We start from the raw sequence: 43,655 nt of genomic DNA, 5'->3' as shown, positions 1-43,655 counted from the left end.
AATATTAATTTTCAACTGCCTTGAATAAGGGATAATTCACTACACAGAGAAAACGGCAAATCGTCAGTATTCACCTGATTATTTGCCGTTTTACTTCAAAACTTGAGATGTTAGCCCACAGAATTTTCGGATACAATCTATTTTCATGGCATAAGCGTTTTTTTTTGTATATATTGTGTGTTTTCCTCTGGAAATATGATAATTACAGTTCATAAAAACCGGGACACCTGTTCTGGCATTCCGGTATTTTGGTTTGCATTTTTCCTGGTTTGTGTTGTGTCAGTCTGCAAAGGCTGTTGCTGTATCCAGGGCAATCTCCATCATATCTGTGAAGCTGTTCTGTCTTTCTTCGGCTGTGAGGGCAACCGGCTTGAACAGATGGTCAGAGATGGAGAGGATGGACAGTGCTCTCTTGTGGTTGGCACATGCGGTCCAATACAGGCCTGCTGTTTCCATCTCAACGCACAGATGGCCGAAGTCTCTGAGCTTTTCATTCAGGCCCTGCTGCGGGTAATAGAAAAAGTCAGATGTATAGACTTTGCCGACTCTGGCATTGACGTTCTTTTCTCTGGCAACATTGACTGCCTTTTCCAGCATGTCAAAGTCTGCACAGGCAGCGAGCTGGCCGGGGATGCCATAGGCATTGCCATAGTTGGAGTTGGTGGAAGCTGCTTCGGCAATGACGACATCACGGGCATTGACGGACATATCCAGACCGCCGGCAGAACCGATGCGGATGATGGCTTCGACACCGAACTGGCTGTAGAGTTCCTGAGTATAGATACCGATGGAAGGAACACCCATGCCATGTCCCATGACAGAGATTCTCTTGCCTTTGTAAGTGCCGGTGAAGCCCAGCATGTTTCTGGTGTCATTGAACAAAACAACATCAGACATGTACTTGTCGGCGACTGCCTTGGCACGGAGCGGATCACCAGGCATCAATACGACCTTGGCAATTTCTGCCTTCTGAACAATACTTGCGGAAATAGATTCTTTGTTTGCCATTTTCATTCTCCTTTTATTTCTGGAACAGTTTTTTCAGATTCTCTTCAAACGGCGGATAGACAATGCCCCGCTCGGTCACAATCGCGGTTAACAGACTGTGGTCCGTGACATCAAAGGAAGGGTTGTAGCAGTCAACTTCCTTGAGGATCATCGGCTCCTTGTACCACATGGAGCGGATCTCATCCGGATCTCTTTGCTCGATATGGATGTCGCTGCCGGTCTTTGTATTGAAATCAATCGTGCTGGAAGGACCCAGTGTATAGAATGGGATGTGGTAATACTTTGCCAGGATGGCAACCCCGGAGGTGCCGATCTTGTTGGCAAAGTCACCATTGGCAGCGATGCGGTCACAGCCTACCATGACAGCCTGAATCTTGCCTTCCTTCATGACAAGGGAGGCCATGTTGTCACAGATGGAAGTAACAGGCACGCCGCTTTTTGCCAGCTCAAACGAGGTCAGTCTGGCTCCCTGCAGCAATGGTCTTGTTTCATCAGAATACACATGGATGTGCATGCCTTTTTCCTGGGCCATGTACATCGGAGCTGTGGCAGTGCCATAGCCAAGACATGCCAGATATCCGGCATTGCAATGGGTCAGAATGCCATCGCCATCCTTGATCAGGGTGACGCCATATTCGGCAATCTTCCGGTTCATCTCGAGGTTTTCAGCATCGATGCGCTTTGCCTCTTTGATCAAAGTGCGGGCAATCTCATGGCAGTCATTTTCCTGACACTTTTCAGCTTTATGCATCTGCCGGTTCAATGCCCATGACAGATTGACTGCGGTCGGTCTTGCCGAGTTGAGATAGTCTGCCTGTTTCTGCAGCATTTCCAAAAACTCTTTGCGCGGCAGATCTGCGATCTGCCCAGCCAGTACAGCCAGGGCATAGCCGGCAAAGACACCAATGGCCGGGGCACCTCTTACCTGCAGCAGCTTGATTGCATTCCACATGCTTTCTGCATCATCCAGGCTCAGATACTCCTCATGATTGGGCAGTTTGGTCTGATCCAGGATAATGACACTTTTTTCATCATCCGCCAGACGGATGACATCCAGTCTTTCCTGCATATCGTTATTCCTCTCTGTTCTGCTTTCCATATTTGTTCACGGCAAAATCACGCATCCAGTCCACCTTGTCCTGCGGAATGATGCATGGCTTGCCAATCGTCAGTGCTTTGTAATAAATCTCTGCACTTGTCTCCAGTACTTCTGCCACTTTAAAGCATTCCTTGAGATCCTTACCCACGCAGACGGCTCCGTGGTTGGCTAAAAGTACCGCCTGGCCTTTGCCAAGTGCTTTGGCACAGTTATCGGCCAGCTCTTTGGATCCCGGCAGGGCATACTCTGCGCATCTGACTTCCTGGCCGATGGCCTGGGCCAGCTCATCGGTCACAACCGGAATGGACTGTTGCAGCACACCAAAGACAGTGGAGCTGATCGGGTGGGTATGCAGGATCGCATTGACATCTTTGCGCCCGGCATAGATTTTTGCATGCAGCCCTGCTTCGACTGAAGGCACCCGGCGGCCCTGATATACACTACCATCCGGGTTTAATGCGACGATATCTTCCGGCACCAGTTTGTTATACGGCATGCCGGAAGGGGTGATGTAAAGCAGTCCTGTTTCAGGATCACGCATGGAAATATTGCCCCATGTTTCAATGGTCAGATGGCGGCTTTCCATGGCGATGCCTGCTTCCAGGATCAGATCAATGATCTTTGTGTTCAGTGTATTTGTGCTCATAGCTTTCATTGTAGAAGGGGCGGGAAGAAAATTCAATCAATGACTGGAAAAGTAAAATCAGCGAAAAAGTTTTCAAGAGATAGAAATTTTTACATTCTGTGTTGACATTGTTTTGATCTGCAGTAAACTGAAATCACAAACCAGTGATTGGGAGATCAAACATACGAAGCGGTCAACAGAGAGCCGGGAGGATGGAAACCGGTGATGTCAGCGGTATGCAAATGGACCCATGAGGGACTGATGAAAGCTTATGTGAGTACTCAGTACGCAGTGTCAGCGTTACAGGACAGGAAATGTGATTGCATTTTCGTTAAGAGTGGATTATTTCATCAGGAAATAGTCATGTAAGGTGGTACCGCAGATGATAACGTCTGTCCTTCATTGGACAGACGTTTTTTGTTTAACAGGTATCCGGAAATGCAGAGAAGAAAGAGGAGGAAAAAATCACATGAAAAAGTTTGGATCAATGGTTCTCAGTGCCGTTCTGGCGGCTTCTCTGGCAGGATGCGGTGCATCCGGCACAGCATCTGCTTCATCATCTTCTGCTTCGGGTACTTCATCTTCTGGCAAGGTGTACAAGGTAGCGATTGTCAAACAGCTGCAGCACGCATCTCTGGATGAGATTGCCAATGCCATTACGAGTGAGCTGGATGCCATTGCCAAAAAGGAAGGCATTACGATTGACTATGGCGATGTGTATGATGGCCAGAATGATCAGTCGCAGTTAACAACAATTGGTTCTCAGGTTGTCAATGATGATGTGGACTGCATCATCCCGATTGCCACCCTGGCTGCCCAGACGATGGCTGCTGCTGCCCAGGATTCCGGCACACCGGTTGTCTTTGCCGCAATCTCGGATCCGGAAAGTGCAGATCTGACCGGCTTTGACAATGTGACCGGCACAAGTGATGCTTTGGATACGGACCGCATCCTGGATATGATGCTGGCCCAGAATCCGGATGTCAAAACCGTAGGCCTGCTGTATTCCACCAGTGAAACAAACAGCCAGAAGCCGATTGCAGATGCCAAGGCATATCTGGATAAAAAGGGTATCTCTTATGTGGAAGCAACCGGCAATACAACCGATGAAATCCAGACCGCTGTTTCCAATCTTGTTTCCCAGAAGGTAGATGCGGTATTTACACCAACTGACAACGTTGTTGCAAGTGCAGAACTCTCCATTGCCGATACACTGGCAGAGGCTAAGATTCCTCACTATGTCGGTGCTGACTCCTTTGTCAGAAACGGTGCCTTCGCTACCTGTGGTGTCAACTATACAGATCTTGGCAAAAAGACAGCTGATCTTGCTTATCAGGTCATGAGCCAGGGCTTTGATTCTCTGACAGATGATACGATCGATGGTGCCGAGAAGGTTGACAACTACTATGTGATCAAGGGTACGATTGTAACAGTTAACTCTGAGACAGCTGAAAAGGGCGGCTTTGATGACAGTTCCTTCAGCCAGTTCGGTGATGTGACAGAAGTAACAACGACAGAGGAATAAGGAGTTAAAAAGTTAGATACAAGCAAGAAAAAATGTATGATTCCGTGCTCCCGCCATGGCGGGAGCTTATGTGTGTAAAGAAGGTGGATTATGGTATACATAGCACAGACGGCGCTGGAGCTTGGTACGATCTATGCGCTTGTTTCACTGGCATTGTTCTTAAGTTTTCGGATTCTGAACATTGCCGATCTGACCACGGATGGCTGCTTTGTATTAGGAGCAGCTGTCTCAGTATCGATTGCGGCCAAGGGGCATCCCTGCATTGGTGTTGTGATGGGAATGTTAGCCGGAGGGTGTGCCGGCTTTGTGACGGCCTTTCTGCATACCCGCATGGGTGTACCGGATATTCTGGCCGGCATCATCACCAACACCGGGCTGTATACCATCAACCTGATGGCCATGGGCTGGAGCTCCAATATCTCCCTGCTCAAGAAAGAGACAATCTTTTCCTTATTTAAAAAGACAGGCATCGGCGGTTCCTGGTATCCATTGATTCTTTCCGGTATCATTGTTGCTTTGTGCATGATATTGATGCGGCTGTTCTTAAACACACGGTTAGGTCTTTCGATCCGGGCAACCGGTGATAACAAGGACATGGTCGCTGCTTCTTCTATTGACAGCCGCTATACGATTACGGTCGGTCTGGTTGTGGCAAACATGATGACCGGTCTTTCCGGGGCACTGGCCGGACAGTTTCAGCGGGCCGCTGATGTCAACTCCGGCAACAGTATTGTTGTCATCGGCCTGGCCTGTCTGATCATTGGTGAAACCGTGATCCATGGTCAGAAGTCTTTGACCAGGAATATCATTGCCGTGCTGGTCGGCAATATCATCTATCGTTTTATCTATGCCATCATTCTGCGCACCGGTCTGATTCCGGTGGAATCATTGAAACTGATGACGGCCATCATCGTGGCTATTGCCATCGGTGCGCCGACTGTCAAAGAAGCATTTGCCTATCGGGCAAAGGCACACCGGGAGGGTTGATCTATGCTGGAGCTGGAACATGTCAGTAAGACATTTGCACCGGGAACGGTGAATGAGAAAAAGGCACTTGTGGATGTCAGCCTGAAGATCAATGACGGTGACTTTGTGACCGTGCTTGGCTCCAATGGGGCCGGCAAGTCCACCCTGTTTCAGGCTATTTCCGGCACGTACAGGATTGATTCAGGAAAGATCATGCTCGATGGCAAAAACATTGCCTATGTACCGGAGTACAAGCGGGCCAGGTATATCGGCCGGCTGTTTCAGGATCCTTTAAAGGGAACCGCCCCGCACATGACGATTGAAGAAAATCTTGCCCTTGCTTATCTGCGGGCGGGGACGCATACCAATCCGTTCTCCCATATTTCCAAGGATGATCGTGAGAAGTTCCGGGAAGCACTGAAGAAGCTGGATATGGGTCTGGAAGACCGCATGAATGTGCCGGTTGGCACGTTGTCAGGCGGGCAGCGGCAGGCTTTGACCTTACTGATGGCTACGATTGTGCCGCCCAAGCTGTTACTGCTGGATGAGCATACGGCTGCTCTGGATCCGGCTGCGGCGGAAAAGATCATGGCATTGACCAATGCCATTGTGAAAAAGAATCATACGACATGCCTGATGGTAACCCATAACATGCACCAGGCATTGACAACCGGCAACCGGATTCTGATGATGAAGGATGGCCGCATTGTCTCGGATATTCATGATAAATCCAATCTTACCGTGGAGGATCTGCTGGCCAAGTTCCATCAGGATGCCGGGGAAGATCTGGACAATGACAGGATTCTTTTGTCGTAAGCGAGTACAATGTTGTACCGGGAGGCAGTATGGCAAAAGAAGCGAAAACAAATGCAATGCGGCTGCTTGACAGTGAACATGTCAATTATGTCCTGCATACGTATGATACGTCGGACGGCCACATCGACGGTCTTGCCGTGGCTAAAAAGTGCGGTGAGGATCCCGAACAGGTGTTCAAGACCCTGGTGACCCAGGGTAATGATAAGAACTTTTATGTCTTTGTGGTGCCGGTGGAAAACGAGCTGGATCTGAAGGCATGTGCGCGCAGTGTCGGTGTCAAAAGTGTGGAGATGATCCATGTCAAGGATCTGTTGAAGACAACGGGTTATATCCGGGGCGGCTGTTCACCGATCGGCATGAAGAAAAAATACACAACCGTCTATGATGAGACGATTGTGCTGTTTGATACGGTGCTTGTATCGGGTGGCAGGATCGGCACGCAGGTTGAGATTGCCCCGGCTGATCTGATCCGGATTACCGATGGCATCACCGCGGATATCAGCCGCGCTTAAGATCGTTGATGATCAGACGGATGAGATAGGCGATGAAGATGCCGGTGATGTAGCCGGCCATATCGATGCATACATCCCGGATACAGCCATAGCGGCCTGGGACAAAATGCTGAATGGATTCGTCAATCATGCTGGAAGCTGGCCAGAGTACCCACTTTGGCCAGCTTTTGTGGTTGAATCTGCCGGCGGGATAAACTAACAGTGCCAGCACAAAGTATTCTGAGAAATGGGCCAGTTTGCGCACATAGAAATGCAGGGTATCAAAGGGGACTATGAAACCGGTTTTTTCTACCCATGGCAGAATGGCCAGAGTGATGGTTTTGGATAAAGAGCCTGAGGCAGTGCCTGTCTCCATGGAGTTATGCCATACCAGAAACAGGTAGATGCCGACAATGATCCACATCCACCTGTAATCTTTTGTCTTGTCTGCTTTTGTTTTCATCCCTGCCATGATATCAGAGTCTTTGTCATCATGCTATAATGGAAGCCATGGCAAAAAAGATCAATGAAATTGTCAGAATTCTTCTGGGCACTTTTCTGCTTGCCCTGTCGGTGGAGGAGTTCATTCTTCCTTTCAGTATTCTTTCCGGCGGTGTGGCAGGCATTGCGGTTGCCCTGGAGCCATTCTTCCATCTGGATGAGACAATCTTCGCCAATGTTCTGACCCTGGCTTTTTTGATCCTGGGACGGTTCACATTGGGCAGAAAGTTCATTCTGGATTCGGTGCTGTCATCCATCAGCTATCCGGTCTTTACAACGATTCTTGCCCACTTCGTGGTGCCGCTGGATATCTCTCCGGCCATTGCCTCACTGTATGCAGGACTTTTAGGCGGCATTGGTGTCGGCATTGTCATGAGCACGGGTGCTTCTACCGGCGGCGTGGATATTCCCACGATGATTCTGGCCAAGGTGTTTCATCAGAAGATCGGTACGATGGCAATGATTCTGGATGGCTGTACGGTACTGCTGGGTGTGATTGCCTATGATCTTTCGGCGGCTTTGATCGGATTGTTGTCGGTGTTTGCGTCTTCGTTTGCGATCAACCGGGTTCTCTATGCCGGCCAGAACAGTTCCAAGAGCGTGCAGATTATTTCAGATCAGTGGCAGACGATCAATGCGCGCATCCGCAGTGAGCTGGAGCGCGGGGCGACGATCCTGCAGGCCCAGGGTGGATATTCGGGAAAAGAGCGGCCGGTGCTGTTATGTGTTGTGTCGCAGCGGCAGTACAGCCGTCTGCTGCAGATTGTGCATGAGGTGGATAAGCGCGCCTTTATCATAACGACAGATGCGAGTGATATGCACGGAGAAGGCTTTACATTCCCATCTCCTTCCGCCAGAATGTAGCTGTTATGGTAGAATACCTAAGCATCACCGGAGGTTTGTATGATTGAGTGTTCACATGTATATAAAAGATATAAAAACGGCACCAATGCCCTGTATGATATCAATCTCTCCATTGCCCAGGGAGAGTTCATCTATGTCATTGGTCCGACTGGATCAGGAAAATCGACATTGATCCGTATCCTGGATGGTGAGATTGTGCCGACCAAGGGTACAGTCAAGGTTGTCGGCATTGATGTCGGCCATCTGAAGAACCGTCAGGTGCCGATTTACCGCCGTAATATCGGCGTTGTGTTCCAAGATTACAAGCTGCTGCCGCAGAAGACGGTGGCAGAGAATGTTGCCTATGCGCTTGAGGTCATCAATCTGAAAAAGAAGATGATTAAAAAAAGAGTGGCAGAGGTATTGGAAGTGGTTGGTTTAAGTGAGAAGGCCAATGCGTTTCCGCGTGAGCTTTCCGGCGGCCAGCAGCAGCGTGTTGCCATTGCCCGTGCGATTGCCAACCGTCCGAAAGTACTGATCGCAGATGAGCCGACCGGCAATCTGGATCCGGCCAAGAGTGAAGAGATCATGGAGCTGCTTGAGAAGATTCATGAGGAATATGGCACAACGGTGATGATGGTGACCCATGATCTGACGATTGTGAACAAGTACAGAAGACGTACGGTTGTTCTGGAACATGGCCATATTGTGGCCGATCTTGCGGAAGGAGGCTATGTCCAGCATGATCAGTAGACCGATTAAAGAAGGTGTCCGCGGTGTAGGCAGACACTGGGCAATGGCGCTGTCCAGCTCCATTGCGGTTACCATTACTTTGATTATTATTTCCCTGTTTATGCTGTTCATGGTCAATGTGCGCCAGTTTACGACCAATGTGGAACAGGGCATGGAAATCTCGGTCATGATTGACTGGGACCATGAATCCCAGGCTGATGAGGATGCTCTCAAGAGCCAGATTGAGGCTTTAGATGGCATCAAGTCGGTGCGCTTTTCTTCCAAGGATGAAGAGCTGCAGTATTATATTGATCAGTTTGATGATGAAGAGACAAAGAAGGCTGTTGAATCCCTTGTTTCGGATAACCCGATGCATGATGCCTTCTATGTGGAAGTGATGGATGGTGATGATATTGCCACCACTGCAGATAAGATCAAAGCGATGGATGGTGTTGCCAGTGTCAACTATGGCGGTTCTTCCACCATGAACATGGTTTCGGCCATGAATACGGTCCGCAAGGGCGGTACGATTCTGGTTGTGGCTTTGACCGTTCTGGCGATCTTCCTGATTCAGAATACGATCAAGCTGACCATCTATGCCCGTCAGGATGAGATCACGATTGAGCGCAATGTCGGTGCAACCAATCGTTTCATTCGTTCTCCGTTTGTGGTCGAAGGCATCATCATTGGTGCCATCGGTGCTCTGATTCCGATTGCTTTGACAATCTGGGGATACCGCTATGCATGGAAGCTGACCGGCGGCTATCTGATCTCGAATATGTTCCATCTGGTTCCGCCGATGCCATTTACGCTGTACCTGTCCGTGGTGCTGCTTGTCATTGGCATTCTGGTTGGTCTGATCGGCTCCTATCTGTCCGTGACGCGCTATTTGAAATGGAAACGATAAGACCCGGTACATCCGGGTTTTTTCGGATATGAGGAAATTGCATGAGTGAAAATCAGGATAACAAAGATATAGAGGAAAAAAAGGCAGAAAGTACACCGGTGGATGCTGGGAAGAAGGAGCAGGATGATCTGGTTGTGACAATTCCTTTGAAGCGGCATCTGTGGCCGGATGAAGCTGCTTTAAAGAAAGAAAAGAAGAAGACAAAGAAGTTAAAGAAGCTCTGCATTATCTTGAGCGTGGTATTTCTTGCGGGCGGCTGGCTGGGCGGCTCCTTACTGCCTTTACCCAAGACGGTAAGCCTGCGCTATATGATCCAGAGTGCCTTCCATCTTTCTTCTAAAAATAAGGTAGATGAAGTGCGGGATATCATGGAGAACTCCTGGTATTTTGGCAAGGATATCTCGGATCTGGATGATCGGTTAACCGATCAGGCCATCAAGGGCATGACAGATAATGATGAGGATACCCACACGGAATACATGTCCAAGGAAGAAGAGGCTGACTTTGTGCAGTCCATCAACCGCAACTATGTCGGCATTGGTGCCCAGTTCATCATGTACTCTTCCCAGGCCATGGTTACCAAGGTGTTCAATGGCTCCCCGGCGGAACAGGCGGGCTTACAGGCTGGCGATATCATTGTCTCGGTGGATGGCAAAAGTATGACAGGTTCAGACAGTTCCACGATCAAGGAAGCTATTCAGGGAGAAGAAGGCAGTCAGGTTGTGCTTGGCATTGTCCGGGATGGACAGAGCCAGGATATTACGATCACCCGCGGAGCTGTATCCGCTACTGCCTATGCAAAGATGCTGGATGACAGTACGCTGTATCTGCAGCTGTATCAGTTTGGTGATTCGACGGCGCAGGATGTCAAGAGTGATCTGGATGCTTTGATTGGCGATAAAGACAATGTGTCAATGATTCTGGATCTGCGCGGCAATGGCGGCGGCTATCTGAACTCTGTGCAGGCACTGGCATCGTTCTTCCTGGATGAGGGAGATGTCATCATGCAGCAGGAATTCACTGATGGCAGTTCCACTTCCATTACGGCTGACAAGGGTAAGTATGGTCAGATCCATAACATTGTGATTCTGGTGGACAGCGGCACGGCATCAGCTGCGGAAGTATGCACGCTTGCTTTGAAGCAGAACCGTGATGATGTAACCATCATTGGCAAGACAACCTATGGCAAGGGCACGGTGCAGACAACCACAGAGTTCTCCGATGGTTCTGCTTTGAAGTATACCAACAGCCGCTGGCTGTCTCCCAATGGCACCTGGATCAACGGGGTTGGCATCACACCGGATCAGGATGTGGATCTGGATGAAGCTTTGACCATGACCTATCCATCCATGAATGATGGTGACAGCTATGGCGTGGATTCTGTCTCAGATGTTGTCAAGGCAGTACAGAAAGTGCTTGTGTACTTTGGCTATGATCCTGGCCGTACCGATGGCTATTTCTCTGCGGATACACTGACGGCATGGCATGCTTTTGAAAAGGATCATAACATGGCACAAAGTGATGTCATTGACTACACGGGCTATATGAATACCCTGTCTGAAGTAACCTATGACTGGGCGACAAGCACGGCCCATGACACGCAGCTGGCTGCGGCAAAGGAGGCACTGCATGGATAATTCCCATCATTTTGAGCTTGTTTCACCATTCAAGCCGACCGGGGATCAGCCCGAGGCCATTGATGCATTGTGTGAGGGTTTGAAAGAAGGCAAGATGGAGCAGGTGTTGGAAGGTGCCACCGGTACCGGCAAGACCTTCACAATGGCCAATATCATTGAACGTATGGACAGGCCTACCCTTGTGTTTTCCCATAACAAGACCCTGGCAGGACAACTGTATGGTGAGTTCAAGGAACTGTTTCCCCATAACCGGGTGGAATTCTTTGTTTCAAACTTTGATTACTATCAGCCGGAAGCGTATATGCCTAAGACCGATATGTATATTGAAAAGACAGCTTCGGTCAATGATGAGCTGGATATGTTCCGTGAGTCTGCTCTGAATTCGCTGTTAGAGAGACACGATACGATTGTGGTGGCATCGGTTGCCTGCATCTATGCGGCATCTGATCCTAAGCAGTACAAGGACATGTTTATGACCATCCGGGTAGGGGAGTCTTATCCGCGTGATGCATTGCTGCGCAAGCTGGTGGAGCTGCAGTATACCCGCAATGATGTAGAGCAGGCCAGAGGTACGATGCGGGTACGCGGGGATACGATTGATCTGACTCCTTCATGGACAGATCAGTTCTGCATCCGCATTGAGATGTTCGGGGATGAGATTGACCGCATTACCGAGATTGATCCTTTGACCGGCCATATCCAGAAAGCCTATTCCTTCTATAATATCTTCCCGGCCAGCGGCTATGCCCGTTCCAAGGCACAGATGTTACGGGCCTGTGATGAGATTGAAGAGGAACTGGAAGAACGCCTGAAATACTTTGATGCAAAAGGAAAGATGCTGGAGAAGGAGCGTCTGGAACAGCGCACCCGGTTTGATCTGGAAGCACTGCGGGAGAATGGATACTGCTCAGGCATTGAGAACTATTCGATGCATATCGATGGCAGAAAGCCGGGTCAGAGACCATGGAACCTGTTTGATTACTTTCCGGATGACTATATGATGTTTGTGGATGAGAGCCATGTGTCCCTGCCGCAGATCCGCGGCATGTACAATGGTGACCGCCAGCGCAAGGAAACACTTGTGGAATATGGATTCCGGCTGCCCAGTGCTCTGGAAAACAGGCCGATGCGCTTTGATGAGTTTGAAAAGATCCGTCCCCAGGTTATTTACTGCTCGGCTACCCCGGGTGATTATGAGCTTGCTGAGACGAACAATCAGGTTGTTGAGCAGATTATCCGCCCGACTGGTCTTCTGGATCCTAAGATTTCTGTACGGCCAACCCATGGGCAGGTGGATGATATCTGCCTGGAACTGGACAAGCGCATCCAGCGCAATGAGCGTGTTCTGATCACCACATTGACAGTGCGCATGGCAGAGGATCTGACATCCTATCTCAAAGAGCGCAACTATAAGGTTGCCTATCTGCACCATGAGACAAAGACATTGGAGCGTACCGAGACCATCCGGCAATTGCGGCTTGGCAAGATTGATGTGGTTGTCGGCATCAACCTGCTGCGTGAAGGTCTGGATATCCCGGAGGTTTCGCTTGTGTGCATCCTGGATGCGGACAAGGAAGGCTTCCTGCGTTCGAAGCGTTCTTTGATCCAGACGATTGGACGTGCGGCCCGCAATGAAAACGGCGAAGTGATCATGTATGCGGATGTGGTGACGGAATCGATGTCGGAAGCCATCAATGAGACCAACCGGCGCCGTTCCATTCAGGAAGCGTACAACAAGGCCCATGGCATTGTGCCTCATACCGTCAAAAAGCCGATCAGTGAGGCTATCCGCGGTGTGGAGACCAAGGAGATGGCGAACAAGTATCTGTCTCATCATGCCAAGGTGAGCAAGAAGGACCGCAAGACGATGATTGCGGATCTTCAGAAAGAGATGAAGGAGGCTGCCAGGTCGCTTGATTTTGAGCGGGCAGCCGAGCTTCGTGATATGCTGTTTGAGATAAAAGCAGAGGAGTGAGAAGTGAGGATGGATTACGATAAGATTATCTGCGGCAAGGCAAAGAATATGCGGCCCAGCGGCATCCGCAAGTTCTTTGATCTGGCTGCGGACATGCCGGACTGTATGTCTCTTGGGGTCGGTGAGCCTGATTTCCCAACCCCATGGGGGATCCGGGCAGCTGCCATTGACTCTCTGGAGGCGGGCCATACCAAGTACACGTCCAATGCCGGTTTGAAAGAGCTGCGGGAAGGATTGAGCCAGTGGCTGGCATCACACTATGACCTGCATTACCCGGCTGAGGATTTTCTGATTACGGTTGGTGGATCGGAGGCCATTGACCTGGCGATCCGGGCATTGGTTGCCCCGGGGGATGAGGTGATCATTCCGGAACCGTGCTATGTGTCCTATGAGCCGATTACCACATTGACAGGCGGCGTACCGGTGCACATTCAGACAACCGTAGAAAATTCGTTTCGGGTAAGTGCTGAGCAGATCAAGGCAGCGCTGACACCGCGCACCAAGCTGCTGGTGCTGTCCTATCCGAATAATCCAACCGGTGCAGTGCTGCGCCATGAGGATCTGGTGGCAATTGCGGATGTATTGAAGGATACGGATGTGATTGTGCTGGCCGATGAGATTTATTCGGAGCTGACCTATGGGACAAAGCATGAGTCGATTGCTCATATTCCGGGCATGCAGGAAAGAACGATCTATGTCAATGGTTTCTCCAAGACCTGGAGTATGACTGGATGGAGACTGGGATATGCCTGCGGGCCGAAACCATTGATCAGTGTGATGACCAAGATTCATCAGTCATGCATCATGTGTGCGCCGACCACTTCACAGAATGCGGCTTTGACAGCTTTGTTTGACTGTGATGATGAAGTGCAGGCCATGCACAATGAATATGACCGGCGCCGTCAGTACTGTGTGCGCAAACTGAATGAGATGGGTCTGAAGACGTTTGAGCCGGAAGGTGCCTTCTATGTATTCCCGGATATTTCTTCCTCCGGCATGAGTTCAGAGGAATTCTGTGAGAAACTGCTGAAGGAACAGAAGGTAGCGATTATTCCGGGTACAGCATTTGGTGCATGCGGTGAGGGATATGCACGTATCTCGTATGCATACAGCCTGCGCCATCTGCAGGAGGCAATGAAGCGCATTGCCAGCTTTTTAGAAGATCACAGGAAAGAGAGGACAAACTGATGGATACATTACAGCTGCTGCATTGTCTTGAGAATGATCCGGCTGCTTCGCTGACGGATCTGGCCGATATTCTCAATGAGAAACCAGAGGATGTTGCCAGTGAAAAGGCACGCCTGGAGAAGGAAAAGGTGATCTGCGGGTATCATACGGTCATCAACTGGGACAAGACAGATGAGGAAAGGACCGAAGCTATCATTGAGGTGGCTGCCAAGCCGGAGCGGGGCAGGGGCTATGACCGCATTGCCGAGAAGATTGCCCGTCTGCCGGAAGTGACAGATTTGTATCTTGTTTCAGGCAAGAGTGAATTTCTGGTCATGGTTACCAACCGGACGATGCGCCAGGTCGCAGAATTTGTCGGGCAGAGACTGGCACCGATCGATGGCGTACAGTCGACCGTGACATGTTTCCTGCTGAAGAAGTACAAGGTGGATGGCATTGCCATGGAGTTTGAAGAAGAGGGCGACGACCGCATTCAGATCTCCTGAAAAAACAGTGGACATGCCCACGCTTGAATGGTAATATATTCCGGCGAGTGGGTTTTCCGCTCCTTGCCAGAAATGGCCGTTTAGTCCAGAAGGAGGTGTACACAATGAAAAAGTATGAAGTCATGTACATCATCAATGCATCTGTAGAGGAAGACAAGAGATCTGCACTGATCGCTGATCTGAACAAGATCATCACAAATCAGGGCGGCAAGGTCAACAAGACAGATGAGTGGGGCATGCGCGATTTCGCATACCGTATTGATGATATGACAAAGGGTTACTATGTCGTTTCCGCTTTTGAAGCTGACAATGCCTGCGTGAAAGAATTTGACCGTCTGATGCGCATTAACCCGAATGTCGTTCGTTACCTGATCACACGCGACATTGCCGCGGAGGCCAAGTAATGATTAACCGGGTGGTTCTGGTTGGCAGACTGACCAAAGATGTGGAAGTCCGCAAGACAACGTCCGGTCTTTCCGTTGCCCAGTTTACGGTAGCGGTTGACAGACGGATGTCCCGCGACAACAATGGCCAGCAGAGTGCAGACTTTATTTCGTGCGTTGCATGGCGCCAGAGCGCTGATTTCCTTGGCTCTTATGCCAGAAAAGGAAATCTGATTGGCGTTGAGGGCCGCATTCAGACCAGAAACTATGATGACAAGGATGGCAAGAAGGTCTATGTGACCGAAGTTGTCTGTGACAATGTGCAGCTGCTGGAGAGCAGGAAGAGCCGTGAGGCTGCCGGTTCCTACCAGCAGAACAGTGCTCCGTCTTATGGAGGCTATAACAACAGCTATAGCAATAATGCACAGCCGTCCTACAATGAGCCGGCAAAGCAGAATGATTCTGCCGCCGGTGATGATTTCAAGAACGGGGATTCACTGGTGATTTCCAGTGATGATCTGCCATTCTAAAGGAGAAAGCATAATGGCATTCAGAAAGCAGAGAATGGGCCGCAGAAAGGTATGTTATTTCACAAAGAATAACATCAAGTATATTGATTACAAGGATGTTGAGCTCCTGAAGAGATTCATCTCTTCCAACGGCAAGATTACACCGCGCCGTGTAACAGGAACCCGCGCCAAGTATCAGCGCCAGCTGGCTGTCGCAATCAAGCGTGCACGTCAGATGGCCCTGCTGCCTTACGTAGAGGACTAATGATTTGAAAAGCCTTGAGAAATCAAGGTTTTTTGTTTTCTGAAGAAGGAGAAGACATATGGCAGGACTTGGTACTTTGATCAATGCTTTGGCCATCATTGCCGGCGGTATCATCGGCATGGTGTTTGGCAAAAAGATACCGGAACGGATGCAGGAAACACTGCTGAAGGCCAATGGGGTGGCAGTACTTTTCATTGGTATCGGCGGTGTCATGAGCAAGATGCTCACCATCAAAGATGGAGCAGTGGATACCCAGGGAACCATGATGATGATGATCGGTTCTCTTGCCATTGGGACAGTTGTGGGAGAACTGCTGGATCTGGATGGCTGGATGCACCGGTTTGGCGTCTATCTGCAGAATAAGACCGGCAATGGCTCTGACAGCCATTTCATTGAGGGTTTTGTCAGTGCTTCTTTGACCGTATGCATTGGTGCCATGGCCATTGTCGGTGCCATTGCGGATGGCATCGATGGCAATCATTCGGTGCTGTTTGCCAAAGCTGTTCTGGACCTGATCATTGTCATGGTCATGTCGGCTTCCCTTGGCAAAGGGTGCCTGTTCTCCTTTATTCCGGTTGTGATCTTACAGGGCAGTGTGACCCTGCTGGCAAAGCTGATTGCACCTCTCATTACCACTGCAGCCCTGGCGAATATCTCCTATGTTGGCTCGGTGTTGATCTTCTGCGTTGGCCTGAATCTTGTTTTTGACAGCAAAATCCGGGTCGCAAATCTTTTGCCGGCGATCCTTGTGGCGGCATTGTGGCCGTAATGCGCATTGATGTAAGGGCTTCTATTCAGCCGTGCTATAATAACTGACAGCCAGAGGGATAATGAATCCTGGCTTCTGGAATTGAATCAATATGAATCATAACGTTAGAAAACTGACAGACGGCGCCATGATGACAGCCATCCTTGGCGTACTTATTCTCATTGACCGCTGGACCGGCGGCTTCTTTGAAGGCACGGCAGTCTTTCTGCTGCCTCTGCCGATGGTATTCTACAGTGCCCGTTATGGCATGAAAGACAGCTGGGCAGTCCTGGCCGCCATCTGCATTCTCTGCATTGTGCTGGGATCACCGCAGGCACTGTTTTACATGGCTTCGGAATCCTTCATTGGCATGGTCTATGGCGATGGCATCAAACGAGGCACAAGCACCAGCCGGCTGCTGATCCGGACAATGGCATTAGGCGCCATCGCAGACACCTTATCCATGGTTGTGTTTTCATCCTTCTTCGGCTATGACATGGCTGGTTCCCTTACTGAGATCAAAGATGTCTTCAACCAGTTTTCCAGCCAGATGGGCGTTTCCTTTGACGGCATCATGAACATTGACAGCCTGGCCACCGAGATCTTTGTGCTTGCGGCGGTATTGTCCGGCATGCTGGAAGGCTTTGTGACCCACATGCTTTCCAGAATCATGTTAAAACGAATGCGCTATCCGCTGCCGCCATCCACACCGCTGCGTGATTACTATCCGCCCAAGTGGACTGGCTATGTGGCACTTGTTGGTGTACTGGCATATTTCTATGCCATGCGCAGTACGGGAATGAACAATACCGTACAGGCCATGTGCATCGGCCTTGGCTTAGCCGGGTATTACTATCTGAATCTGTTTGCCATCATTGGCTTAACCGTATGGGCAAGATCACGCAATCCCCGTATTTCCAGATGGATTGTTTTACCAATCTTTCTTCTGGTGATGATGATGGGCATGCTGGGGGCTGTGTTTGGCTTTGTCTATGTATCGACGGATATGCATCAGAGCATGCTGGCGGGGAGGAATAACGCATGAGGGATAAACTGCTGCAGCTGAAGCGGATGATGGCCATCGTGCTGGCCATTCAGGCAGGCATCCTGCTGCTGTTTGCCTTACTGTTAAAAGAAAATGTGCTGGGGGCACTGATTATCCTGATTCTGGAATGTGCCTTCATCTATTATGTCTTTGACCGCTTTGAAGATATCTATGAAGAACAGTCTTCCGGTGTGCGCTCCATCCTTGGCTCCAGTTCCCAGGAAGCTTTTCTGACCGGCGGCATGGGTCTGGTCATTTATGATGACCAGTACCGGATTACCTGGATGAGTGATCTTTTCCAGCAGCGCGGCATTGACCGGGTAGGAGACAGACTGACGGCATGGGTGCCGGAAGTTGGAAATCTTCTTTCCGGGGATCAGGATACATGCACGGTTGTGCTGGATCAGCGGGTGTATGAGATCCGGCGCAAGGAAGATGCACCGATCATGTTCTTCCGTGATATTACGGATCTGACAACATATAAGACACGGTGTGAGCAGGAACAGGTTGTCATTGGCATGGCCTGCTTTGACAACTATGATGAAAGCATTCAGTTTGCGGATGAAGCCGAGGCAGCCAACATCAATGTAGCAGTACGCACACCACTGATGGAATACTGCCAGAGCCATGGCATTCTGATGAAGCGGATTACCAACAGCCGCTATCTGCTTGTGTTAAATGAGAAGATCTTCCAGGAAGTAGCCGGCGATCATTTCAGCGTGCTTGCCAAAGTGCGCAGGGCCGCTCAGAAACAGGAAGTTTCCATTACCTTGTCCATGGCCTTTGCCCGTGGGACAGGTGATTTTGAAGAGCTGGACAACATGACCTCCACATTGATGGATCTGGCCCAGACAAGAGGCGGCGATCAGGTCGCCGTACAGTCCAGCGGCGGGGAAGTGAAGTATTATGGCGGCTCCAGTGAGGCCGCTGAGAAGCGCAGCCGTGTACGGGTGCGTGTTATGAGCAATACCCTGCGCGGATTGATCATGAATGCGTCCAATGTCATCATTGCCTGCCACAAGAATGCGGACTTTGACTGCATGGGAAGTGCGCTGGCATTAAGCCGCATGGTGCAGGCTTTGCGCAAACCGGTATGCATCATTGCCAAAACCGGCGGCATTGAGGAAAAGCTTGGGGCAGCCATGATGGCGCATAAGAAGGAACTGAGTGAGGAAGTCAGCTTTGTGACGGAGTCAGAAGCACTGAACCAGCTGCGCAGCGATACATTGGTGATCATGACCGATCATCACAACGTATCCCAATCCAATGGTGCCAAGGTAGAGGCTGCGGCCAAAAAGGTTGTGGTCATTGACCACCACCGCCGTTCTACTGACATGGGTGTCAAGCCGGTGCTTGTTTATATTGAAGCCGGTGCTTCCAGTGCCAGTGAGCTGGTGACGGAGATGATTCCGTATGTGTCTACCAAGACGGATCTGTCCGAGCTGGATGCGACATTCATGTTAACAGGCATGACGATTGATACCGATCACTGGCATGTGCGGACCGGATCAAGAACTTTCGATGCCGCCAGTGCACTGCGCAAATATGGTGCGGATCCCCAGCTTGCCAATGAATGGCTCAAAGATACCTACAGTGAGTTTGCTTTGAAGAGCAGTGTGATTGCCTGTGCAAAGCAGTATGAACCGGGTATCCTGATTGCAGCATATGATGGTCAGGAAGTGACCCGTTCATTGATGAGCCAGGCGGCCGATTCCCTGATGGAGATTCAGGGTGTGCAGGCAGCGTTTGTGATTGCGGATGATGATCATGGTGAAACATGTATTTCTGCCCGCAGCAATGGCAAAATCAATGTACAGGTAATTATGGAAGCGATGAATGGCGGCGGCCATATGACCGCTGCGGCTGTCCAGCGCAAGGGAACTTCGGTTGCCGCGCTTGAAAAAGAGCTGGAAATGGCGCTGGGACAGTATGAGAAAGAGGAGGAAAGTGACGATGAAGGTAATTCTTAAGCAGGATGTAAAGAAAGTTGGAAAAAGAGGCGAGATTGTGGAAGTCGCCGATGGCTATGCCAGAAACTTTCTGATTGCAAGGGGACTGGCTGTGCCGCAGACTTCTCATAGTATGGAAGTGCTGCATGAGCAGCAGGAAAAGGAAGCAGAGCTCGCGGCACAGAAGAAGGCTGAGGCTGAAGAAATCGCAAAGAAGCTGGAAAAGATGGAGCTGCGCTTTCAGGTGAAGGCAGGCAAGGAAGGCAGAGTGTTCGGTTCTGTTTCTACCAAGCAGATTGTGGAACAGCTGCGCCGTCAGGGCATCAGTATTGATAAGCATAAGATCCTGGATACGTATCCGATTTCTTCCCTTGGCGTGACCAAGGTCAGAGTGGAGCTTTACAAGGGTGTGATCGGTACGATCAGTGTCCATCTGTTCGGGAGTGAAGAATAATGGCAAAAGTGCTGCCATCGGCGCCGGAAGCAGAGGCGAGTCTGCTTGGCACCATGATGGTCTATCCCAATGCGGCCAGACTGGCAATGGAAGAGGGGCTGTCAGGAGATGATTTTTTCCTGGAAGCCAATCGGAATATTTTCATTGCGGCCAGTCAGCTGTATCAGGAAGGCAGTCCGATTGATCTGGCAACGGTATCAACCCGTCTGTCTGATCAGAATCTGCTGGAAAAAAGCGGCGGCATCGGTTATCTGACAGAGCTGGTGGATGCCTCTGTTACAAGCTATAACACCAAAAACTACATCAATCTGATCAAAGACAAGGCTTTGATGCGCCGCATGATTGAAACTGCGGCTAAGATTGCCGAGGATGGCATGGATGGCCAGACCAATGTGGATGATTACCTGGATGCAGCGGAAAAGCAGATTATGGAAGTATCCCATAACCGCAGAGCCGGTGAGTTCAAGTCTTCTCAGGTCGTCATGAATGATGTGCTGGCCAATATCCATAAGATGGCTGAGGCACACAGCAACGTGACCGGCATGAAGACCGGCTTTGAGGCATTGGATAATACTCTGCATGGTTTTCAGCGCGGTGATCTGATCATCATTGCGGCCCGTCCTTCCATGGGTAAAACAGCCGTGGCACTCAATGTCGCCATGAATGTGGCGATGTATCAGCCCGATGCAGCCGTGGCCCTGTTTTCTTTGGAAATGGGTGCAGAGTCACTTGGCATGCGTATGCTCAGTGCCAAAAGCGGCATCAAAGCAGATAATCTGAAAACCGGCCAGCTGAGTGATGATGACTGGAACCGGGTCAATGAGGCAGCCGGGGAGCTGCGCTCAGCCCATATATACATCGACGATAATCCGATGACCAAGGTGGCGGATATTGCCTCCAAGGCAAGAAGACTGCAGGCGGAGCACAAGGGCGGCCTGTCTTTGATCATGATCGACTATATCCAGCTGATTACCGGAGACAGACGCAATTCTGGTGAAAACAGACAGCAGGAAGTATCTGATATTTCCCGTGGCCTTAAGAATGTGGCCCGTGAGCTGCAGGTGCCGGTCATTGCTTTGTCACAGCTGAGCCGTACAGTTGAGCAGCGTGAAAACAAGCGGCCGATGCTTTCTGACCTGCGTGAATCCGGTGCTATTGAGCAGGATGCGGACGTGGTCATGATGCTGTACCGTGATTCTTATTACAATGAGGCAGCCAAGGAAGAGGCTGAGAAGAATAACAGTGAGCAGCTGGAGATCAATATTGCCAAGCACAGAAATGGTGCCACCCGCAAGATCATGCTTGCCTTCCAGGCCAATACCAATGCCTTGTTCAATATCAGCGGCCAGACGGAGCCTGAAGAATCATGAAACGCTTCTGGTCTGTGACAGCCTGTCTATTGGGAGCCATTGCCATTGTGATGGTTACGTCTTTTTTGTCGCCATCGATTGGCACAAATGTGAATCTGACCTCCACTGGTCTTTTTTCACAGGCTGTCACGGCCATTCATCTGCACCCTTCCACAAAGTATGTGCTCTATGATGGCGCAAAGCGGATCGGTGTTGTTTCCTCTAAGGAAAAGCTGGATCATTTTCTGAAAGAGGAATATGCGCAGGATTATGCAGCGCCCTTCCCGGATACGGCATTGGCGCTGGGACAGGATGTGTATCTTGCCCGGGAACAATCCTACTTTTCCTATGCAAATGAGGATGAGGATATCTTTTCCTATCTGAAGCAGAATCATCTGTTTTCGATTGGTGCTGTCATGGTGACGATGCGTGATGATGAAGGCACGGCTGGAAAGATCTATGTAAAAAACCAGGATGTGTTTGACCAGGCACTGCGCTCTTATCTGCAGCTGTTTGTCAGTGCAGAGGATCTGGACAGATTGGAAAACGGAGAGAGTCAGCCGGAACTCTCTGCACCAGGTGAGCAGACGACTGGTATTTCGCTTGGACAAAAGATTTCTTATGCCAGGGCATCTGCACCGGTAGAGGAAGTGATGGCCAGCAGCGATGATGTGCTGAACTGGCTGGAATACGGACCTGACACAAAGAAGTCCTATTATACCGTGGAAGACGGAGACACTCTGGCCGGTGTTGGCATGAAGAATCAGGGCCTTTCGGCAAGACAGGTAATGATGCTCAATACCGATACCATTTCCAATGTGCATCAGTTTCTTCTGGCAGGACAGCAGCTGAATGTGACGTATTTTACTTCAGCTTTGAGTGTGACGGTGACAAAGCCACGGCTGGTCAAGGAAGAGATTCCGTTTGCGACCCATTATATTGAGGATGAAACGGTGGCACCCGGCACAAGGAAAATCCTGCAGGAAGGTGTCAGCGGTATACGCAGTGTGCTGTATCAGGAGACATGGACCAATGGCGTATTGAGCAAGGGAGCCTTTGTCTCTTCTCATGATGACAAGCAGGCTGTGGATGAGGTTGTGGCAGTGGCACCGGGCGAGGCCGGCCAGCTGGGCACAGGTACTTTCATCTGGCCTGTTGACAATGCGGCGATTGCCTGCGGCTGGGAAGATTACAGCGGCCATGAAGCACTGGATATCATCAACGTATACAACCGCTATGGTGATGTCAAAGCAGTGGATGCCGGTATCGTGGAAGCCAATGGCTATGATCCCTTTGGCGGCAATTATCTGATCATCAATCATGGCAATGGCCTGTATTCCTACTATGGCCACCTCAATGAGGCATCTTCTCTTGAGGTCGGCAGGACTGTTCTGCGCGGGGATGTGATCGGTCAGATCGGTACCAGCGGTAATGCCACAGCACCGGCATTAAGCTTTTATATTGGTATCCAGGAACCGGACAATGCACACAATCCGTGTGACGGCTATCTGGATTGTACGGGGTATGCATATGAGAATTGATCTTTTGGCCAGTGGTTCCAAGGGCAATGCCTGTGTGGTGCGGGATGGTACCACATGCATTCTGATTGACTGCGGCTCGACAAAGAAATATCTGTTTTCGTCTCTGGCAAAGGTAGGTGTAGAGCCGGATGAGATTGATGCGGTATTGATTACGCATGATCATGCGGATCATGTCTCACAGATCCGTCACTTTGCGGATCATACGATCTATTCACCGGTTGAAATTCCGGATATTGAGACGCTGCATGTGCAGGCGATGAAGCCGTTTGTGATTGAAACACTGAAGATCACGCCGATTGCCCTGAGCCATGATGCCCCGCATACAACCGGCTATATCTTTGAAAACGGCAGTGAAAAGCTTGTGTATGTGACGGATACAGGATACGTTTCCGAGCGGTATTTCACCTTGATGAAGGGTGCGGATACTGTCATAATGGAAAGCAATCATGATGTGGGCATGTTAATGCATACAAGAAGGCCGCAGTATGTCAAAGCCCGCATCTATTCGGATGAAGGACACCTTTGCAATGAGGACTGTGCAGCGGTGCTGGATGCGATTGTCACAAAGAATACTAAGACAATCTTTCTGGCCCATCTGTCACAGGAAGGCAATACAAGAGAAAAAGCACTGGATGTGACCAGCAGCCTGCTGCTGGCACATCACCATGACCTGAACCATCATCTGGTTGTGGCGGCTGCCGGTCAGTTTGAGATACTGACCAGGGGGAATACGGATGAAGAAATGGATTATGGCACTGTGTATCGTGCTGTTGGCATGGAATGCGGGACTGACCTATGCTTTGACCCGAAAGACAGCATCTGAAAAGAAGGATACCACCCAGGAACAAAGTGAATATACACTGACTGACTATACATCTGATCTTTCTGCCATGGTTTCCAATGTGCGCGCTTCGGTTGTGCAGGTAGTTTCCTCAACAAGAGGATCCGGTGTGATCTTTGGTTCGGATGAGGGCAATGCCTACATTGTTACAAGTAAAAGTATCGTCAATGACAATGATGCCGCTTCGGTTTATTTTGATTCAGGCGCAGAAATTGACGGAACGGTGATCGGCAGGGATGATGGCACCGGTATTGCCGTCATCAAAGTGCCTGTTTCCTTCTCGGTAACGGTCTTTACCAAAGGGGATTCCGATGGTGTATCGGCAGGTGAATATGTCAGCTCGCTTTCCGGGCGCAATCTGGACACCGGCCGGATGGGTGTTGCCTTTGGCACCGCTTCGGATGCCGGCATGGGCCGTGTCAGTTCTTCCACCTTGTGGCGGGCTCAGCTGATTGAAACGGATATCCGGCTGGCCAATTCTGCCATCGGCGGCCCTTTGTGTGATGGCGGCGGTGCCCTGCTTGGCATCATGCTGGACAGTGTGGAAAACGGGGATAATAACCGCAGCTATGCCATTGGTGTTTCGGATGTGCAGAAAGCCTATGATGAGATTGTGAAAGACGGCAGTGTGACAAGAGGTTCTCTGCCCATTACCGGTGTCAATCTGTCAGGACTGCGCCAGTATCAGAAGAGTGAAAGAGGATTGAATCTGGATGCCTCCAAGGGAATTCTTGTCAACAGTGTCGGCGGCAGTGCCCAGGACATTTTGAAGACAAATGACATCATCCTTCAGGTCAATGGCACAAGTACCGACAATCTCAAGGAGCTGCGCTCTGTTCTGTATGACTGTGAGAGCGGCCAGGAACTTTCTTTGACAATTATTCGTGATGGCAGTCAGATGGATGTGAGTGTGATTGCCGAATGATACGGATTATTGCCTGTGGGAAGATGAAGGAAGCGTGGATGAAAGATGCCATACAGGAGTATGTCAAACGCATCCGGCCGTATGAAAAGATCGAGCTTGTGGAAGTGGCGGATGAAAAGGCCCCGGAAACCAACAGCGATGCGGAAAATGAGATGGTCAAGCAGAAAGAAGGGGAACGCCTGCTCAAACAGATCCATCCCGATGAATATGTGATTCTGTTGGATCTGGCTGGCAAAGAGTGGACATCGCCACAGATGGCAGACTATCTGGACAAGCTGTATACAAGTGGACACAGCAAAATTGATTTTGTGATCGGAGGATCACTGGGACTTTCAAAGGACGTCATTGCCCGCAGTGATTACCGCTGGAAGATTTCAGCCAATACCTTTCCCCATCAGATCTGCCGGATTCTTACTCTGGAACAGATCTATCGGTGTTTTCGGATTCTGCATCACGAACCGTATCATAAATAATTAGAAATGAGGAGATTATCATGCAGAGAAGCAGTGGCATTCTGATGCCGGTACCATCCTTACCCGGAAGCTATGGCATCGGCTCTATTGGCAAAAGTGCAAAGCAGTTCATCGACTTTCTGGCAGCTGCCAGCATCCGTTACTGGCAGATACTGCCGCTTGGTCCTACCGGCTATGGCAACTCACCCTACCAGCCGCTTTCTTCCTTTGCCGGCAATCCCTATCTGATTGATCTGGACTGGCTTACAGAGCATAAGTATCTGAAAGCAGAAGAATTACCTGAAAAAGAAGCGGAAACCTGGATTGATTATGGAAAGATGTACAATGCGCGCATTGCCCTTTTGAAAAAGGCATGTGCAAGGTTTCCAGAGGTTGATCCAAAAGATTACCTGACTTTTGTTAAAGAAGAACAAGGCTGGCTGAAGGACTATGCCGAATTCATGGCAATCAAGGAAAGCCAGAAGGGAAAACCATGGCAGAGCTGGCCACAGGAGCTGAGAACACATCAGAATGATGCCATTGCCGAAGTCATTGCAGCCCATCATGACAGTGCGCTTTTCTATCAGCGTGTGCAGTATCTGTTTTTCAAGCAGTATGAAGAGCTCAGGGCTTATGCCAAAGAAAAGAAGGTACAGATCATTGGGGATCTGCCTTTCTACATGGCACCGGATTCCATTGATGTCTGGGCCCATCCGGAACAGTTCTCTTTGAATCCGGATGGCAGTCTTTCTGCCTGTGCCGGTATGCCGGGACAGGTATGGGGCAATCCACTTTTCAACTGGGAGAAAATGCAGCAGGATGGTTATGCCTGGTGGATCAGAAGGGCGATGTTTCAATACCGCTTCTGCGACATGTTACGGATTGACCATTTCCAGGGATTTTTCCGCTACTATGCCATCGATCCCAATACCAAAGAAGGATACTGGTGTCAGGGACCTGGTCAGGATCTGTTTGACAGACTCGAGCAGGCCAATGGCAAAAAAGAAATGCTGGTGGAAGATCTTGGTGAGCTGGATGATACATTCAAAGCCCAGGTCAAGGCATCCGGTTTCATGGGCATGCGTATCCTGGAATATGCCTTTGATGAAAAGGATCCCGGCTCCTGGTATATGCCATTCCAGTATGCTCTGCGCAATGCCTGTGTCTATACCGGTACCCATGATAACAATACGCTGATGGGCTGGATCAAGGATGAACCAGAACGGGTGGAAAGAGCCTGCAGGTATTTTGGCTGTACAAAGAAAGAACTCTGGCAGGTAATGCTCAAATGTGTATGGGGATCCCCATGTGATCTTGCCATTGTGCAGGCCCAGGACATTCTCCAGCTGGATGGGACAAAACGTACCAACAACCCGTTTGGCGGCACACATAACTGGTGCTGGCGGGCTGAAACAGGTGCTTTTGATACAAAGCTGGCAGACTGGCTGAAAGAAAACATGGAGCTGTACTGCCGCACGAACAACTGAAAGCAATATGCAGATTATCCCCACGTCTTGATGCGGGGGGGTAATCTGCTATGCTGTAACTGGAGTGGAAAGACATGAAAAATCCAGCAAGATACAAAAACGGAGACAGTTTCCTCCATTAATCTGTTTAATCACAGAAGAAAGGAGGAAACCGTATGAAGAAAAGCCGCATCATCAAAGTGATGATTGCTTTGATTGTCATTGCCGGCCTGTTTTCTGCCAGGTATATCCGCGCAGCCAAAGAGACGGCTAAGAACGATCAGCCCAGCAAGGCGTTTATTGAAACTGTAGATGCTCTGTATCAGGAAAACAGTGATATCACTGTGCAGGATCAGAATAATAATGATGTAACAGCACAGTTCAAGGCTGAACACCAGAAGGACTATGACAGCCATGACTATCAGGCCATCCGTTCTGATGTCATTGGCAGATACTCCTTCAGCGGCAAGTCTCTTCCTGGCAGTAAAAGCTGACAATCCATAACAAACAAAGGTCTGTGGCTCACCAATACCACAGGCCTTTTAAGCAAGAACAAAAGAAGAAAAGACTTGATGAACCATTTTTGATTATTGGTATTGCTTGATTGACATGTGATTTCTTTCCAGTTGTTCTGGTTTTTTGTGCTGTGATCATGGTTCTTAAATCCGGTATTTGTAACCGCTTGTAAACTGGCACATGGTGGGTTAAAATATATCCAGTCAATGAAATTCAGGAGGAATGATAGCAATGAAACAGATTTCAGTTACAGTCGTTGACCCGGTAGGACTGCATGCACGTCCTGCTACGGTTGCCGTAAATGCCGCAAGCAAGTTCAAGAGTGAAGTAAAGGTATCCTATAAGGGCCGTACCGTGAATATGAAGTCCATCATGGGTGTGATGTCTCTGGGTATTCCGACACAGTCTGAGATCACTGTCACATGCGACGGTGAAGATGAGGATGTCGCTGTCAAGACAATCGAAGACGTGCTGCGCGCGCAGAAAGTCATTGCCTGAAGTGAGGTATGAAGAGGGATTTGGCCATATGCGCCAGTCCCTTTTTTTCAGGGAAAAGGAGTAAAAGATAATGGATTACAGGGAAGAGTATAATCGTTGGCTGAATGCGGATCTGGTGGACTTTGATCTCAAGCATGAGCTGCATCAGATTGCGGATGATGACGAGGCCATCAAAGATCGTTTTGCCGTTGCTTTGAAGTTTGGTACTGCCGGCCTGCGTGGGGTGCTTGGAGCTGGCACAAACCGGATGAATATCTGGGTTGTACGTCAGGCGACGCAGGGTGTTGCCGACTGGGTGAAGACCCAGGGTGGTACACAGACTGTTGCCATCTCCTATGATTCCCGTTTGAAGGGATGGAACTTTGCCCGTGATGCGGCTGGTGTACTGGCTGCCAATGGCATTCATGTTGTGATTTATGATGAACTGATGCCGGTACCGGCACTGAGCTTTGCGACCCGCTACTATCATTGCAATGCCGGTATCATGATCACGGCATCCCATAACCCGGCAAAATATAATGGTTATAAGGCATATGGACCGGATGGCTGCCAGATGACAGATGATGCCGCCGCTGTTGTCTATGCCTCTATCCAGAAGACAGATGTTCTGACGGGTGCTGCTTATATGAGCTTTGCGGAAGGCGTGAAGCAGGGATTGATCCAGTTTGTTTCAGATGAATGCAAGAATGCTTTGTATGCAGCCATTGAAGCATGCCAGGTAAGACCGGGTCTTTGTGCAAAGGCTGGTTTGAAGCTTGTCTATTCACCTTTGAATGGTACGGGCCTTGTGCCGGTTACCCATGTTCTGCAGGATATGGGTATCACTGATATCACAATTGTACCGGAGCAGGAATATCCGAATGGCTACTTCACAACATGTTCTTATCCGAACCCGGAAATCTTTGATGCCCTGAAGCTTGGTCTGGAACTGGCCAAGAAGGAAGGTGCAGATCTGATGCTGGCAACAGATCCGGATGCGGACCGTGTCGGTATTGCCATGAAGTGTCCGGATGGCTCCTATGAGCTTGTCAGCGGCAATGAGATGGGTGTTCTTCTGCTGGATTACATCTGCGCCGGCCGGATTGAAAAGGGCACGATGCCTGCGCATCCGGTGGCTGTGGAATCCATCGTTTCCACGCCGCTTGCCGAGGCTATTGCCAAACACTATGGCGTTGAGCTGCGCCATACGCTGACTGGCTTCAAGTGGATCGGTGATCAGATTGCTCAGCTTGAGGCAAAGGGTGAAGAAAAGAGATTCATCTTCGGTTTTGAGGAATCCTATGGCTATCTGGCAGGTTCCTATGTCCGTGATAAGGATGCGATTGTCGGCTCCATGCTCATCTGTGAGATGGCTGCCTACTATCGTTCCAAGGGTTCTTCCATCAAGCAGCGTCTGGAAGAGATCTATGCCCAGTATGGCCGCTATCTGAACAAGGTCGATGCCTTTGAGTTTGACGGCCTTTCCGGTATGGAGAAGATGGCTGGCATCATGGCTGGCCTGCGCAAGGAAGCACCGGTTTCCTTTGCCGGACATAAGGTTGTCAAAGTCACTGACTATGAAGACAGTGCAGCAACCGGTCTGCCGAAGGCCAATGTCCTGCGCTATGATCTGGATGATGGTGCCGTTGTAATCATCAGACCTTCCGGCACCGAGCCAAAGATCAAGACATACTTCACAACCAAGGGTGCTGATCTTGAAGCTGCCCAGAAGGAGAAGGATGAGCTTGCGGCGGCTGTCAAACCGTTATTATCCTGAGTCATTTTCTGACACAGATGGGTTTCCATCTGTGTCTTTTTTTATGCTTGCACTTCACACATTGCCTGCAATCCATTAAAATTGTTAGGCAGATAGCTGTATTAGAAAGCGGGGACATATCATGGATGATGAGATGCGGATGGCGCAGTACCATGCCGGCCAGTGCATAGATGCCTGGAAGCTTTTTGGTGCGCACCGCTGCCGCAGGAACAACTGTGAAGGTGTCAGTTTTGCCGTCTATGCCCCGCATGCCCGCAATGTCTTTGTCATCGGCTCTTTCACCAACTGGGAGGATCATCCCATCCGTATGATCCGTACCGGCTTTACCGGTGTCTGGCAGGTGTTTGTGCCCAATGTGTATGAATGGGACAGCTATAAATATAGGATTGAAACAAACCGCGGTGACTGGATCGACAAGGCGGATCCATATGCCTTTTATGCCGAGACAAGGCCGGAAACAGCCTCCAAAGTTGTGGATCTGCGGCGTCTTTCGTGGTCAGATGAGATCTGGCAGAGCCGTCCTTCTTCCTTTGATAACCGTCCTGTCAGTATCTATGAAGTGTATGCCGGCGGCTGGAAGAAGAACGGAGACAATCCGTATACCTATGGCATGATGGAGGAAAACCTGATTCCGTATGTCAGGAAGATGGGTTTTACGCATATTGAACTGATGCCTCTGCAGGAACATCCGTTTGATGGTTCCTGGGGCTATCAGGTATCCGGCTGCTATGCCGTGACATCCCGTTATGGCAATCCATATGAGTTTGCGTCCTTTGTCAATGCCTGCCACCGGCAGGGCATTGGTGTCATTCTGGACATGGTGCCCGTACATTTCTGTGCCGATGCCTTCGGCCTTGCCCGCTTTGACGGGGAGGCACTGTATGAATATTCCCGTCCGGAAGATGCCTGGAGTGAGTGGGGTACTTTGAATTTTGATCTTGGCAGAGAAGAAGTACGGTCTTTTCTGATGAGTGCCTGTGCTTTCTGGTGTGAGATTTATCATCTGGATGGGCTTCGCCTGGATGCCATCAGCAACATGATCTTTTGGGGCGGTGACAAGAACCGCGGCATCAACCAGGGGGGCATTGACTTTGTCAAACGGTTGAACTATTACATGCATCAGTACTATCCGAAGGTATGGATGTGTGCGGAAGACAGTACTGCCTATCCCGGTGTAACAACACCAGTGCAGTCAGGCGGCCTTGGCTTTGACGGCAAGTGGGACCTTGGCTGGATGCATGATACCCTGGATTACTTTGGCACAGCACCTGATGTGCGCATTTCGCATCCGCAGTCACTGCTGTTTTCGATGCAGTATTTCTATCGCGAACACTTCGTTCTGCCGCTGTCCCATGATGAAAATGTGCATGGCAAGCATACGGTCATCGGCAGGATGTATGGCCGCTATGATGACAAGTTTGCCCAGCTGCGTGCCTTGTATGGCTATATGTTTGCCCATCCTGGCAAGAAGCTGAACTTCATGGGCAATGAGATTGCCATGTTCCGGGAGTTTGATGAAAGCCGTGTTCTGGATTGGAATCTGTTGGACTATCCATCCCATGCCAGCTTCCAGAAATACTTTGCCAAGCTCAATGAACTGTATCAGCAGGAAGAGTCACTGTATGTGCATGAGGATGATCCGCTGTTATTCCACTGGTTTTTAAAGGGAGAGAACGGTGTGTTTGGCTTTGTGCGGGGCAATATTGTGTGTCTGCTGAATACAAGTGATAAAAAGCAGGAAGTACAGATTCCGGAAAGGAATGTGGAGGTGCTGCTGGATTCTGAGGATCAGGAATACGGGGGCCGGGGCAATTGCCAGATATATATTAAGGATAAGGAAACGGATATTGTGCTGATGCCATTTGCATGTATGTGGCTGCAGCAGAAATAGATTAGAAAGAGGGATTGAATGTTCAGGAATAAGAGAGAGTTCAAGGCGGAGTTCCGCCGCAGGCTGGTGGAGGATTATGGCTGTGAGATGGAGCAGACAAGTCTTGCGGAGAAATATCTGACGCTGGGTACGATGGTGCGTGATTATGCGTCCAACAACTGGAAGGATACCAAGAATGAGACAACATCAAAGGATCTCAAGCAGGTGTATTACTTTTCCATGGAGTTTCTGCTTGGCAGGATGTTAACAAGCAATCTGAAGAATCTCGGCATCTATGATATGGTCACAGAAGGCCTGCAGGAGCTTGGCCTTTCCTACCAGGAGATTGCGGATCAGGAGAATGATCCGGGTCTTGGCAATGGCGGTCTTGGCCGTCTGGCTGCCTGCTTTATGGATTCGGCTGCCAGTGAGAACTATGTTGTCAATGGCAACTGCATCCGCTACCGGGCAGGTCTGTTCCGCCAGTATATCAATAAGTATGGCGAACAGGTAGAAATGCCGGATATGTGGATGCGGATTGGCAATCCATGGGAAGTCCGCAAACTCAAGCATGCCGTGGATGTAAAGTTCTATGGCCAGATTGAGGTCAGCTATGATGAAAACGGTGATATGCATTTCAAGCACCGCCATGCCAGCCATGTACTGGCTGTGCCTTATGATATGCCGATGATCGGTGCCCATACAAAGACGGTCAATACACTGCGTCTTTGGAGTGCAGAGCCGGCGGATGTGGCGCCGCGTGACCGGGATTACCGGCAGTATCTGTCTGATGTGGATGCGATCTGTCTGAATGTATATCCGGATGATTCTACGGAAGAAGGCAAATATCTGCGCCTGAAGCAGGAATATTTCTTTGTCTGTGCCGGCGTGCATTCCATTGTGGAAACCCATCTGAAGAACTATCCTTCGCTGGATAATCTTGGGGAAAAGGCTGCCATCCAGCTCAATGATACCCATCCGGTGATGGTGATCCCGGAACTGATGCGGGTATTGATGGATGAGTATGGCTATTCCTGGGACAAGGCATGGGCCATCGTGAAACAGACCGTATCCTATACCAACCATACGGTGATGGCAGAGGCTCTGGAGAAGTGGCCTATGCAGTATATTGAGAATCTTCTGCCGCGTATTGCCATGATCATTTCTGAGATTGACCGGCGCTATTGCGCCTGGGCATGGCAGCAGTGTCCGGATGATCCGGACCTGGTCAACCGCACCCGTCCTTTGCGCGGCGGCACCCTGCACATGGCTGCCCTGGCTTTGATCGGCTCCCATGCGGTCAATGGTGTGGCTGGCATTCATACCGAGATTCTGAAAAATGACCTGTTCCGTGACCAGGTACGTCTGTATCCGAACCTGATCCAGAACAAGACCAATGGTGTTACCCCGCGCCGGTGGCTGATGTACTGCAATCCCGAGCTGAAACAATTGCTGGATGATACGATCGGTACGGCCTGGGAGAGTGATTATCATCACTTTGAGGATCTTCTGAAACATGTGGATGATCCATCTGTGCAGGAAGCCTTCCTGGATGTCAAGCAGGTGCGCAAGGAGAAGCTGGCCGCTTACGTCAAGGATCTGACCGGTGAGATCATTGATCCTTCTTCGATCATTGATACGCAGGCCAAGCGTCTTCATGCCTATAAGAGACAGCTGCTGAACATCATGCATGTGATCTATCTGTATCAGCGCATGAAGAATGATCCGTCCTTCAGGATTGCGCCGCATACGTATCTCTTTGCGGCCAAGGCAGCTTCCAGCTATACCTTTGCCAAGAGTGTGATCAAGCTGATCAACTGTGTGGCTGCTAAAATCAACAATGATCCTGACACAAAGGATGTTCTTAAGGTTGTTTTCCTGCCGAATTATTGTGTGACGATGGCAGAGACACTTGTGCCGGGCACGGATATTTCCGAGCAGATCAGTACGGCTGGCAAGGAGGCTTCCGGCACCGGCAATATGAAGTTCATGATGAATGGTGCCATCACATTGGGCACACTGGATGGTGCCAATGTGGAGATTGACAATCTTGTCGGCCGTGACAATGATGTGATCTTCGGCCATACAGTGGATGAGCTCAACAGCCTGCAGTACAGCTATCATGCGTATGATTATTATCAGCAGGATGGCCACATCCATGATGTAATGGACACGCTGATCAATGGTTTCTGGAATGGCAATCCGGATGAATTCAGAATCATCTATGATGAACTGATTACCCGGAATGATTCTTACTTTGTTCTGGCTGACTTTGATGCCTATGTCAAAGCACAGGAAGAGATTGCAAGACGTTACGCTGACCGCAATGGCTGGGCACGCAGCTGCCTTGTCAATATTGCCAAGAGCGGTTATTTCTCTTCGGACCGTACGATCGAAGAGTATGCCCATGATATCTGGGATCTGAAGAAGCTTGATTTTTAAGAAAGAGAGGACACAGTTATGCCGGCAATGCATGCATATGCGGATGACTTTGGTGTGATTACCATCTGGATGAAACGCAGCTTTTATGGTGGCCGCTCAGATTATTTCTATCTGACATCCGATCAGGGCCTGTACATGGATCTGATCGTCAAGAGTGTGGAGGAACATCCCGATGCTGTGAAATATCTGTTAACAACACCGGCAGATCTTCCCTTTGGCATTGCATACCGCCTGCATGAATCCCATGGTCTGACCGTCCCGGTGGAGATGCGTCTGATCTGTCAGAAGCCGTTCTTTGCCAAAGAATTCATGTATGACGGTGATGATCTTGGCCCGGTGTATCATCCTTTATATACACTGTTTTCGGTCTGGGCACCAACGGCTGTCAGCGTGATCCTGAAACTGGATAACCGCGGATCCCGCACTGCCCATCCGATGACACGTACGGACCATGGTGTGTGGCGGGCCAGGGTGAATGGTGATCTGCGCCATGCGGTCTATACCTATCTTGTCAACCGCAATGGCAAAGTTGTGGAATCTCTGGATCCCTATGCACTGTCATCGACAGCCAACAGCCATGCCTCGGCAGTGATTGATCCCAATCTGATTCCCCATACCCATGTGTCCTGTACCAACAGAATTGATTCTGCCGTAGATGCCATCATCTATGAATGCTCTGTGCGTGATATGACAAGCGCGCCTAACAGCGGCACAAGCACGCATGGCACCTTTGATGCATTGAAGGAAGAGAATACTTCCTGGAAGGGCAGCCCGACCGGGATGAGCTATCTGGCTTCCCTTGGCGTGACCCATGTGCAGCTGATGCCGGTGCTTGACTTTGTGACGGTGGATGAGGAACATCCTTCCCGCAATTATAACTGGGGCTATGATCCCGCCCAGTATCTCAGTATTGAAGGCAGCTATTCTTCGGATGCGGATGATCCGTATGCACGCATGAAAGAGCTACGCATGCTGGTGGATACCTTCCATAAACATAATATGCGGGTGACATTAGATGTGGTATTCAACCATATGTATGATGTGGACACAAGTCCGTTCAACTGTCTGACCCCGTATTACTGGTTCCGCTACAATGATTCCGGATACCTTTCCAATGGCTCCTATTGCGGCAATGATCTGTCATCCACCCAGCCAATGGTACGGAAGTACTTTGTGGATGTCTGTACGAAACTGATGGATCTGTATGATGTGGATGGATTCCGCTTTGATCTGATGGGTGTGCTGGATGTGGATACGATGAATGCGATCCATGATGCCGTCAAAGCGAAAAAGCCGGATGCCTTATTATATGGAGAAGGATGGGATATGCCGACCATGCTTGCACCACAGGATAAAGCATGCATTGTCAATCAGAACCGCATGCCGGATATCGGCCATTTCAACGATTACTTCCGTGATACCGTCAAGGGTAAGACATCTGATGACCAGAAGTATGCCAAGGGATATATCACCGGTGATCTGGACATGGCTTTCGGCATGTGCTCGGCAGTGACCGGCAATGTGATTGGTGATCCGTATTTCTATCGTTTTGATTCCCCATGCAAGACGATCAATGGCACCGAGACCCATGACAATGCGACCAGCTGGGACAAGATGCGGGCATGCTGTTCGAGTGAGAACCATGATACCCGTCTGTTACGGCAGAAGATGTTACTGGCCACAACACTGTTCTCCATTGGTGTGCCATTCCTGCATGCAGGTCAGGAATTCTGCGGTACAAAGAACAATGTGTCCAACTCCTACAATGCCGGTGACGGCATCAACCAGATGGACTGGGACAGGGCAATCCAGAACCAGGATATTGTGGAATACACACGCAAAGCCATTGCTTTGCGCAAAGCTTACAGGGCATTCCACTATGCCTCCCAGAAGGAAGTGGTGGATAACGTGCATGTATCCGTGATGGATGGCAATGTGGTTGCCTGTGATATCCACTGCCCGGATCCTGAGCATGCATGCACAGATGTACGGATCCTGTTTAATCCTTCTTATGACAATCATGAATATGGCAGCGGGGATGAGTGGCAGGTGATCTTTGATCATGATGGCAATCCGCAGGCACAGAAGAGCACTGTGATTTATGTGCCGGGGCTGTCTGTGATTGTGGCCGTGAAGAATACACCGGAACAATAATCCATGGATCGAAAATGAGAGAGTCATATCCATACCGGATATGATTTTCTTTTGGCTTCCTATAGTATAATGAGACAAAACAAAGGAGTTTCTATGACAGACCGTTTGAAGAAAGTTATCTGTATGATGAGTGCGGCTCTGCTGTGTGTGCCGGCGGTATTTGTGCCGGTCAAAGCAGAAGAGACAGCACAGGGAAACAGTGATTTTGATGCCCTGCTGCAGCAGGATTTCATCAATACGATGGAAGATGATTACCTGACCATGCACTTTACCCTGAAGGATCCTGAAAGCATGGGCATTGTCAAGCCGGAAGTGACGGTTGGCAAAGATCCCCATACTGAGATCACCAAGGCCAAAAGTGAAGCAGAAGATATGCTGGCTAAGCTCAAGGCCTTTGATTATGACAGCCTGAGTACGACCCAGCAGCATGACTATGATGCCCTTGTTTATGCCTATACGGACCAGCTGAACCGCTCGGATGAGAACTATGACTGGCTGTTTACACCAGGCAATAACCTGATTACCAATCTGTCTACCAACCTGACAGAGTTCATCTTCTATACAAGAGAAGATTTTGATGACTATGTGACACTGCTGCAGTCGGTGCAGTCTTATCTGGCTGCCTGTCTGAGCTTTACCGAAGAACAGGCCGAGGCAGGCTACTTTATGTCTGACAAGGCACTGGAAGAAACAGAGTCACAGATTGCGTCCTTTGTGGCCAAGACCCAGGACAATCCGATCATTGTGGACTTCAATGATGATGCGGATGCTTCCCAGCTGTTAACCGATGGAGAAAGAGTGGATCTCAAGACACAGGTCAGTGATATTGTCATCAATCAGATCATTCCTTCCTGTCAGATGATTGCCGACAAGCTCAATGGCTACAAGGGCAAAGGTGGTCAGACCGGTTATTATGACATGGATGGCGGCCTGGATTACTACACGCTGGATGAACAGAATACGGCCAGTACGTCAAAGCCTCTGGATGATCAGTTTGATGAACTTGACAGCTTTATCCAGGATACGGTAAGTCAGCTGGCATCCCTTGGCTCCAATGCCGGCAATGGCACCGTGAATTTCACCGATGCCAACAAGATTCTCAGCTACCTTTCTTCGGAAGAGACAAACTATGGCTTCCCGGCGATTCCGGATGTGACTTACACGGCTGACAGTCTGGATCCAAGTGTTGTGTCCGGCAATGTGCTTGCCTATTATGTTTCCGCACCGGTGGATGATTACAGCAATAATGTCATCAAGATCAATGATTCCAATATTTCAGATCTGAATGAGCTGTACGGCACGCTTGCCCATGAGGGCTATCCGGGCCATCTTTACCAGCATGTATATTATCTTGCCACAAATCCGAACCTGATCCGGGAGGCCTGCAGCTTCCTTGGCTATACGGAAGGCTGGGCAATGTATGCCGAAGTGCATGCCTACAGCTGGAATGTGCTGAGTGATTCGGATGCCACGTATCAGCAGGTCACAACCGAGCTGAATTATGCCCTGTGTGCACTGGCGGATATTGGTGTCAATGGCATGGGCTGGAGTCAGGATGATCTGTCTGATTATCTGAGCAGTGTCGGCCTGAATACACAGGCGGCCTCCAGCCTGTATGAGCAGTGTCTGATTTATCCAACGGACTATAACAGCTATGGCTATGGTCTGGTCAGACTGGTTACGCTGGAAAATGAGGCACGTGAAGCACTTGGGGATGATTTCGAGCTGGAAGAATTCAACAAGGTAATTCTTGACAATGGACCAAGAACCCTGGATTCCGTTGAGGATGATGTGACTGCCTGGGTAGAGGCTAATGGCGGTACGATGAAGTCTGACAGCAAGACAAGCAAATCTGCATCGTCGTCCTTTTCACCGGTCTACGGTGTGGCAATTGCGGCTGGTGCTGCATTGATTATTGTCTTTGTTGTGCTGAAGAAAAAGCATAACGGGAAGGGACTGGCAGAGTAAGCATGGTGCATAATACATGGTGGCCATGGCTGCAGGAAGAGTGGCAGCAGCCCTATTTCAAACAATTGTCTGCCTTTCTGCATGAAGCATATTCCCATGGGAATATCTATCCGCCCCGCCAGCAGGTATTTGCGGCTTTTGAAAACTGCGACTATCCGGATATCAAAGTCGTAATCTTAGGCCAGGATCCGTATCATCAGAAAGGCCAGGCCCATGGTATGTGTTTTTCCGTCAATCCGGGTGTTCCCATTCCACCGTCTCTGCAGAATATCTTCAAGGAACTGCAGGATGATCTTGGCTGTTACATTCCCAACAATGGCTATCTGATGCCATGGGCAAAACAGGGTGTGTTTCTGCTCAACACGATCATGACGGTGGAGGATTCTCATCCGCTTGCCCATAAAGGAAAGGGCTGGGAAACCTTTACGGACCATGCCATTGCTAAAATCAATGAGAAGCAGGATCCGGTTGTGTTTCTGCTATGGGGCCGCAATGCCCGCAGCAAGGCATCCATGATCGACCAAAGCCGCCATCTTGTTCTGGAGGCACCGCATCCTTCTCCCTTAAGTGCACACTATGGCTTCTTTGGCTGCCGCCATTTCAGCAAGGCCAATGCCTTTCTGAAAGAACATGGCAGAGAACCGATTAACTGGCAGATTCCGGACCTTTGATGCATTGCGTACATATGACTGTCCTCTTGGCAGGACAGTCTTTTTTTAGGCAAATCAATGTAAGCGCTTAGATTTTTGCCTGTTTTTCAAATCTGATACCTGCTAGAATACAGTTAGAGATTGAATCTGGAGGACAGTTTATGGAAAAACTGAGTCCTTCCGCACTTTTGGAAATTGATACCATTGTTGCAAAACACCGGAACCAGCCGGGACCGGTCATTGAGATGCTCCATGAGGTGCAGAATTCTCTGGGGTATATTCCGTTTGAAGCAATGGAGAAAATTGCGGAAGCTGCAGGGACCAGCCCTGCCCAGGTATATGGCGTCGTGACGTTCTATGCCCAGTTTACAACCCAGCCAAAGGGAAAACATGTCATTAATGTATGTTTAGGGACAGCCTGCTATGTCAATGGCAGCCAGAAGCTGGCAGATCTGCTTGCCAGCGGTACCGGTGCTTCGATTAATGAGACAAGCCAGGATGGCCTGTTTTCCCTGGATGCCACAAGGTGTCTTGGTGCCTGTGGGTTAGCACCGGTATGCATCATTGATGGCAAAGTTTATGGCAATGCATTGGTTTCGGGCAATGCTGTAAAGCGCATTGAAGAGATCAAGGCACAGGAGGCAGCTCATGGATAATATCATTCATTCTCTGGCTGAGCTCAATGCCATCCGGGATGCGTACCATGACAATGTACTTGTACGCATGGATGACAGCCATCCTGTTTTTGAAGCAGACAATGTGCATATGAATATTCTCTGCTGTGCTGGTACCGGCTGTACAGCAGGTGAATCTGAGAAAAACATTGAACGGTTTGAAAAGCTGATCAATGAGAACCATCTGCAGGATAATGTCGAAGTCATCCGCACCGGCTGCTTCGGTCTTTGTCAGAAGGGACCGATCGTGGCGATCTATCCCGACAAAATCTTCTATACGCACGTACATCTGGAAGATGTCGATACCATCTTCTTCCAGCATGTCATCGGCCGCCGTCCTTTGCAGGACAAACAATTATGCGACAAAGATCCTGTTACCGGCCAGACGGTTTATGATCTGGATAAAATCCGTTTCTATCAGAAACAGATGCGGATTGCTTTACGCCATTGCGGCAGGATCAATCCGGAAGATATCAATGAGTATATTGCCGTGGGAGGCTATCAGGCTCTGGCTATGTGCTTGGCAGAGAAATCGCCGCAGGATGTCATTGATATCATCAAGGCATCCGGCTTGCGGGGAAGGGGCGGTGCTGGTTTCCCAACCGGTAAAAAGTGGCAGTTTGAAAAGGATCAGCCCGGCAATGAGAAGTATGTCATCTGCAATGCGGATGAAGGCGACCCCGGTGCTTTCATGGACCGCTCCATTCTGGAGGGAGATCCCCACAGTGTCATTGAAGGCCTTGCATGCATGGCATATGCGGTTGGTGCCCACTATGGCTATATCTACATCCGGGCAGAATACCCGATTGCCGTCAACAGACTGAAAATTGCTTTGCAGGAAGCACGGGAATATGGCCTGCTTGGCCGCAATATTCTTTCCTCCGGTTTTGATTTTGATCTTGAGATCCGGCTTGGTGCCGGTGCGTTTGTGTGCGGTGAAGAGACAGCTTTGATTGCCTCGATTGAAGGCAGGCGCGGCATGCCATCACCCAAACCGCCTTTCCCTGCCGTCTGCGGTGTCTGGGGCAAACCTACCAGCATCAACAATGTTGAAACATTGGCCAATGTACCGATCATCCTGACCAAGGGCGCATCCTGGTACAGCTCCATTGGTACAGCTGGTTCCAAAGGCACCAAGGTATTTGCCCTGGGCGGCAAGATTGTTAATACAGGTTTAGTCGAAGTGCCGATGGGGACAACCCTGCGGGAAATCATTTATGACATTGGCGGGGGCTGTCCTAATGGCAAACGGTTCAAGGCTGTACAGACCGGCGGACCATCCGGGGGCTGTCTGACGGAGAAGGAACTGGATACACCGATTGACTATGAGACATTGACAGCGGCTGGTTCCATGATGGGTTCCGGCGGCATGATCGTGCTGGATGAAGACAGCTGCATGGTGGATGTAGCCCGTTTCTATATGTCATTTATCTGTGATGAAAGCTGTGGCAAATGTACACCATGCAGGGTAGGCACAAAACGTCTGCTGGAGATGCTGGATGCCATCGCCGAAGGCCGTGGCACCCTTGAAATGCTGGATGAGATGGAAGAGCTCTGCCATGAAATCAAGGATACGGCTTTGTGCGGTCTTGGCCAGACAGCACCCAATCCGATCCTTTCATCCCTGCATAAATTCCGTGATGAGTATGTGGAACATGTGGTGGAGCACAGATGTCGTGCCCATGTATGCAAGCGTCTGCTGCGCTATGAGATTGATGAATCGGCGTGCCGGGCTTGTTCTTTGTGTGCGCGCAATTGTCCGGTGCAGGCAATTTCTGGTGAACCGGGCCGCAAGCCATACCATATTGATCAGGACAAGTGCATCAAGTGTGGCAGCTGTCTGAATAACTGCCGCTTCCATGCGGTGCAGAGACTGTGAGGTGAGAAATCATGAGTGAAGTACATATCAAGATCAATCATCAGTTTGTGACTGCGGAAAGCGGAGATACGATCCTGCAGGCTGCCAACCGGGCCGGCATTCAGATTCCCACCTTGTGTTATCTGAAGAATGTCATCCGCTCCGGTGCCTGCCGGGTATGCCTGGTGGAAGTCAAAGGGGCAAGAGCACTGCTTTCTGCCTGCACAACACCGGTCTCGGAAGGAATGGAAGTCTATACCAATTCGGAAAGGGCAATCAAAGGCCGCAAGACAACCGTTGAACTGATGATGTCCAACCACAACAAGAACTGCCTTTCCTGCAAGCGGAACCAGAACTGTGAATTACAGCGGCTTTGTGCTGAGCTTGGCATCCGGGAGAACCGGTTTGAAGGAGAACATTCACCAGCCACCCTGGAACAGGCAAGCTGGGGCATTGTGCGTGATACAAGCAAGTGTGTGCTGTGTGAGCGCTGCATTGGTGTCTGCCGCAATGTGCAGGGTCTGGGTATTCTGTCCTTGCAGAACCGCGGCTTTTCTACAATCTGCGGTCCGATTGGCAATGGTTCCTTCAATGATGTGGACTGCATGCAGTGCGGCCAGTGTGTCATTTCCTGTCCGACCGGTGCCTTGAGTGAGAAGGAAAACATTCATGATGTGATTCTTGCCATCAATGATCCTGACAAGGTTGTGATTTGTCAGACAGCACCTGCTGTAAGGGCAGCATTGGGTGAGGAATTCGGCCTGCCGATTGGCACCCGGGTGACCCACAAGATGGTAGCAGCCCTGAAACGGTGCGGCTTTGACCGTGTGTATGATACCGACTTTGGTGCGGATTTAACGATCATGGAAGAAGGACATGAACTGCTGGAAAGAATCAAGGGACATGGTGTTCTGCCCATGTTTACCTCATGCTCACCTGGCTGGGTGCGCTACATGGAATATGAATATCCGCAGCTGCTGGATCATCTTTCGACGTGCAAGTCACCGCATATGATGTTTGGCGCCATCTGCAAGACCTATTGGGCAAAGCAGCACAACATTGATCCATCAAGGATCTATGTGGTATCAATCATGCCGTGCATTGCCAAAAAGTCTGAGATTCATAAAGTGGAAAATCAAACTGGAGAATATCCGGATGTGGATGCGATACTGACGACAAGAGAAGCCGCAAGATTGATCAAGATGTATGGCATGGATGATCTGGAGGCACTGGAGCCGGAAGACTATGATCAGGATTTCCTGGGTGCTGCTTCGGGTGCCGGGGTGATTTTCGGGGCCGGCGGCGGTGTGATGGAAGCGGCATTGCGTACATTGAAGCAGGAAACAGAAGGTAAAAAGCTGGAACGTGTGGATTTCAGTGAGTGCCGCGGCATGGCCGGTGTCAAGGAAGCGCAGGTTGAGCTTTTAGGAAAGAAGTACTGGGTGGCTATGGCCAGTTCGATGTCCTGTGCAAAGCCATTGATTGAGGATGTGCGCACCGGGACAAGCAAGTATGCTTTCATTGAGATCATGGGCTGTCCGGGCGGCTGTATTAATGGCGGCGGCCAGCCGATTGTCAGTGCAAGGGCAAAGCATGGACGTTTGGGCTACTCCTATAAAGATCTGCGCATGAAGGCGCTGTATGAGGAAGACCGCTATGCCCCAGTGCGGGTGTCGTGTGACAATCCGCAGATTCAGCAGCTGTACAAAGAATTTCTGGGAACACCGGGCAGTGAGATCAGTGAGCAGCTTTTGCATACTTCCTATCATGCAAAACCGCGTTTTCAGAGATGGAAAACGGAACCTGAAAACCAGCCGTGAGTTTCCTTGGCCTTTTCCTGTGTTTTCAGCCAAAAAATGATCAGGATGGGATATAACTCAAGTTTTGAAGTAAAACGGCAAATAATCAGGTGAATACTGACGATTTGCCGTTTTCTCTGTGTAGTGAATTATCCCTTATTCAAGGCAGTTGAAAATTAATATTTCAGGAGTCTTCTGATGTCTTCCTGTGTGCGGTATTTGTAGGAAAGCTTCATGTTGAATGCCTTGCCGCAATCGTCAATAATTTCATTACGGAAGTGGAACTGATAGGTGTTTTTCTCGAATGGTGCACAGCTGTATTTTCTGAGTGATTCCAGGAGCTGAGCAGCTGTATATTTCCTGTCCAGCCTGATCTGCAGCAGACGGATGATGACCAGGGCTGTAAAGCATACCGTGAAGTGGGCATCAATGTGATCATTGGTTCTTACATAGATCGGCCGTGTATCAAACTCGGATTTAGTAATCTTGAAGGTTTCTTCAATGCGGGCGAGTCCTCTGTAAATCTTTCTGATCTCGATGTCTGTCAGGTTAAGCTCACTAGTTACGATGGAGTAGTATCCATCGTATTTTTCTTCTTCCTTGATCTTGGCTTCATCCAGTTCAAGATTCTTGTCTACAACTTCTCCAGTCTCTTTTGAAAAGCTGAGATTCATTACGTATCCGGAGGCTCCTTTGGCACTGACCTTGTCATATTTCTTTGGATGGGCAATCAGATCCTTTGCCC

Annotated in this window: 40 protein-coding genes; 35 read left to right on the top strand and 5 right to left on the bottom strand. The window is 49.8% G+C overall.

Annotation, left to right across the window (positions count from 1 at the left end):
- Positions 1 to 279 precede the first annotated feature (279 nt).
- The 3 genes from deoD to SOI44_RS06290 are packed head-to-tail and all read right to left on the bottom strand — an operon-like array spanning position 280 to position 2,753.
- On the bottom strand, positions 280 to 1,008 hold the full coding sequence (gene deoD, locus SOI44_RS06300) for a purine-nucleoside phosphorylase (RefSeq protein WP_331348374.1): 729 nt from the start codon (positions 1,006 to 1,008) through the stop codon (positions 280 to 282).
- Between the two features lie 13 nt (positions 1,009 to 1,021).
- The gene (gene mtnA / locus SOI44_RS06295) at positions 1,022 to 2,077 is read right to left on the bottom strand and encodes an S-methyl-5-thioribose-1-phosphate isomerase (RefSeq protein WP_331348373.1); all 1,056 of its coding nucleotides are present in this window, start codon (positions 2,075 to 2,077) and stop codon (positions 1,022 to 1,024) included.
- 4 nt (positions 2,078 to 2,081) lie between these two features.
- Positions 2,082 to 2,753, bottom strand: coding sequence for a class II aldolase/adducin family protein (locus tag SOI44_RS06290; protein WP_331348372.1), 672 nt, complete (start codon positions 2,751 to 2,753; stop codon positions 2,082 to 2,084).
- Between the two features lie 448 nt (positions 2,754 to 3,201).
- Between SOI44_RS06290 and SOI44_RS06285 the strand changes: the two genes are divergently transcribed.
- The 4 genes from SOI44_RS06285 to ybaK all read left to right on the top strand — a co-directional run bounded on the left by SOI44_RS06285 (position 3,202) and on the right by ybaK (position 6,551).
- Complete coding sequence (locus SOI44_RS06285; RefSeq protein ID WP_331348371.1) at positions 3,202 to 4,257, top strand: ABC transporter substrate-binding protein; 1,056 nt, start codon at positions 3,202 to 3,204, stop codon at positions 4,255 to 4,257.
- A gap of 90 nt (positions 4,258 to 4,347) precedes the next feature.
- Positions 4,348 to 5,244, top strand: a complete 897-nt coding sequence (locus SOI44_RS06280) for an ABC transporter permease (RefSeq protein ID WP_331348370.1) — start codon at positions 4,348 to 4,350, stop codon at positions 5,242 to 5,244.
- 3 nt (positions 5,245 to 5,247) lie between these two features.
- Positions 5,248 to 6,039, top strand: a complete 792-nt coding sequence (locus SOI44_RS06275) for an ABC transporter ATP-binding protein (RefSeq protein ID WP_331348369.1) — start codon at positions 5,248 to 5,250, stop codon at positions 6,037 to 6,039.
- A 29-nt stretch (positions 6,040 to 6,068) separates the two neighbouring features.
- On the top strand, positions 6,069 to 6,551 hold the full coding sequence (gene ybaK, locus SOI44_RS06270) for a Cys-tRNA(Pro) deacylase (RefSeq protein ID WP_331348368.1): 483 nt from the start codon (positions 6,069 to 6,071) through the stop codon (positions 6,549 to 6,551).
- Here ybaK and SOI44_RS06265 read toward each other — a convergent pair.
- Entirely contained in the window at positions 6,538 to 6,993 is a 456-nt protein-coding gene (locus SOI44_RS06265; RefSeq protein WP_331348367.1) for a VanZ family protein, read from the bottom strand. The genes ybaK and SOI44_RS06265 overlap by 14 nt on opposite strands.
- Before the next feature lie 47 nt (positions 6,994 to 7,040).
- Between SOI44_RS06265 and SOI44_RS06260 the strand changes: the two genes are divergently transcribed.
- The 31 genes from SOI44_RS06260 (at position 7,041) to SOI44_RS06110 (ending at position 42,931) form a co-directional block, all read left to right on the top strand.
- Positions 7,041 to 7,895 (top strand): YitT family protein, encoded by an 855-nt coding sequence (locus tag SOI44_RS06260; protein WP_331348366.1) that lies wholly within the window; start codon positions 7,041 to 7,043, stop codon positions 7,893 to 7,895.
- A 39-nt stretch (positions 7,896 to 7,934) separates the two neighbouring features.
- Positions 7,935 to 8,627, top strand: a complete 693-nt coding sequence (ftsE, locus tag SOI44_RS06255; protein WP_331348365.1) for a cell division ATP-binding protein FtsE — start codon at positions 7,935 to 7,937, stop codon at positions 8,625 to 8,627.
- Positions 8,617 to 9,513 carry a permease-like cell division protein FtsX gene (ftsX, locus tag SOI44_RS06250; RefSeq protein WP_331348364.1) on the top strand — a complete coding sequence of 299 codons (897 nt, stop codon included), beginning with the start codon at positions 8,617 to 8,619 and terminating at the stop codon, positions 9,511 to 9,513. The genes ftsE and ftsX overlap by 11 nt, the downstream gene beginning before the upstream one ends.
- A 41-nt stretch (positions 9,514 to 9,554) precedes the next feature.
- Positions 9,555 to 11,150, top strand: a complete 1,596-nt coding sequence (locus tag SOI44_RS06245; RefSeq protein WP_331348363.1) for a S41 family peptidase — start codon at positions 9,555 to 9,557, stop codon at positions 11,148 to 11,150.
- Complete coding sequence (uvrB, locus tag SOI44_RS06240) at positions 11,143 to 13,125, top strand: excinuclease ABC subunit UvrB (RefSeq protein WP_331348362.1); 1,983 nt, start codon at positions 11,143 to 11,145, stop codon at positions 13,123 to 13,125. Before SOI44_RS06245 ends, uvrB begins: the two co-directional genes overlap by 8 nt.
- A 9-nt stretch (positions 13,126 to 13,134) precedes the next feature.
- Positions 13,135 to 14,313, top strand: coding sequence for a pyridoxal phosphate-dependent aminotransferase (locus SOI44_RS06235; RefSeq protein WP_331348361.1), 1,179 nt, complete (start codon positions 13,135 to 13,137; stop codon positions 14,311 to 14,313).
- Positions 14,313 to 14,798, top strand: coding sequence for an Lrp/AsnC family transcriptional regulator (locus SOI44_RS06230; protein ID WP_331348360.1), 486 nt, complete (start codon positions 14,313 to 14,315; stop codon positions 14,796 to 14,798). The genes SOI44_RS06235 and SOI44_RS06230 overlap by 1 nt, the downstream gene beginning before the upstream one ends.
- A 104-nt stretch (positions 14,799 to 14,902) precedes the next feature.
- Positions 14,903 to 15,202 carry a 30S ribosomal protein S6 gene (gene rpsF / locus SOI44_RS06225; RefSeq protein WP_331348359.1) on the top strand — a complete coding sequence of 100 codons (300 nt, stop codon included), beginning with the start codon at positions 14,903 to 14,905 and terminating at the stop codon, positions 15,200 to 15,202.
- The gene (ssb, locus tag SOI44_RS06220; protein ID WP_331348358.1) at positions 15,202 to 15,711 is read left to right on the top strand and encodes a single-stranded DNA-binding protein; all 510 of its coding nucleotides are present in this window, start codon (positions 15,202 to 15,204) and stop codon (positions 15,709 to 15,711) included. The genes rpsF and ssb overlap by 1 nt, the downstream gene beginning before the upstream one ends.
- A 13-nt stretch (positions 15,712 to 15,724) precedes the next feature.
- Entirely contained in the window at positions 15,725 to 15,955 is a 231-nt protein-coding gene (gene rpsR / locus SOI44_RS06215; protein WP_108774378.1) for a 30S ribosomal protein S18, read from the top strand.
- Between the two features lie 58 nt (positions 15,956 to 16,013).
- A complete protein-coding gene (locus SOI44_RS06210; protein ID WP_331348357.1) occupies positions 16,014 to 16,724 on the top strand; it encodes a DUF554 domain-containing protein in 711 nt (236 codons plus the stop codon).
- A 91-nt stretch (positions 16,725 to 16,815) separates the two neighbouring features.
- A complete protein-coding gene (locus SOI44_RS06205) occupies positions 16,816 to 17,748 on the top strand; it encodes a DUF2232 domain-containing protein (protein ID WP_331348356.1) in 933 nt (310 codons plus the stop codon).
- The gene (locus SOI44_RS06200; RefSeq protein WP_331348355.1) at positions 17,745 to 19,718 is read left to right on the top strand and encodes a DHH family phosphoesterase; all 1,974 of its coding nucleotides are present in this window, start codon (positions 17,745 to 17,747) and stop codon (positions 19,716 to 19,718) included. Before SOI44_RS06205 ends, SOI44_RS06200 begins: the two co-directional genes overlap by 4 nt.
- On the top strand, positions 19,702 to 20,151 hold the full coding sequence (gene rplI / locus SOI44_RS06195; protein WP_331348354.1) for a 50S ribosomal protein L9: 450 nt from the start codon (positions 19,702 to 19,704) through the stop codon (positions 20,149 to 20,151). The genes SOI44_RS06200 and rplI overlap by 17 nt, the downstream gene beginning before the upstream one ends.
- Positions 20,151 to 21,521, top strand: coding sequence for a replicative DNA helicase (gene dnaB, locus SOI44_RS06190; RefSeq protein ID WP_331348353.1), 1,371 nt, complete (start codon positions 20,151 to 20,153; stop codon positions 21,519 to 21,521). Before rplI ends, dnaB begins: the two co-directional genes overlap by 1 nt.
- Entirely contained in the window at positions 21,518 to 23,041 is a 1,524-nt protein-coding gene (locus SOI44_RS06185) for a M23 family metallopeptidase (protein WP_331348352.1), read from the top strand. Before dnaB ends, SOI44_RS06185 begins: the two co-directional genes overlap by 4 nt.
- On the top strand, positions 23,031 to 23,864 hold the full coding sequence (locus tag SOI44_RS06180; protein WP_331348351.1) for an MBL fold metallo-hydrolase: 834 nt from the start codon (positions 23,031 to 23,033) through the stop codon (positions 23,862 to 23,864). Before SOI44_RS06185 ends, SOI44_RS06180 begins: the two co-directional genes overlap by 11 nt.
- A complete protein-coding gene (locus SOI44_RS06175; protein WP_331348350.1) occupies positions 23,776 to 24,807 on the top strand; it encodes a S1C family serine protease in 1,032 nt (343 codons plus the stop codon). Before SOI44_RS06180 ends, SOI44_RS06175 begins: the two co-directional genes overlap by 89 nt.
- Positions 24,804 to 25,280, top strand: coding sequence for a 23S rRNA (pseudouridine(1915)-N(3))-methyltransferase RlmH (gene rlmH / locus SOI44_RS06170; protein WP_331348349.1), 477 nt, complete (start codon positions 24,804 to 24,806; stop codon positions 25,278 to 25,280). Before SOI44_RS06175 ends, rlmH begins: the two co-directional genes overlap by 4 nt.
- A gap of 20 nt (positions 25,281 to 25,300) precedes the next feature.
- Positions 25,301 to 26,746, top strand: coding sequence for a 4-alpha-glucanotransferase (malQ, locus tag SOI44_RS06165; protein ID WP_331348348.1), 1,446 nt, complete (start codon positions 25,301 to 25,303; stop codon positions 26,744 to 26,746).
- A gap of 155 nt (positions 26,747 to 26,901) precedes the next feature.
- Positions 26,902 to 27,219, top strand: coding sequence for a hypothetical protein (locus SOI44_RS06160; RefSeq protein ID WP_331348347.1), 318 nt, complete (start codon positions 26,902 to 26,904; stop codon positions 27,217 to 27,219).
- Between the two features lie 253 nt (positions 27,220 to 27,472).
- Positions 27,473 to 27,739 (top strand): phosphocarrier protein HPr, encoded by a 267-nt coding sequence (locus tag SOI44_RS06155; RefSeq protein WP_108774368.1) that lies wholly within the window; start codon positions 27,473 to 27,475, stop codon positions 27,737 to 27,739.
- 70 nt (positions 27,740 to 27,809) lie between these two features.
- Positions 27,810 to 29,495 carry a phospho-sugar mutase gene (locus SOI44_RS06150; protein WP_331348346.1) on the top strand — a complete coding sequence of 562 codons (1,686 nt, stop codon included), beginning with the start codon at positions 27,810 to 27,812 and terminating at the stop codon, positions 29,493 to 29,495.
- Between the two features lie 121 nt (positions 29,496 to 29,616).
- Entirely contained in the window at positions 29,617 to 31,386 is a 1,770-nt protein-coding gene (gene glgB, locus SOI44_RS06145) for a 1,4-alpha-glucan branching protein GlgB (RefSeq protein WP_331348345.1), read from the top strand.
- A gap of 18 nt (positions 31,387 to 31,404) precedes the next feature.
- Positions 31,405 to 33,807 carry a glycogen/starch/alpha-glucan phosphorylase gene (locus SOI44_RS06140; RefSeq protein WP_331348344.1) on the top strand — a complete coding sequence of 801 codons (2,403 nt, stop codon included), beginning with the start codon at positions 31,405 to 31,407 and terminating at the stop codon, positions 33,805 to 33,807.
- 18 nt (positions 33,808 to 33,825) lie between these two features.
- Positions 33,826 to 35,961 (top strand): type I pullulanase, encoded by a 2,136-nt coding sequence (pulA, locus tag SOI44_RS06135; RefSeq protein WP_331348343.1) that lies wholly within the window; start codon positions 33,826 to 33,828, stop codon positions 35,959 to 35,961.
- A gap of 93 nt (positions 35,962 to 36,054) precedes the next feature.
- On the top strand, positions 36,055 to 37,929 hold the full coding sequence (locus SOI44_RS06130) for a DUF885 family protein (RefSeq protein ID WP_331348342.1): 1,875 nt from the start codon (positions 36,055 to 36,057) through the stop codon (positions 37,927 to 37,929).
- A 2-nt stretch (positions 37,930 to 37,931) separates the two neighbouring features.
- Positions 37,932 to 38,600: a uracil-DNA glycosylase gene (gene ung / locus SOI44_RS06125; protein WP_331348341.1), complete on the top strand. Its 669-nt coding sequence runs from the start codon at positions 37,932 to 37,934 to the stop codon at positions 38,598 to 38,600.
- 140 nt (positions 38,601 to 38,740) lie between these two features.
- Positions 38,741 to 39,235, top strand: coding sequence for an NADH-quinone oxidoreductase subunit NuoE family protein (locus tag SOI44_RS06120; protein WP_331348340.1), 495 nt, complete (start codon positions 38,741 to 38,743; stop codon positions 39,233 to 39,235).
- A 109-nt stretch (positions 39,236 to 39,344) separates the two neighbouring features.
- Positions 39,345 to 41,132 (top strand): NADH-ubiquinone oxidoreductase-F iron-sulfur binding region domain-containing protein, encoded by a 1,788-nt coding sequence (locus SOI44_RS06115; RefSeq protein ID WP_442914582.1) that lies wholly within the window; start codon positions 39,345 to 39,347, stop codon positions 41,130 to 41,132.
- An 11-nt stretch (positions 41,133 to 41,143) separates the two neighbouring features.
- Positions 41,144 to 42,931: an NADH-dependent [FeFe] hydrogenase, group A6 gene (locus SOI44_RS06110; protein WP_331348338.1), complete on the top strand. Its 1,788-nt coding sequence runs from the start codon at positions 41,144 to 41,146 to the stop codon at positions 42,929 to 42,931.
- Positions 42,932 to 43,086: 155 nt separating this feature from the next.
- Here the strand turns inward: SOI44_RS06110 and SOI44_RS06105 are convergent.
- A partial coding sequence (locus tag SOI44_RS06105; RefSeq protein ID WP_442914581.1) for an IS1634 family transposase occupies positions 43,087 to 43,655 on the bottom strand: 569 nt, incomplete at its 5' end.

This window comes from Lactimicrobium sp. (assembly GCF_036453465.1).
GTDB lineage: Bacteria > Bacillota_I > Bacilli_A > Erysipelotrichales > Erysipelotrichaceae > Bulleidia.
Note: the sequence above shows the minus strand (reverse complement) of the source record. Positions and strands in the feature narration are given on the sequence as shown.

Coding starts and splice junctions, on each gene's coding strand:
- SOI44_RS06180 (WP_331348351.1), top strand. CDS start 23,031: ATGAGAATTGATCTTTTGGCCAGTGGTTCCAAGGGCAATGCCTGTGTG.
- rlmH (WP_331348349.1), top strand. CDS start 24,804: ATGATACGGATTATTGCCTGTGGGAAGATGAAGGAAGCGTGGATGAAA.
- SOI44_RS06200 (WP_331348355.1), top strand. CDS start 17,745: ATGAGGGATAAACTGCTGCAGCTGAAGCGGATGATGGCCATCGTGCTG.
- malQ (WP_331348348.1), top strand. CDS start 25,301: ATGCAGAGAAGCAGTGGCATTCTGATGCCGGTACCATCCTTACCCGGA.
- SOI44_RS06205 (WP_331348356.1), top strand. CDS start 16,816: ATGAATCATAACGTTAGAAAACTGACAGACGGCGCCATGATGACAGCC.
- rplI (WP_331348354.1), top strand. CDS start 19,702: ATGAAGGTAATTCTTAAGCAGGATGTAAAGAAAGTTGGAAAAAGAGGC.
- SOI44_RS06260 (WP_331348366.1), top strand. CDS start 7,041: ATGGCAAAAAAGATCAATGAAATTGTCAGAATTCTTCTGGGCACTTTT.
- SOI44_RS06130 (WP_331348342.1), top strand. CDS start 36,055: ATGACAGACCGTTTGAAGAAAGTTATCTGTATGATGAGTGCGGCTCTG.
- SOI44_RS06175 (WP_331348350.1), top strand. CDS start 23,776: ATGAAGAAATGGATTATGGCACTGTGTATCGTGCTGTTGGCATGGAAT.
- ftsX (WP_331348364.1), top strand. CDS start 8,617: ATGATCAGTAGACCGATTAAAGAAGGTGTCCGCGGTGTAGGCAGACAC.
- SOI44_RS06140 (WP_331348344.1), top strand. CDS start 31,405: ATGTTCAGGAATAAGAGAGAGTTCAAGGCGGAGTTCCGCCGCAGGCTG.
- ybaK (WP_331348368.1), top strand. CDS start 6,069: ATGGCAAAAGAAGCGAAAACAAATGCAATGCGGCTGCTTGACAGTGAA.
- SOI44_RS06285 (WP_331348371.1), top strand. CDS start 3,202: ATGAAAAAGTTTGGATCAATGGTTCTCAGTGCCGTTCTGGCGGCTTCT.
- SOI44_RS06185 (WP_331348352.1), top strand. CDS start 21,518: ATGAAACGCTTCTGGTCTGTGACAGCCTGTCTATTGGGAGCCATTGCC.
- rpsR (WP_108774378.1), top strand. CDS start 15,725: ATGGCATTCAGAAAGCAGAGAATGGGCCGCAGAAAGGTATGTTATTTC.
- SOI44_RS06210 (WP_331348357.1), top strand. CDS start 16,014: ATGGCAGGACTTGGTACTTTGATCAATGCTTTGGCCATCATTGCCGGC.
- SOI44_RS06245 (WP_331348363.1), top strand. CDS start 9,555: ATGAGTGAAAATCAGGATAACAAAGATATAGAGGAAAAAAAGGCAGAA.
- deoD (WP_331348374.1), bottom strand. CDS start 1,008: ATGGCAAACAAAGAATCTATTTCCGCAAGTATTGTTCAGAAGGCAGAA.
- SOI44_RS06115 (WP_442914582.1), top strand. CDS start 39,345: ATGAATATTCTCTGCTGTGCTGGTACCGGCTGTACAGCAGGTGAATCT.
- SOI44_RS06120 (WP_331348340.1), top strand. CDS start 38,741: ATGGAAAAACTGAGTCCTTCCGCACTTTTGGAAATTGATACCATTGTT.
- mtnA (WP_331348373.1), bottom strand. CDS start 2,077: ATGCAGGAAAGACTGGATGTCATCCGTCTGGCGGATGATGAAAAAAGT.
- ssb (WP_331348358.1), top strand. CDS start 15,202: ATGATTAACCGGGTGGTTCTGGTTGGCAGACTGACCAAAGATGTGGAA.
- SOI44_RS06235 (WP_331348361.1), top strand. CDS start 13,135: ATGGATTACGATAAGATTATCTGCGGCAAGGCAAAGAATATGCGGCCC.
- ftsE (WP_331348365.1), top strand. CDS start 7,935: ATGATTGAGTGTTCACATGTATATAAAAGATATAAAAACGGCACCAAT.
- SOI44_RS06280 (WP_331348370.1), top strand. CDS start 4,348: ATGGTATACATAGCACAGACGGCGCTGGAGCTTGGTACGATCTATGCG.
- SOI44_RS06150 (WP_331348346.1), top strand. CDS start 27,810: ATGGATTACAGGGAAGAGTATAATCGTTGGCTGAATGCGGATCTGGTG.
- SOI44_RS06230 (WP_331348360.1), top strand. CDS start 14,313: ATGGATACATTACAGCTGCTGCATTGTCTTGAGAATGATCCGGCTGCT.
- dnaB (WP_331348353.1), top strand. CDS start 20,151: ATGGCAAAAGTGCTGCCATCGGCGCCGGAAGCAGAGGCGAGTCTGCTT.
- glgB (WP_331348345.1), top strand. CDS start 29,617: ATGGATGATGAGATGCGGATGGCGCAGTACCATGCCGGCCAGTGCATA.
- rpsF (WP_331348359.1), top strand. CDS start 14,903: ATGAAAAAGTATGAAGTCATGTACATCATCAATGCATCTGTAGAGGAA.
- SOI44_RS06155 (WP_108774368.1), top strand. CDS start 27,473: ATGAAACAGATTTCAGTTACAGTCGTTGACCCGGTAGGACTGCATGCA.
- SOI44_RS06265 (WP_331348367.1), bottom strand. CDS start 6,993: ATGAAAACAAAAGCAGACAAGACAAAAGATTACAGGTGGATGTGGATC.
- SOI44_RS06290 (WP_331348372.1), bottom strand. CDS start 2,753: ATGAGCACAAATACACTGAACACAAAGATCATTGATCTGATCCTGGAA.
- ung (WP_331348341.1), top strand. CDS start 37,932: ATGGTGCATAATACATGGTGGCCATGGCTGCAGGAAGAGTGGCAGCAG.
- SOI44_RS06110 (WP_331348338.1), top strand. CDS start 41,144: ATGAGTGAAGTACATATCAAGATCAATCATCAGTTTGTGACTGCGGAA.
- pulA (WP_331348343.1), top strand. CDS start 33,826: ATGCCGGCAATGCATGCATATGCGGATGACTTTGGTGTGATTACCATC.
- SOI44_RS06275 (WP_331348369.1), top strand. CDS start 5,248: ATGCTGGAGCTGGAACATGTCAGTAAGACATTTGCACCGGGAACGGTG.
- SOI44_RS06160 (WP_331348347.1), top strand. CDS start 26,902: ATGAAGAAAAGCCGCATCATCAAAGTGATGATTGCTTTGATTGTCATT.
- uvrB (WP_331348362.1), top strand. CDS start 11,143: ATGGATAATTCCCATCATTTTGAGCTTGTTTCACCATTCAAGCCGACC.